Here is a 55266-nt window from a genome sequence, read left to right on the forward strand (position 1 = left end):
TCGCGGCTTTGCACCTCGGCGCCGCCACACCACGGCATGAACTCGGGGTATTTCTCCACGTCGGCCACCAGGTCGAACATCTGTGCGGCGCTGTAAGGCACCAGGACGGATCGTTGTACTTTGTGCATCGACTATCGCAAATGGCTAGAATGATAGGATTTTACCGGCACCGCGCCATCCGGGGGCGCAAGCAAGGACAGATGGGCCTTTTGGCCCCGACAAGATGAGCATTATCGATAATCGCAAGGCCTCGCACGACTACTTCATCGAAGACCGCTACGAAGCCGGCCTCGTTCTCCAGGGCTGGGAAGTCAAGGCGATCCGCGACGGGCGCGTGCAGCTCAAGGAAAGCTACGTCATCGTGCGCGATGGCGAGCTGTTCCTGCTCGGCATGCACGTCAGCCCCCTGCCCACGGCATCCACCCACATCCATCCCGACGCCATGCGCACGCGCAAGCTGCTGCTCAAGGCCGAGGAAATCAGCAAGCTGATCGGCAAGGTCGAGCAGCGCGGCTACACGTTGGTGCCGCTGAACCTGCATTACAAGAATGGCCGCATCAAGCTCGATTTCGCGCTGGGCCGCGGCAAGAAGCTCTACGACAAGCGCGACACCGCGCGCGAAAAGGACTGGCAGCGCGAGAAAGAGCGCATCATGAAGCACGACACCCGCGCCTCGCGCAAGGACGGCTGAGCGCGCCGCCGGTTCAGGCCGCCGCTGGCAACGGCGCGCGCTCGGCCAGGTTCTCGCCTGGCCCCACCACGCGATTGCGGCCGGCCTGCTTGGCGGCGTACAGCATGCGGTCGGCCCGCTCGAAAAACGCCGGCAGGTTCTCGCCCGGCAGCCAGTCGGCCACCCCGGCGCTGAAGGTATACGCGATCGTGCTGCCGCCATGCGCGCAGGGTGTGCGCCGCACCGAGTCGAGCAGCCGATGCGCCACTTCCATCACGGCATCGCTGCGCATGTCGGCGAACAGCACGCTGAATTCCTCGCCCCCCACCCGGCCCACATGGTCGCCAGTGCGCAACGTGGCCGTGGCCAGCAGGCCGAAGTGGCGCAGCACCGCATCGCCGGCGGCGTGGCCGTGCGTATCGTTGATGCGCTTGAAATGATCGATGTCCAGCAACAGCATCGACAGCGGCCGCCGCGTGCGCAGCGCCTGCGCGCAATAGCGCTCGGCCTGCAGCCACCACGCCTTGCGCGACATCAGCCCGGTCAGGAAATCGGTGCTGGCCTCGTGCTCACGATCGGCCAGCATGCGGTCGTGAATGATCATGATGGTGCCCAGCGTCAGGCACGGCATCGCCAGCACCCCCAGCGTCATGAACACGATGTTCCAGGTAGTCGGCTGCAGCAGGGAATCGGCCTGCGCCACGGAGAAGGCGAACAGCGCCGCACGCAGCGCGCAGGTCAGCCCCGAGATCATCGCCACCGACCAGGCGAAGTAATAGCTGTAGCGCGAGCGATTGGCCGGCAATCCGCGCCACACCGCCGCTGCCACCGCGAACATGAACCCCATCTGCAGCATCGACATGGCGACGATGCGCGGCGCCACTTGGCTGTCCACATAGGTGTATCCAGCCAACGCCAGCCAGGCCGCGGCGCATGCCAGCCCCATCAGGCGGCGTGGCACGCGCTGTCCCAGCAGGCGCCGGATGCCGGTGTAGTAGGCGCATAGCGCCAGGCCGATCAGCGCGTTGGGCAACATGATCGTCAGCCAGCGCGGCGCCTCGGTGGCCTGCAGCCCGAACAGGAAAAACGCCAACAGCGTGAGCAGGTTGGCGCGTATCGTCTCGCGGATCCCCGCCATGCCGCTGCGCGCCAGGGAGCCCAGCACGCATAGCGACAGCACTCCCGCCAGTACTGCAATCGACAGCAAATGCACGGGAGCGATCATGGGCGGAGCGCCTGACGGCGCGCGGTTCAGCTATTGCGGGTGGATTTGACGATGGTCATGGCCGAAGCGATCATGCCGCCCACATCCGCCAGGTTGGCCGGCAGGATCAGCGTGTTGCCTTCCTTGGCCACGTTGCCGAAGGCCTCGACGTAGCGCTCGGCCACCTTCAGGTTGACCGCTTCGTTGCCACCCGGCTGGCGCACCGCCTCGGCCACCTGGGTGATGGCCTTGGCGGTGGCCTCGGCGATCGCCAGCACCGCCGCGGCCTCGCCCTGGGCCTGGTTGATCTGCGCCTGCTTCTCGCCTTCCGAACGGGCGATGGCCGCCTCGCGTTCGCCGGTGGCGATATTGATCTGCTCCTGGCGGCGGCCTTCGGAGGCCGCGATCAGCGCGCGCTTTTCCCGCTCGGCAGTGATCTGCGCCTGCATCGAGCGCAGGATTTCATTGGGCGGCGTCAGGTCCTTGATCTCGTAGCGCAGCACCTTCACGCCCCAGTTCAGCGCCGCCTCGTCCAGCGATGAGACGATGGTGCTGTTGATGGCGTCGCGTTCCTCGAAGGTACGGTCCAGTTCCATCTTGCCGATCACCGAACGCAGCGTGGTCTGCGCCAGCTGCGTGATGGCCGAGATGTAGTTGGACGAACCGTAGGACGCGCGCATCGGGTCGGTCACCTGGAAGTACAGCACGCCGTCCACCTGCAATTGGGTGTTGTCGCGCGTGATGCAGACCTGGCTCGGCACGTCCAGCGGGATTTCCTTGAGCGAATGCTTGTACGACACGCGTTCGATGAACGGGATCACGAAACCCGCGCCCGGCGACAGTACGCGGTCGAACTTGCCCAGCCGCTCGACCACCCAGGCGTGCTGCTGGGGAACGATGGCGATCGCCTTGATAACGATCAGGATCGCCAGCGCGACGATGACGAGCAGGACGATAGTGGAAGTGTCCATCATGGTGTAGTGCCTCTTCTGGAGTGAATGCGGTGACGCGCCTGCCCGCGAAGCCAGGGCGCCTGCTGCGGCCGGCCCCGCCCAGGGCGGATCCGGGTCCTGCTTGGATCGGCCAGCGCGGTCGGTCTGGGCGACCGTCGCTGGCGGTTCCCGGGGGAAATCCCCGCTTCAGCGCGCCGCGCCAGCCGCGCCGCCCTTGGGCGTCAGGACCAGGCGCGTGCCGCGCAATTCGGTAATGATGTGCTCGCCGCCGTGGGGCGGGTGGCCGGCCGCCAGTTCCGCCTGCCAGTGCGCCCCGCGGTACCAGACCCGGGCCGTGCCGTTCTCGGCCCAGGCTTCGACATTGACGGTCTGACCGATATCCAGGTTGACATCGGCGTTGCTGGCGGCGTTGACCTCGCGCTTTTTCAGCACCCGGGTCTTGCGCAGCGCCAGCAGGCCCAGCAACAACACCACGCCGCACGCCACCAGTTGCCATTGCAGGCCGGCCAGCAGCCACGCGGCGATGCCGCCCGCGGCCAGCCCCAGAGCCACCAGCAGCAGGTAGAACGTTCCCGTCGCCAGTTCGCCGATGAGCGCCAGCGCGGCCAGCCCAAGCCAGATCCACATAGTTGAGTTTTACCTGAAAGGATGAGTCGGTCTGCGGATTGTACGTATTTCCGTGACGCAGCGGTGACGCCGAGCCGCGCCCCGCGCAATCGTGCTGGATTATGATGTGCCCTGGCGTCCCGCCGTCCTGGAACCGGACGCCCTGCATTTTCCACGCATCCCTCTCCATGACCGCTGCCATTTCCCCCGTCCGTCCCGTCCTCATCCTGCACACGGGCGACCCGGACGACACGCTCAAGCGCCAGTTCGGCGGCTATGCCGAACAACTCGCGCAGGCCTGCGGCCTGGCGCCCGAAGCCCTCGAAACCGTCGCCGTCCACAACGGCGAGCATCCGCGCGACCCGCACCACTACCGCGCCGCGCTGATCACCGGTTCGCCCGCCATGGTCAGCGACCGCGAACCCTGGAGCGAAGACGCCGCCGCCTGGCTGCGCGCGGCGGCCGCCGCCGACCTGCCCATGTTCGGCATCTGCTATGGCCACCAATTGCTGGCACATGCCCTGGGCGGCAAGGTCGGCTACAACCCGGCCGGCCGCGAGGTCGGCACCCAGACGGTCGAACTGCTGCCCGCCGCCGCCGGCGACAAGCTGCTGGCCGGCCTGCCGCCCACCTTCCCCGCCCAGATGCTGCACGCGCAGACCGTGCTGCAACTGCCGCCCGGCGCCGCCGTGCTGGCGCGTTCCGACCTGGACCCGCACCAGATGCTGCGCATCGGCCGCAATATCTTCTCGACCCAGTTCCACCCCGAATTCAGCCCCGATTTCGTGCGCGCCCACCTCGAGCGCTACGGCCGCCGCTACGCCGCCGAAAATCTCGACGTGCCCGGCCTGTCGGCCAACGTGCGGGCCACGCCGGTATCCGGCGAACTGGTGCGCCGCTTCCTGGATGCCTACGCGCCCGCCTGAGGCGGACGCGCCGGGCAACAACCGGAGTGCGGCGGCGGCCGGTTCAGGAGAACATTGCCAAAAGCGCGCCCATCGGCGCGCTCCAGGAGCCTGACATGAGCCACCCCGCCGCCTTGAGCCAACAGCACGCCGCCGCCGTCGAACGCGCCTGCCGGGCGCTGGAGGCCGAACAGCCCCCCGACCTGAACACGCTGGCCGAGCAGGCCGGCATGAGCCGCTTCCACTTTCATCGCATCTTCAAGGCGGCCACCGGCATCACGCCCAAGGCCTACGCCAACGCGCTGCGCGCCGAGCGCGCCCGCCAGCAACTGCGGCAAAGCCCCAGCGTCACCGATGCCATGTACGGCGCCGGCTTCAATTCCAGCGGCCGCTTCTACGAGGCCGCCCCCGCCATCCTGGGCATGACGCCCACCGCCTTCCGCAAGGACGGCGAAGGCGTCGAGATCCGCTTCGCGGTCGGCCAGTGCACGCTCGGCGCGCTGCTGGTCGCGGCCAGCGACACCGGCATCTGCGAAATCGCGTTGCACGAAGACCCCGAGCAACTGGTGCGCAACCTGCAGGACCGCTTCAAGGCCGCCCGGCTGATCGGCGCCGACCGTGAGTTCGAGCAATGGATGGCGGCGGTGGTCGGCTTCGTCGAGAACCCCTCGGTCGGCCTGCACCTGCCGCTGGACGTGCGCGGCACCGCTTTCCAGCGCCGCGTCTGGGAAGCGCTGCGCGAGATCCCGGTGGGCGCCACCGTCACCTACACCGACATCGCCGAGCGCATCGGCTCGCCACGGTCGGTGCGCGCGGTGGCGCGCGCCTGCGCCACCAACAACATCGCGCTGGCGATCCCCTGCCACCGCGTGGTGCGCACCGACGGCTCGCTGGCCGGCTACCGCTGGGGCATCGAACGCAAGCGCGAACTGATCGAGCGCGAAGCCAGGGCGGCCTGAATCCGGCGCCACGCGGCGCCCCCTTCCTCCGGCGGCGCCACGCCCTCCGCTCCGCCGCTATGCGAGTCGCTGCCCCCAAGGGGGCGTTCCTGCCTTGGGGCGGCTCGGCGAAAAAAAAAGCCCGCGCCATGCCTGGCGCGGGCTTCTTGCATGCGGACCGGCGATTACTTCGCCAGGCGCTGCCAGGTATCGACCACGGTGTCCGGGTTCAGCGACATCGACAGGATGCCTTCATCCTTGAGCCACTGCGCGAAGTCCGGGTGATCGCTGGGGCCCTGGCCGCAGATGCCGACGTACTTGTTGGCCGCCAGGCAGGCCTTGATCGCGCGGCGCAGCATGAACTTGACGGCCTCGTCGCGTTCGTCGAAATCGGCCGCCAGCAGTTCCATGCCGGAGTCGCGGTCCAGACCCAGGGTCAGCTGGGTCATGTCGTTCGAACCGATCGAGAAGCCGTCGAAGTACTGCAGGAACTCGTCGGCCAGGATGGCGTTGGACGGCACTTCGCACATCATGATCAGCTTCAGGCCGTTCTCGCCGCGCGCCAGGCCATGCTTGGCGAGCAGGTTGACCACCTTTTCCGCCTGGCCCAGGGTGCGCACGAACGGCACCATGATCTCGACGTTGGTCAGGCCCATGTCATCGCGCACCTTCTTGAGCGCTTCGCATTCCATGCGGAAGCACTCGGCGAAGTCGTCGGCGATGTAGCGCGAGGCGCCGCGGAAGCCCAGCATCGGGTTCTCTTCCTCGGGTTCGTAGCGCGAACCGCCCACCAGCTTGCGGTACTCATTGGACTTGAAGTCCGACATGCGCACGATCACGGGCTTGGGGTAGAACGCCGCCGCGATGGTGGCCACGCCTTCGGCCATCTTCTCGACGAAGAAGGCGCGCGGGCTGGCATGGCCGCGGGCGGCCGATTCCACCGCCTTCTTGAGCTCGCCGTCGACGTTCGGGTAGTCCAGCACCGCCTTCGGGTGGATGCCGATGTTGTTGTTGATGATGAATTCCAGGCGCGCCAGGCCGACGCCGCCGTTGGGAATCTGGGCGAAGTCGAACGCCAGTTGGGGGTTGCCCACGTTCATCATGATCTTCAGGTCGATGGCCGGCATTTCGCCGCGACGCACTTCCTCGACCTCGGTCTCGATCAGGCCGTCATAGATACGGCCTTCGTCGCCCTCGGCGCACGACACGGTCACGGCCTGGCCTTCCTTGAGCACATCGGTGGCGTTGCCGCAACCGACCACGGCCGGAATGCCCAGCTCGCGCGCGATGATGGCCGCGTGGCAGGTCCGGCCGCCACGGTTGGTCACGATCGCCGAGGCGCGCTTCATGACGGGTTCCCAGTTGGGATCGGTCATGTCGGTGACCAGCACGTCGCCGGGCTGCACCTTGTCCATGTCGGAGATGTCGCCGACTACGCGCACCGGGCCCGAGCCGATCTTCTGGCCGATGGCGCGGCCGGTGATCAGGACCTGGCCGGTGGCCTTCAGGCGGTAGCGCTGCTGCACGTCATTGGCGCCCTGCTGCGACTTCACCGTTTCCGGGCGCGCCTGCAGGATGTAGATCTTGCCGTCGACGCCGTCGCGGCCCCACTCGATGTCCATGGGACGGCCGTAGTGCTTCTCGATGATGACGGCGTAGCGGGCCAGCTCGATGACTTCGTCGTCGGTCAGCGAATAGCGGTTGCGCTCGGACACCGGCACGTCGACCGTGCGCACGGCGCGGCCTTCCGGACGCTCGGGATCGAATTCCATCTTGATCAGCTTGGAACCGATGCGACGGCCGACGATGGGGAAATGGCCCTGGGCCAGCGTGGGCTTGAAGACGTAGAACTCGTCGGGGTTGACGGCGCCCTGCACCACGGTTTCGCCCAGGCCGTACGACGAGGTGATGAACACCACATCCTCGAAGCCCGATTCGGTGTCGATGGTGAACATCACGCCGGCGCTGCCCTTGTCCGAGCGCACCATGCGCTGGATGCCGGCCGACAGGGCCACATCGGCGTGGGCATAGCCCTTGTGCACGCGGTAGGAGATGGCGCGGTCGTTGTAGAGCGAGGCGAACACGTGGCGGATCTTGTCCAGCACGTCGTCGATGCCGACCACGTTCAGGAAGGTTTCCTGCTGGCCGGCGAACGAGGCGTCGGGCAGGTCTTCGGCGGTGGCGGACGAGCGCACCGCGAACGAACCCTTGCCGTCGGCGTCGAGCTTGGCGAAGGCGTCGCGGATCTGGGTTTCGAATTCGGTCGAGAACGGCGCCTCGATGATCCATTGGCGGATCTGCGCGCCGGCGTTGGCCAGCTCGCGCACGTCTTCAGGGTTCAGGGTGGTCAGGCGTTCGGCGATGCGCTTGTCCAGGCCGGAGGCCTTGAGAAAGTCGCGGAAGGCGTCAGCGGTCGTGGCAAAGCCGCCCGGCACGCGGACACCCGCGCCAGACAGCTGGCTGATCATTTCGCCTAATGATGCGTTCTTGCCTCCTACCGAGTCCACGTCCGTCATGCGGAGCTGCTCGAACAAAACAACATACGACATTGAAGTCACCTTTTACAATGGAATGAAAGCGAGTTTGGTCAATGCAGATTCGGCGCCGGCTACCGCCCGGCATTCGCCGATCCGCCTGCGCTGACCAAACTGGCCTTGGACCGCCCTTGGGGTGACTTATAGGGGCCTGATTGTACTCGGAGGAGCACATCCGGCCATCCGCCTGGTTGGAATTTTTACATATGACATCTACCCCGATCGTACGCACGGTATACATCGTTTCCGACAGTACCGGCATCACCGCGGAAACCTTCAGCCAATCGGTGCTTTCCCAGTTCGAGCAAATCGATTTCAAGCCCGTGCGGCTGCCGTTTGTCGACACGCTGGAAAAAGCCGCCGAAGTGGCCATGCGCATCGACCGCAGCGCCCAGGAGGCCGGCGTGCCGCCGATCGTCTTCAGCACCCTGGTCAACCCCGACATCCTGGCGCGAGTTCGCCAGGCGAACGGCATTTTCCTGGATCTGTTCGGCACCTTCGTCAGCCACATCGAGCAGGCGCTGGGCCTGAAATCCAGCCACTCCATCGGCCGCTCGCACATGCAGGCCAATTCGGAAAAGTACCGCAACCGGATCGACGCCATCAACTTCAGCCTGGCGCATGACGATGGCCAGTTCGTCAACCAGCTCGACCAGGCCGACGTCATCCTGGTGGGCGTGTCGCGCTGCGGCAAGACCCCGACCAGCCTGTACCTGGCCATGCAGTACGCGATCAAGGCCGCCAACTTCCCCCTCACCCCGGATGACTTCGAGCGCGGCGTCCTGCCTTCGACCATCGCGCCGCACCGCGCCAAGCTGTTCGGCCTGTCGATCCAGCCCGAGCGCCTGGCCGAGGTCCGCAACGAACGTCGCCCCAACAGCCGCTACGCGCAACTGGAGCAATGCCGCTACGAAGTGGCCGAGGCCGAGCGCATGATGCGCCGCGAAGGCATTTCCTGGCTGTCCACCACCACCAAGTCGATCGAGGAGATCTCGACCACGGTGCTGCAGGAAGTCGGCCTGGATCGCGGCTGAAAACGCCAAGGGCGCGCTGGCGGCGCGCCCTTGGCGGGTGCAAAGCGGGCCGCCCGGCGGCGGTCAGCGGCGCAGCTTGACGCGCTCGCGCGAGCCGGCGCCCCAATACTTCAGCGGCGCCATTTCCTGCTGCGCCAGCGTTTCCGAGTCTTCCATCCGCATGACCTGGGTGCCCACGCTGGAAGAATTGCCGCCCACGCCTTCGATGCTCAGGCGCACGTAGCGCGTCTGCCCCGGCGCCAGATCGAAGGTCACGAATTCGTTTTCACGCATCGTGTCGACGCGATAGGTGCCCGCCGGACGATTGATGAAGAAAAAGCTGCCCGGCTTGGAACGCCCCACCTTGGTGCCGTTGACACGCAGGTACGGTTGGCTCGACAACACGCTGCCAGGCGCTGGCGGCTGGTAGAAATAAATCCGGCCGGTATCCGGCACCATGACGGGAATGTTCGCCGCCACGTCCCGGTAACGGGCGCCGCCGCAACCCGCCAACACCCCCACCGCGATCGCGGCGGCAGCCAGCATCCTGATTCCGCGCTTCATTCGTACAGCTCTCCTGTGATGCGGTTACGCACACTGCGCGTCAGCGCTGGGCACGAACCTGTTTATATTCATTGACGCATGCCCACCGGCAGCGCCACTGGACGAGTCAGCTCGACATAGCCGCGTTCGCCTGGCAAATAACACCCCACCCACTGGCCCGAAGAGGCCACCAGATAGGCTTCGGTTTTCCTGGGGGCCCTGACCACGAACTGCGCCCCCAGGGGCCGATAGACATCCCCTTGCGCAATGGCGCCCACGCGCCGCCATTGCGAAGCGGCCGGCAGCGTCACCTTGGCATCGGCCGGTAGCGCGCCCACCACGGCCCGGGACAGCTGGATCACGCTGCCAGGCTCTGCCGCCGCGACCGGCACCAGGCTGGCCGGCTCGGGCTTGCCGGATGCGCAGCCACCCAACACCATCAGGCTCAGGCTCGCGGCCACCATCACGCGGCCCACGCGGCGAGTCGATGATTGGCCAATGACCGGCGACGACCTCATGGAACACCTCGGGTTGGCAAAATGTGTAAGTATATATATCAATAGCACCGTTTTTCGCGGTCGCGCCAGCCCGCGCCCCAATAAGGCAGGCCGGCCATGTCCTGCCGGGCCGTCTCGGCCGATTCCTCCAGCCGCAGCGCTTGCGTGCCGCTGACAATGCCGGTGCGCACATAGCGGGCCTGCCCGGCTTCCAGCGGCACCGGCAGCGCGGCGGCCGACATCACAAGCATCCTTACAAGCTCCATGCGGACTCCTGGGTAGCCATGGCCCGACGCCGGAAACGGGTTCCGGATCATGAATATCGCGAGAGTATAAGCGGGGTCCGGCCCCGTTAGCGGAGCCGCGGCCGAAGACCAGACGATATCAGCGCGCGCCGGCCGCCAGCGCCTGACGGCGCTGCTCGAACAGGCAGATGGCGGCCGCAGCGCCCACGTTGAGCGACTCGACCGCGGCCATGTCATGGGGAATGCGCAGTTTGAGCCGCGCCGCCGCCAGCAAGCCGGCCGCTACGCCCTGCCCTTCGTGGCCGAAGACCCACGCACAGCGCTCGGGCAGGCGCCCCCCATACAGGTCCTGGGCCCCTTCCAGGGCCGTCGCCACCAGCGGCACGTGCAGGGCCGGCAGCAGCGCCTGCAAGTCCACGTGCTCGTGGATCGCCAGGGCGAAGTGCGCCCCCTGGCCGCTGCGCAGCACCTTGGACGACCAGGCGGCCGCAGTGCCGGTGGCCAGGAACACGCGTTTGACGCCGGCGGCCGCACAGGTGCGCAGCAAGGTGCCGACATTGCCCGGGTCCTGGATCCGGTCGAACAGCACACAATTCTCGTCCACCGCCTCGGGCAGGGACGGCAGCGGCGGCGTCACCACGAAGGCCACGCCCTGCCCGCTTTCCACGCTGGCCAGCGCCTGCATCAAGCGCGCATCCAGCGCCAGACAACGGTCGCGCGGCACCGCGGCCGCCAGCGCCGCGATATCGGGCTGCGACAGCCGCTCGACGTCGAAGATGGCCTGGTCCGGCGCGCCATGATGCTGCAGCCACGCCTGGCACAGGTGCACGCCGTCCAGCAGCACGGGCGCGCCGCGCTTGCCGGCGGTGCCCGCCAGCTTGACGAGCGCCTTGACCGCGGGATTGTCGCGGGAACTGATGTGTTTCATGAAACCAGGCCGAAGGCCTTGATGGGCGCGAAACTGCGGCGATGCTCGGCGCAGGGGCCGTGTTCGCGCAGCATCTGCAGGTGCAGCGCGGTGCCGTAGCCCTTGTGCTGGTCGAAGGCGTATTGCGGATAGAGCGTATGCAAACGCAGCAGATCGGCATCGCGCGCGGTCTTGGCCAGGATCGACGCGGCGGAGATGGCTGGCACCAGGGCGTCGCCCTTGATCACCGTCTGCACCGTGCAACCCAGCTTGGGCGCCTGGTTGCCGTCCACCAGCGCCAACTGGGGCGCCATCGACAGGCCTTCGACGGCGCGGCGCATCGCCAGCATGGTGGCGCGCAGGATGTTCAGGCTGTCGATCTCGGCCACGCTGGCGCTGGCCACGCACCAGGCCAAGGCATGCGCCTGGATCTCGAGCGCCAGCGCCTCGCGCGTGGCGGCCTTGAGCACCTTGGAATCGGCCAGGCCGTCGATAGGACGCGCCGGGTCCAGGATCACGGCGGCCGCATACACGGCGCCCGCCAGCGGACCGCGGCCCGCCTCGTCGACGCCCGCAGTCACCAGCGCCGGCTGCGCGGGTGCGGCGAACAGATCAGGCTGCTCCACCGGCCACCTCCAGGATCGCCTGGGCGGCAAGCGCCGGCGTATCGCGCAGCAGTTCCTGATGCAAGGCCGTGAAGCGCGCCTCGATGCGGGCCGCCAAGGCCTCGTCGGTCAGGGCCGTCCAGGTGGCTTCGGCCAGCTTTTCCGGCGTGGCATCGTCCTGCAACAGCTCCGGCACGGCAAAATCGCGCAACAGCACGTTGGGCAGGCCGACCCATGGCAGGTAGGGCCGCTCCTGTCCGGACTTCCAAGCCATGATGCGACGCATCAGCGGCGACAGCACGTAGGAAATCACCATGGGCCGCTTGTACAGCGCGGTTTCCAGGGTGGCGGTGCCACTGGCCACCAGCACTGCGGTGCTGGCTTCCATCACCGACCAGGCCACCGGAGCCTGGCGATCGCCATCGGCGCCATGCAGGTCCTGCGCGGTGACGCAGCGCAGCCCCGGCACCGGGTACTTGGCCAGGATCGCCTGGAATTCCGCGCGGCGCTGGTCGTTGACCATGGGCACCACACATTGCAACGCCGGATCGCGCTTGTGCAATAGCTGCGCGGCCTGCAGGAAGCGCGGCGCCAGCAAGCGGATTTCGGACGAACGGCTACCCGGCAGGATCGCCAGCACCCGCGCGTCCGGATCGATGCCCAGCCGCGCGCGTGCGGCGGCGCGGTCCGGTTGCATCGGCACGGCGCCGGCCAGCGGATGGCCGACGTAGGTGACCGGGATGCCTTCCTTGCGGTAGATATCTTCCTCGAACGGGAACAGCACCAGCATGTGCGAGACCGATTCGCGGATCTTGTGGATGCGGTCGTAGCGCCAGGCCCATATCGACGGGCCGACGAAATGCACGGTCGGCGTGCCGGCCTGGCGCAATTGATGCTCCAGGCGCAGGTTGAAATCGGGCGCGTCGATGCCGACGAACACCGACGGCGGTTCGGCCAGCCAGCGGCGCGACACGTCACGGTAGGTGCGCAACAGGCTGGGCAGGCGCTTGAGGGCGTCGACGTAGCCGAACACCGTCAGCGCATGCATCGGGTGCCAGGTATCGAAATCGCGCGCCTGCATCTGCGGGCCGCCGATGCCTTCGCACCGCACGCCCGGGGCGCGCTGCTGCAGACCGGCAATGATGCGTCCGGCCAGCAGATCGCCCGAGGGCTCGCCGGCCACCATGCCGATCCGCATGTTCATGGGCGGATGATGCCGCGCGAAGCGACGTCGAGGAAATCCAGCAGGGTCTGCAGGTGCTCGGCGACTTCGGGTTCGGCCTGCTGGCGGGCGCGCAGCTCCGCGCGCGCCTCATCCAGCGGCAGGCCGCGGCGATAGATGATCTTGTAGGCGTCACGCAGCGCCGACACCTGGGCCGGCGTGAAGCCGCGGCGCTTCAGGCCTTCGACGTTGATGCCCACCGGGCGGCACGGATTGCCCGCGGCCAGCACGAACGGCGGCGTATCCTGCATCAGCGAGCTGTTGCCGCCCGTCATGCTGTGCGCGCCGATACGCGAGAACTGGTGCACGCCGGTCAGGCCGCCGACGATGGCCCAGTCGCCCACGTGGACGTGGCCGCCCAATTGCACGGAATTGGCCAGGATGGTGTTGTTGCCGACATGGCAGTCGTGCGCGACGTGCACGTAGGCCATGATCCAGTTGTCATCGCCCAGCGTGGTGGCGCCGCCATCCTGCACCGTGCCGGTGTTAAGCGTGACGAATTCGCGCACCGTGTTGCGGTCGCCGACGACCAGCCGGGTCGGCTCGCCCTGGTACTTCTTGTCCTGCGGCATGCCGCCGATCGAGCAATACCGGTAGAAACGGTTGTCGCGCCCGATGGTGGTCACGCCATCGACCATGCAATACGGGCCAAGCTCGGTGCCGGCGCCGATCGTCACATCGGGGCCCACGACGCAGAACGCGCCGATGACCACGCTGGGGTCGATTTTCGCCGCCGGATCGACGACGGCGGTAGGATGGATGTTTCCTGCCATTTACTCTTCCAGGCTGCGGATCGCGCACATGAGCTTGGCCGACGCCGCTTCCTGTCCGTCGACCGTGGCACGCGCTTGGTACTTGCAGATGCTGCGGCTCAGGCGCTCGGCTTCGACCTCGATGCGCAATTGATCGCCCGGCACCACCGGCCGGCGGAAACGCGCGCCATCGATACCCACCAGGTAATACGCCGTCTTGGCGCCTTCGCACTTCAGGCCGCCGTTTTCGTCCGTGAACGAGAACAGCGCCGAGGCCTGGGCCATGGCTTCCACGATGAGCACGCCCGGCATCACCGGATGGTGGGGAAAGTGGCCGTTGAAAAACGGCTCGTTGATCGAGACATTCTTGATGGCGACGATGGACTTGCCGGGCACCATTTCGACGACGCGATCAATCAGCAGCATCGGGTAACGATGCGGCAGCCTCTCCATGATCCCCTTGATGTCGAGTTCCATTTTTCTGTGAATTCCTGCGAAATGAAGTAAATCTTGCGGCGCCGGACGCACCCGGGCGGCGTCAATGCGCCCTAGTCTTTTTCCAGCGTCCGCACGCGGCGGCGCAATTGCGCCAACTGTTGTATCACTGCGGCGTTGCGCTGCCATTCGCCGTGATCCGCATACGGGTACACCCCGGTGTAGCGGCCAGGCTTGGAAATATTGGAGGTCACCGCGGTACCGCCCGAAATGTGCACGTCGTCGACCAGCGTCAGGTGTCCGGACAGCATCGCGGCGCCACCGATGGTGCAGCGCTCGCCGATGGTGGTGGAACCCGCCACGCCCACGCAGGCCGCGATCGCGGTATGCCTGCCGATGCGCACGTTGTGTGCCACCATGATCTGGTTGTCGAGCTTGACGCCGTCGGCGACCAGCGTGTCCTCGAGCGCGCCGCGGTCGATGGTGGTGTTGGCGCCGATCTCGACGTCATCGCCCACCGACACACCGCCCAGCTGGGGAATCTTGCCCCAGGCGCCCTGCCCCAGCGACGGATCCGGCGCGAAGCCGAAACCATCCGCCCCCAGCACCGCGCCACTGTGGATGATGGCGCGGGCGCCGACCTTGACGCCTTCATACAGCGTGACATTCGCATGCAGGCGGCTGTCGGGACCGATCGAGGATGCGGCGCCGATGACACAGCCCGCCCCCAGCACCGTGCCTCGCCCGATGCGCGCCCCGGACTCGATGACGCAATTCGGACCAATACGCACGTCCGCCTCGATCTGCGCATCAGGCGCGACCACCGCCGACGGATGCGTGGCAGCAGCCTGGGCTGGACGCCGGGCGGCGTCGAACCATTGCGCCACCCGGGCATACAGCAAATAGGGATGCTTGCAGATGACCAGCGTGAAACGCGGCCGGTCGGCACCGGCGGCAGCCAGCGTCTCGGCCACATCGGCCGAGACGATCACCGCCCCCGCCTGGGTGGTCGCGAGTTGGCTCTGATACTTGGGATTGGCCAGGAAGCTGATCTCCTGGCCGCCCGCCGAGGCCAGGGTACCGATACCGCGGACCCGCAAGGGCTCCGCGCCGGCCGGCGCGCTGATGCGCCAGTCCATGCCCTGGGTATCGGCGGCGCTCAACAACGCTTCAAGCGTCGGCGCGCGGGCAAGATCCAGTAGAACCGGCATACGGCGACTGCGACTTACTTGCCCAGGCTCTGGATCACCTTGTCGGTGATGTCGATGCGCGGGTTGACCGTCACGGCGTCCTGGATGATCAGGTCGTAGTTTTCCTGTTCGGCGATGCGCTTGATGGCCTCGTTGGCCTTCGTCACGATGCTGGAAAACTCTTCGTTGCGGCGGCGGTTGAAGTCTTCCTGGAATTCACGGCGCTTGCGCTGCAGATCGGTGTCCAGGTTGGACAGTTCACGCTGGCGCTTGACGCGGTCCGATTCCGACAGCACGGGAGCGTCCTTGTCGAACTTTTCGGCTTGCGAGCGCAGGGTGGAGTTCAGGCGCTGGAGCTCGTCGTCGCGCTTCTTGAATTCGGCTTCGATCTTGCTTTGCGCGGTCTTGGCGGGGCCGGACTCACGCAGGATCCGCTCGGTATTGACGAAGCCGATCTTGGTGCCTTGCGCCTGAGCGGGTACCGCCGCGACGGAACCGAGGATGAGCGCACCCACCAGGGCAATGGAGCCGCCCAGCTTGCCACGGCGGCTGGCACGCGGCGTATTCGATGATTTAAGTGCGAAGTCAGACATCATGAAAATCTCACCTTCCAGTAAGGCAAAGCCAAAGTGTGTATTGTGCCACTAAACGACAGAGGGGCCGGGCCGGGGGGCCCTGCCCTTGTTTTCAAGCGTAACGCCGACGCTCAGAACCCGGTCCCGATCTGGAACTGGAAGCTCTGCTTGTCGTCGCCTGCCTTGGCGTTGAGCGGCCGGGCGTACGACAGCTGCAGCGGGCCCATCGGCGATTGCCACGACAGGCCGATACCGGCCGAGAAACGCCAGCCGCAAGGATCCTCGACCTCGCTGCCCGGCTTGCCGCCGGTGCAAGACAGGCCGCTGCCGGCGCCGACCTGGCCCGCGTCGCTGAAGATGAACCAGCGCAGCGTGCGATCCTTGGACGCGCCCGGGAACGGCAGATACAACTGCGCGTTCGCCACGATGCGGCGCGAACCACCCAGGTAGTCGCCCGTGACCGGGTCGCGCGGACCCAGCGACGAACCTTCGTAGCCGCGCACCGTGCCGATACCGCCGGCGTACACGTCCTTGATGATCGGGTAGTCCTTGCCGCCGTAGCTCTGGCCCCAGTCGACCATGCCGTTCAGCGCCAGGGTGTACGAGCCGCCCAGCGGGATGAAGTACTGTTGCTGGCCGGTGAGCATGTAGTACTTGAGGTCGACCGTCGAGAAGTCGCTCTTCAAGCGGGTGTACGAACCCTTGGTCGGCGCCAGGGCGCTGTCGCGGGTGTCGTTGGACCAGCCGGCGGTGAAGATGACCGAGTTGGTCGAGTCGCCGTACTGATTGACGAAGTTGCGGTAGGCCAGCGGCGAATTCGAGAACAGATCGATCTGGTTGCGTTCGAGGTTGGCGCCCAGGAAGATCCGGTCGTATTCCGAGATCGGCACGCCGAAGTTCATGCCCAGACCCATGGACTTGACGCGATAGTCGCCGTCGTTGTTGTTCCAGGGCTCGGTCACGCGGTAGTACGCGGACGTGGTGCGGCTGATGCCGTCCTTGGTCCAGTACGGGTCGGTATGCGACAACACCACCGCGCGGTTGCTCTTGCTGGTGTTCAGTTGCAGCGTCAGGTTGGTGCCGCTGCCGAACACGTTGTCTTCGCTGATGCCGGCCGACAGGATCGCCTTCTCGGACGAACCGTAGCCCACGCCCAGGTTGATCATGCCGGTGGGCTTTTCCTTGACATCGACGTTGACATCGACCTGGTCGGGCGAGCCCGGCACCGGATCGGTCTTGACATTGACGTCACTGAAGTAGCCCAGGCGGTCGACACGGTCGCGCGAGGTCTTGATGTCCTTGGCGTCGTACCAGGCGGCTTCCTGTTGGCGCATTTCGCGGCGCACGACCTCGTCGCGGGTGCGCGTGTTGCCGCCGATCTGGATGCGGCGCACGTAAACCCGGCGGCTCGGATCGACGTAGAACGTCAGGTCGGCCTCATGCTTGGCGCGGTCGAGCTGCGGGTTCGGGTTGACGTTGGCGAAGGCGTAGCCCAACTCGCCCAGGTAGTCGGTGATGGCCTTGGCCGAATTGTTGGCCTTGGCCGCCGAGAACGTCTCGTCCGGCTTGACCTGCACCAGGGCGTTGATTTCCTTGTCCAGGCCGAGCAGGTTGCCGGCCAGCTTGACGCTGCGCACCTTGTACGGCTCGCCCTCATGGACGGTAATGGTGATGCGGATGTCCTTGCGGTCCGGCGAGATCGTGACCTGCGGCGGTTCGACCGTGAATTCGAGGTAACCGCGATCGAGATAGAACGAACGCAGGCGTTCCAGGTCGCCCTCGAGCTTTTCGCGCGAATACTTGTCGGTATCGGTGTACCAGGTCAGCCAGCCCGGCGTGGTCAGCTTGAATTCGTCGAGCAGGTCGCTTTCGGAGAAGGCCTTGTTGCCGACGAAGCGGATTTCCTGGATGCGGGCCACCGAGCCTTCGAACACGTCGAAGCTCACGCCCACGCGGTTACGCGGCAGCGGCGTCACGGTGGAAGTCACCTCGACGCCATACTTGCCCTTGGACAGGTATTGCTGCTTGAGTTCGTATTCGGCGCGCTCGAGCATGGAGCGGTCGAAAATGCGGCCCTCGGCGAAACCGACCTGCCCCAGCGACTTGGTGATGGCCTTGGAATCGAATTCGCGCATGCCGTTGAAATTCACGGATGCGATCGTGGGACGTTCCTGGACCACCACCACCACGACATTGTTGTCGGTCTGGATCTGCACGTCGGTGAAGAAGCCCGTGCCGTACAGGCGGCGGATCGCCTCGGTGGCTTCTTCTTCGGTGAATTTCTCACCTACCTTGACCGGCAGATAACCAAAGACGGTGCCGGCGTCGGTACGCTGGATCCCCTCCACGCGGATATCCCGCACGACAAAAGGCTCGAAAGCATGAGCCATGCCCGGCAGCAGCAATGCGGCGATCAGGCTCGGCACTACGCCCGGCAGTACACCCTTTTTGTGATGAAACATCCGGCGAAAAGACATCCTTGAGTATCCTCGGTCGTGCAAATGGCGGGGGATTTTATGCTAATTGGCGCTTATGTGAACAGGCGCGTGAAATCATTGAACAGCGCAAGCCCCATCAGGCTTGCCAATAAACCAATGCCTGCGCGCTGTCCGATATCGATCCACCGTGCGGGAGGCGGACTGCCCCGCACAATTTCGACGAGATAGTACAGCAGATGCCCCCCGTCCAGCATAGGAATAGGCAGCAAATTTAGTACGCCCAGGCTGATACTGATCAACGCGATATAAGCGATATACGCAACAATGCCGATCCGGGCGGTCTGGCCGGCATAGTCGGCGATGGTCACGGGACCGCTGACATTGCGCCAGGACACGTCGCCCGTCACCATGCGGCCCATCATGCGCAGCGAGAACAGCGCCGTGTCCCAGGTGCGGACCGTGCCTTGCCACAGGCTGTCGAGCACGCCGTAGCGCACCGTCACCATGGGCACGTCGCCGCCCAGCTGCACGCCCAGGCGGCCGATGACCTGGCCATTGACCGTCTCGGGGCGCGGCGTGACATTGACAGTGACCTGGGCGCCCTCACGCGACAGCGTCAGCGCCAGCGTCTTGCCGGCGCTCTCCTGGATCTGTTTGACCAACGCGCCGGTGTCGGGGGTGGGCTGGCCGTCCACGGCCAGGATCAGGTCGCCCGGGCGCAAGCCGGCCGCCTTTCCCTCGCCGCCATCGTTGACGACCCGCACCGCGGGCTTGGGCTGGGCCAGGCGGATGCCGGCAGCTGCCAGCGGGTCGCCGCCGGCCGGGTCCATGGCGTTGGCCGGCAAGACCAGTTCGCGCTGTTGCGCGCCCCCGCCAGGCGTGCCGACTTCGATGCGGGCACGGCCGCCGGTGGCCATCAGGTCCATCAGGCGCCAGCGGGCGTCAGACCACGACGCCACCTCCTGGCCGTCGATGGCCAGGATGCGGTCGCCCGCGACCAGGCCCGCGCGCGCAGCGGGCGTGTCGGCAGCGGGCGGCGCGATCACGGCGACCGGTTCCTGGGTGCCGGCCAGGTTCAGGCCGGCATACAGGAAGACCGCGAGGATCAGATTGAAAATGGGACCGGCCGCGACGATGGCGATGCGCTTGCCGACGGATTTGTTGTTGAAGGCGGTGGCGGCTTCCGCCGCGCTGGCGCCGGCCGGGGCGTCGTCCTGCATCTTGACGTAGCCCCCCAGGGGCAGCGCCGACAAGGCCCACTCGGTGCCATGCCGATCAGTGCGGCGCAGCACCACCTTGCCGAAACCAACCGAAAATCGCAGCACTTTGACACCGCACAGGCGCGCCACCCAGTAGTGCCCCAACTCATGGAAAATGATCAGGGAGCCAAGCGCCACGGCAAAGGCCAGCAGGGTGAAAAGCATCGAGGTCAGGAAATCCAGGAATCAGCGGCGATGCGGGCCCAGGTGGCCCGAACTGCCGGGGGTTGCCATCCGGGCGGCGTCACGCCAGACCCAGGTTTCCGGCGTAAACGCGCGCGGCCGCATCCAGCGCCAGCACATCGTCAAGACTGTTGAGCGTAACAGATGATTGCCCCACCTGCCACTCCAGGGTCGCCTCGATCACGCGCGCGATCCAGGTGTACCCAAGGCGCCCCGCCAGGAAGGCCTCCACCGCCACCTCGTTGGCGGCATTCAGGGCGATGCAGGCGCCCTGCCCGGCCCGCAGCGCCGCGAACGCCAGCGCCAGGCAGGGAAAACGCGCCAGATCGGGCTGCTCGAAATCGAGCCGGCCCAGGCGGGCCAGGTCCAGCGCGCCCACCCCGCTGTCGAGCCGCTGGGGAAATCCCAGACCATAGGCGATCGGCGTGCGCATGTCAGGCTGGCCCAGTTGCGCCAGGATCGAGCCGTCGTCGTATTCCACCATGGAGTGGACCACGCTCTGCGGATGCACCACCACCTCGATGCGATCGGCCGGCATGGCGAACAGCCAGTGCGCCTCGATCACCTCCAGCCCCTTGTTGAGCATGGTGGCCGAATCGACTGAAATCTTGCGGCCCATGCTCCAGTTGGGATGGGCGCAGGCCTGCGCCGGCGTGACCTCGTGCAGGTCCTCCAGGTCGCGGCCGCGGAACGGGCCGCCCGAGGCGGTCAGCAGCAGCCGGCGCACCCCGGGCGCTGGCGCATCCGGCGCGCCGGCCCGGCCGCCATGCGGCAGGCACTGGAAAATCGCATTGTGCTCGCTATCGATCGGCAGCAATTCGGCGCCGTTGTCACGAATGGCCTGCATGAACAGCGAGCCGGCCGCCACCAGCGCTTCCTTGTTGGCGAGCAGCACGCGCTTGCCCTGCCGTGCCGCCGCCAGGGCGGCCGGCAGACCGGCGGCGCCAACAATGGCGGCCATGACCGCATCGCAGTGCGGATCGGCCGCCGTATCGGCCAGGGCCTGGGCGCCAACGCGGATCTCGGGCATGGCCTGTCCCGCCGGCCAGGCCGCAACGAACTGCCGGCGCGCCTCGGCGTCGGGTACCACCACCACCGCGGCACGGCTCGCCAGCGCCTGTTCGGCCAGGCGCTGCATGCGGCTGTAGGCGGACAGGGCATACACCGCCAGCCGGTCAGGATGGCGGGCGATCACATCCAGCGTGCTCTCGCCGATCGAACCCGTCGACCCCAGCACCACGACGCGTTGAAAAGCCGTCAAAACAACACTCCAGACAAAATTAGCGCGAACGGCGCGACCGGGAGAATGGCGTCGATACGGTCGTAGACGCCCCCGTGGCCAGGCAATAGCGCGCTCGAATCCTTGCGGCCGGCGCGGCGCTTGAGCAGCGATTCGAACAGGTCGCCCACGATGGACAGCACGCCCAGCAGCGCGGCGATCGGCAACGCCAGCCAGAACGACCAGCGCGCCACCAGGGCGTGGCCATAGGTGCCGTCCCAGAGGCTCGACAGGCCGATCCAGATGACCGCGCCCAGCACGCCGGCCACGGCGCCGGCCACGGTCTTGCCCGGACTGACCCGCGGCGCCAGTTTACGCTTGCCGAACGCGCGGCCGGCGAAATAGGCCGCGATATCGGCGACCCAGACCAGCGCCAGCAGCGACACCACGAACACGGCGCCTTGCGCCATATACCATTGCGCCAGCACCGCCCAGGCCACGAAAGCGGCCGGCACCGAGAACAACGACCACGCCAGGCTGGCGGGCGCCGCGTCCGAATGGCCGCGCACCACGGCCGTGGTGGCGCCCAACAACCAGACGACCGCCACCAGCGGAGTCGCGTAGCGCAGGATCCAGCCGGGATCGGTCAGACCGGCGCGGTTGCCCGCCAGCCACGCCGATGCCAGGCCCAGCATGGCCGCGAACAGCAGGACGGGAATGCCCGCGGCAAGCAGGCGCGAGGGCGGCTGCGGCAGCGTCAGGCGCAGCCACTCCCAATTGGCGCAGGCCGCGGCCAACGCCAGCAAGGCCACAAACCACCAGGGGTTGGCACTGATCATCGCGGCGGCCAGGACGGCGAGCAGGATGACGGCGGTAACGATACGCTGGCCCAACATATGACGATCTCCTCAGGGTCGACCCGGCGCCGCCGCGCGCGGCAGGGTCGCCGGACTATTTTTCGCCGCTCTCGCTGAGCTGGGCACTGGTGCGCCCGAACCGGCGCTCGCGCGTCCGGTACCACTCGAACGCCTGGCGCAATTCATCCGCGCCGAAGTCCGGCCAGTAGCGGTCGGTGAAATAGAACTCCGCGTACGCCATCTGCCAGATCAGGAAATTGGAAATGCGCTGTTCGCCGCCGGTGCGGATGAACAGGTCGGGCTCAGGCGCCCAGGACATGGAAAGATGCCGCGCCAGCCGTTCTTCGTCGACCAACTGCGGTTGCGTGGCCAGCGCGGGCTCGGCCGCCAGCATCGCGCGGGTGGCCTGCAGGATGTCCCAGCGGCCACCATAATTGGCGGCCACCGTCAGGTGCAGGCGGTCATTGTGGGCGGTGCGGGCCTGGGCCGCGAAGATCAGCTCCTGCAGGCGCGGCTCGAAGGCCGACAGGTCGCCGATGACGTGCAGGCGCACGCCCTGCTCTTCCAGCTTGCCGACCTCGCGCTCGAGCGCCTGCACGAACAGGCGCATCAGCAGCGACACTTCCTCGGCCGGCCGGCGCCAGTTTTCGGAGCTGAAGGCGAACAGCGTCAGATAGCGCACCCCGGCCCGGCCGCAGGCCTCGACCACGCGGCGCACCGCCTGCACGCCCTTGGCATGCCCCGCCGTGCGCGGCAGCAGGCGCCGCGTCGCCCATCTGCCATTGCCATCCATGATGATGGCCACGTGCTCCGGGATGTCGCGGGTAGCGGGAACCGCCTGGGTAGAACTGGTTGCCATGGGTCTGGGGAGCGCCGTCGACCGGCGTAAAACTGGGAAAACGGGAAAAACCCGCGCCGTCGATCCATCGCCGCACAGGCGTGCCGCGATGGATAGGACGGCGCGAAAGCAGGAATCCTGGTGCCGGGCAGCCCAACCAGCCCGCCCGGCATTGCAAGGATTATACGGTCATGATTTCCGCTTCTTTTTGGGCGACCATCTTGTCGATGTCGGCCACGTTGCGGTCCGTCAGCTTCTGGACGTCGTCCTGGGCGCGACGCTCGTCGTCCTCGGAGATTTCCTTGTCCTTGACCAGCTTCTTCAAGGTGTCGTTGGCTTCGCGGCGCAAGTTGCGCACGGCCACCTTGGCGTCCTCGCCTTCGCTGCGCACGACCTTGGTCAGGTCGCGACGGCGCTCTTCGGTCAGCGCCGGCATCGGCACGCGGATGGTGTCGCCCATGGACATGGGATTGAGGCCCAGGTCCGACTCGCGGATGGCCTTCTCGATCGCGGCGGCCATGCTCTTTTCGTAGGGCTGGACGCTGATGGTGCGCGCGTCGATCAGGTTCACGTTGCCGACCTGGCTGATCGGCACGGGCGAACCGTAGTACTCGACCTGCACGTGGTCCAGGATACCGGTATGGGCACGGCCCGTGCGGATCTTGGCCAGGTTGGTCTTGAGCGTGTCAAGCGACTTGGCCATCCTGGCTTCGGCGGATTTGCGGATTTCTGCGACGCTCATGGATTTTCCTTTTCTTTAAACGTGTACCAACGTGCCTTCGTCTTCGCCGCTGACGACGCGCTTGAGCGCGCCCGACTTATTGATCGAAAACACCTTGATCGGCAGCTTCTGGTCGCGGCACAGCGCGAACGCGGTGGCGTCCATGACTTCCAGGCGGCGGACGATGGCCTCGTCGAAGCTGATGCGCGCATAGCGCGTGGCGGCAGGATCCTTGTTGGGATCCGCGCTGTAGATGCCGTCGACCTTGGTGGCCTTCAGCACGATCTCCGCACCGATCTCGGCGCCACGCAGGGCAGCCGCGGTGTCGGTCGTGAAGAAGGGGTTGCCGGTGCCCGCGGCGAAGATGACGACCTTGCCTTCTTCGAGGTAGCGCAGGGCCTTGGGGCGGATGTACGGCTCGACGACCTGGTCGATGTTCAGGGCCGATTGCACGCGGGTGTCGATCCCCTTGTGCTTGAGCGCGTCCTGCAGGGCAAGCGCGTTCATGATGGTGGCCATCATGCCCATGTAGTCGGCGGTAGCGCGGTCCATGCCCTGCGCGCCCGGGGCGACGCCACGGAAAATGTTGCCACCGCCGATGACGATGGCCAATTCGACGCCGGTGGCGGCGACTTCGGCGATCTCATCGGTCATGCGGACGATGGTGGCGCGATTGATGCCGAATGCATCGTCGCCCATCAGCGCCTCGCCGGAAAGTTTGAGAAGAACCCGTTTGTATGATCTGCTGCTCATAGGTGATATCCCGAAGAACATTCCGACGAAAGTGTAAGACAAGAAATAGGCCGGACTAGAATAATCTAGCGCCGGCCTCTAAGCACTACCCTGAGATCAGGCGCGGCCGGCGGCGGCGGCGGCAACCTCAGCGGCGAAGTCGCTGGTCTTCTTCTCGATACCTTCGCCGACGACGAACAGCACGAACTTGCTGATCGAGGCGCCCTTGGCCTTGAGCATCTGTTCGACGGTGTTCTTGTCGTCCTTGACGAACGGTTGCGACAGCAGCGTCACTTCCTTCAGGAACTTCTGCACCGAGCCTTCGACCATCTTGGCGACGATTTCAGCCGGCTTGCCCGATTCGGCGGCCTTCTGCTCGGCGACCGAGCGTTCGGCGGCGATGTCGGCCGGGTTCACGCCGTCGGCGTTCAGGGCCTTCGGCTTGGTCGCGGCGATGTGCATCGCCAGGTCCTTGCCCACTTCCTCGGCGCCCGAGTACTCAACCAGCACGCCGATACGGCCGCCGTGCACGTAGCTGGCCAGCGCGTTCGGGGTCTCGATGCGCTCGAAGCGGCGGATCGCCATGTTTTCGCCGATCTTGCCGATCAGGGTGGTGCGGGTCGACTCGACCGTGCCGTCGCCGTAGGGCAGCGCCGACAGGGCGGCCACGTCGGCGGGATTCTGCGTGGCGACCAGCTCGGCCAGCTTGTTCACGAAGGCGACGAAGTCGTCGTTCTTGGCAACGAAGTCGGTTTCGCAGTTCACTTCGATGACGGCGCCTTGCTTGGCGTCGGCCGAGATGAACAGGCCGATCAGGCCCTCGGCGGTGACGCGGGCGGCGGCCTTGCTGGCCTTGTTACCCAGCTTGACGCGCAGGATTTCTTCCGCGCGGGCCAGGTCGCCTTCGGCTTCCGTCAGGGCCTTCTTGCACTCCATCATGGGCGCATCGGTCTTTTCGCGCAGTTCCTTGACCAGGGCGGCGGTAATTTCAGCCATGTTAGCTCCAAATTTTGCTAAGACATGCCCCGGCGGGCCGGGGCAGTGGTGTGATTCGATGAGACGTCCGCTAGCGGCGGATGAGGAAGGTGGGAACCCACCTTCGCACTGCCGGCGAGGCGGGGGTACGCCGCTATCCGCGACCGCCCCCGGACACTAACCGCCGGACATGACAGCAGGCTTAGGCCTGGTTGTCCTGCACTTCGACGAACTCTTCCTGGCCTTCGCCGATTTCCTCGACCAGACCGTTCAGGTTCTGTTCGCGGCCTTCCAGCACGGCGTCGGCGATGCCCTTGGCGTACAGCGCGATGGCCTTGGCCGAGTCGTCGTTGCCGGGGATGACGTAGTCGATGCCTTCGGGCGAGTGGTTGGTGTCAACCACGGCGACCACGGGGATGCCCAGGGTCTTGGCTTCGGCGATGGCGATCTTGTGGTAGCCGACGTCGATCACGAACATGGCATCGGGCAGGCCGTTCATGTCCTTGATGCCGCCGATCGACTTGTTCAGCTTTTCCAGTTCGCGCTGGAACAGCAGGCCTTCCTTCTTGATCATGCGCTCGGCGCCGCCTTCGGCGACGACAGCTTCCATGTCCTTCAGGCGCTTGACCGAGGTCTTGACCGTCTTGAAGTTGGTCAGCATGCCGCCGAGCCAGCGGGCGTCAACGAAGGGCATGCCGCAACGGGCGGCTTCGGCGGCGACCAGCTCGCGGGCTGCGCGCTTGGTGCCGACGAACAGGATGTTGCCACCGCGAGCAGCCAGCTGCTTCACGAACTTGGTGGCTTCCTGGTACTTATCAACCGTCTTTTCCAGGTTGATGATGTGAATCTTGTTGCGATGGCCGAAGATGAAGGGGGCCATCTTGGGGTTCCAGTAGCGGGTCTGGTGACCAAAGTGGACACCCGCTTCCAGCATTTCGCGCATCAAAGACATAACTTTCTCCAAGGGTTGATTTCTTGCGCCGCACCTGCATCAGCCTATGGCTGACACCCTGGGTGGTGTTGCGCGCGATTTCCCGCGACCACGCGGGATGATAGATAACGATTTTAACCGGGCCGGCCGATCACTGCCGCAATACTCCGACGCTGCCGGGCATGTGCCCCGCGCGCCTGCTGCTACGCTGCCGCGATAAACCCAGACGGCCGCCACGACAAGGCGCCTTGCCCCGCACGCACGCATCGCGCCGTCCGACCCGCCAGGAAATTCCTGGCAGTTTCTTCCAGCGCACCCGGACCTGTTTTGTTGGCAGCGACATCCCGTTCACTCACGCCCTGGTTTTCAACCCCCCTGGCTTTTCAACCAGACGGTTTTTGACCATGCCGCGCATCAGTCGCCGGGGGCGGTTCTTCAGGAAAATCCCCAGAAACTGGAAACCTTCCAAGAACTTAAGCCGGCAGCCACTCTGAACCTGCATCACTGCTCGAAAACATGACCGGGCTTGCGAGCACGCAGCGCCCCGACCTGTGTCGATGCAACCTCCCACCGCCCCGGCCCGCTGCCCTCTTTCGCCCGTTGCGCCGCCATGCCTCCCGGAAGCTGGCGACTGGCCCGAACCCCCACCACAACCTTCGCTTGCGATGAAACTCCGAAGCCCGCCACCGATCTCACAAGAAGCGGTGTGGCCCAACGTACTAAATCAGACAACCAACCGGGTGTGGCCTGGATGATTCCATCCCCACCCGCCGGGATCGGCGCTTGCCGCTACCCAGATTGCTCCCCAAAATTTTAGGGAAGCCTATAATTCTACTATTCTTTCAAGCAGACATTCAAGCGAGATCCGTCAGTCATTCCATGGGCACTATTACCAATCCGGCCGACCTGGCCAAGATGCGCGCGGCCTGCCAGGACGCCGCCAAAGTCCTCGATTTCATCACCCCCTACGTCAAGCCTGGCGTCACCACCGGGGAATTGGACCGTCTCTGCCTGGAATACCTGACCGACGAACTCAAGGTGAAATCCGCCACGGTCGGTTACGCCCCGCCCGGCTACCCGCCGTTCCCGGGTGCCATCTGCACCTCGGTCAATCACCAAGTGTGCCACGGCATCCCCGGCGACAAGGCCCTGAAAAACGGGGACTCGCTCAATATCGACGTCACCATCATCAAGGATGGCTGGTTCGGCGACACCAGCCGCATGTACGCCGTGGGCGAGCAATCGATCCTGTCGCGCCGCCTGACCGAGATCACTTTCGAGTGCATGTGGAAAGGCATCCAGCAGGTCAAAAACGGGGCCACATTGGGCGACGTCGGCAACGCCATCCAGAAGCACGCCGAGGCCAACGGCTTCTCGGTGGTGCGCGAATTCTGCGGCCACGGCATCGGCCAGCGTTTCCATGAAGACCCGCAGGTGCTGCACTATGGCAAGCCGGGCACGGGCGTGAAATTGGTGACGGGCATGCTGTTCACCATCGAGCCGATGATCAACGCCGGCCGCCGCGAGATCCGCCAGTTGTCCGACGGCTGGACGGTCGTGACCCGCGACCACAGCCTGTCGGCGCAATGGGAGCATGCTATCTGCGTCACCGACACCGGCTACGAGGTTCTGACCCTGTCGCCCGGCATGCCCCAGCCGCCCGCCTTCATCACCGAACCGATCGTCATTCCCGCCGTCTGACCCCGGCCCGCCCGCCACCATGACCGCCGACATCCTCAGCACCCTGCGCGAACGCATTCAGGAATCCCGGCGCGCCGCGGTGGTCCAGTTCCGCGAGCACGAACGCCCCGACACCCTGCTGGGCGAACTGCGCCGCATCGTCGATGCGGCCCTGCGCGACCTGGTCAAGCATTACCCGCTGCCGGCCGGCGCCACGCTGGCGGCGGTGGGCGGCTACGGCCGCGGCGAACTGTACCCGCACTCGGACGTCGATCTGCTGATCCTGCTGCCGCACGTGCCCACCGGCGAAGATGAATCCGCCATCGAGCGCCTGGTGGCCGCGCTCTGGGACCTGGGCCTGGAGCCGGGCCACAGCGTGCGCACCATCGAAGACTGCGAGCGCGAAGCCGACGCCGACATCACGGTCGAGACGGCGCTGCTCGAATCCCGCTGGCTGGCGGGCAGCCGCGCGCTGATGAAGAAATTCGAGGCCGCCACCCAGTCGCGCCTGGACGCGCGCGCCTTCTTCCGCGCCAAGCGCGTCGAGATGCAGCAGCGCCACGCCCGCTACCAGGACACGCCTTACGCGCTGGAACCCAATTGCAAGGAATCGCCCGGCGGCCTGCGCGATCTGCAAGTGATCCTATGGATGGCGCGCGCGGCCGGCTTCGGCGAGACCTGGCGCGCCGTGGCGCAGGCCGGCCTGCTGACGCCCTCCGAGGCGCGCGACCTGCGCAAGGCCGAGCAGGCCTTCAAGCGTCTGCGCATCGAACTGCACCTGCTGGCCCGGCGCCGCGAAGACCGCGTGCTGTTCGACCTGCAACCGGCCCTGGCCGAGGTCTACGGCATCCACGCCACCGCCACGCGCCGCGGCAGCGAGCTGCTGATGCAGCGTTATTACTGGGCCGCGCGCCTGGTGACGCAGCTCAATGGCATCCTGGTGCAGAACATCGAGGAGCGGCTGTTCCCGCGCCCCGACAGCGACGCGCGCGACATCGACGACGACTTCCGCAATCTGCGCGATCGCCTCGACATCATCCGCGACGATGGCTTCGAGCGTAACCCCACGCTGCTGCTGCGCGCCTTCCTGGTGATGCAGCAGCATCCCGAATTGACCGGCATGTCGGCGCGCACGCTGCGCGCCATCTGGCACTCGCGCCACCGCATCGACGCGCAGTTCCGCCGTAATCCGGTCAACCGCAAGCTGTTCCTGCAGATCCTGCAGCAGCCGCGCGGCATCGTGCACGAGCTGCGCCGCATGACCATGCTGAACATCCTGCCGCGTTACCTGCCGGTGTTCCGCCGCATCGTCGGCCAGATGCAGCACGACCTGTTCCACGCCTATACGGTGGACCAGCACACGCTGGCGGTGGTGCGCAACCTGCGCCGCTTCACCATGCCCGAGCACGCCCAGGAATATCCGCTGGCCAGCCAGCTGATCGCCGGCCTGGACCGCCATTGGCTGCTGTACGTGGCGGCCCTGTTCCACGATATCGCCAAGGGCCGCGGCGGCGACCACTCCGAGCTGGGCGCGCGCGAGGTGCGCAAGTTCGCCCACGACCACGGCATGGAGCCCGAAGACGCCAGGCTGGTGGAATTCCTGGTGCGCCAGCACCTGCTGATGTCGGCCGTGGCGCAGAAGCGCGACCTGTCCGACCCGGCCGTGATCCAGGAATTCGCCGCCACGGTCAAGGATGAACGCCACCTGACCGCGCTCTACCTGCTGACGGTGGCCGATATCCGCGGCACCAGCCCCAAGGTGTGGAACGCCTGGAAGGGCAAGCTGCTCGAAGACCTGTACAAGCTGACGCTGGCCGCGCTGGGCGGCGCCCATGCCGACGCCCATACGGTGCTGACCGAACGCAAGGAAGAGGCCGCGCGCCTGACGCGCCTGACCGGCCTGCGCGACGACGCCCGCGAAGCCTTCTGGAACCAGCTCGACGTGGCCTATTTCCTGCGCCACGACGCCTCCGACATCGCCTGGCACACGCGCCACCTGTACCACCAGGTGGCGCCGGACCATGCGGTGGTGCGGGCCCGCCCCACCGAGCACGGCGAAGGCCTGCAGATCATGGTCTACACCCGCGACGCGCCCGACCTGTTCGTGGCGATCTGCGGGTATTTCGATGCCAAGTCGCTGTCGGTGCAGGATGCCCGCATCCACACCACCCGCCACGGCTGGGCCCTGGACAGCTTCATCGTGCTGCTGCCCGAGGGCGCCAGCGACCTGCGCGCGCAGGCCACGCTGGTCGAACACGAACTGGCCGAGCGCCTGAAGGACGCCAAGGCCGAGGCCCAACCCGGCCGCGGCAGCCATTACGGTCGTGCGCGCCAGTCGCGCATGTCGCGCGTGTTCCCGATCATGCCGCAGGCCGAGCTGCAGCCCGACGAACGCAGCACCTCCTGGCGCCTGTCGGTCACCGCCACCGACCGACCCGGCCTGCTGCACGCCCTGGCGCGGGTCTTCGCCAGCCACGAGGTGAACCTGCTGATGGCCAAGATCATGACGCTGGGCGACCGGGTGGAAGACGTGTTCATCGTCGACGGCGCGGCGCTGGCGCGCCCGCGCAGCCAGATGCAGTTCGAACGCGACATCCTGGACGCGCTGGCCGGCGACGAGGCCCGGCAGCAGGCCGCCTGAGGCCATCGGCGAGTCATCGCCAGACCGCCGCCGACCGCATACAATCCGGTTTTCGGCTTGGCGATACCTGGGATGGAGCTAAACGAATACCTGCGGGTGCTGGGGGCCAGCTTCTTCTTTGCGCTGGCCACGTTGCTGCCGTTCCTGAATCCGCCGGCCATCGCCCCCATCTTCCTGTCGCTCACCGAAGGCGCCTCGTCGGCGACCCGCACGGTGCTGGCCAAGCGCGTCGCCATCAACGTCGGCCTGATGCTGATCGTGGCCATGGTGGCCGGCAACGTGCTGCTGAGCTTCTTCGGCATCTCGCTGTCGATCGTGCGGGTGGGCGGCGGCATGCTGGTGATCGCCAGCGCCTGGCGGCTGGTGAATTCCCCCGACGCCGACACCGAGCGGGTCGCGCGCATGGCCGAATCATTCACCCCCGAGATGGCCAAGTCCCGGGCCTTCTATCCCCTGACCTTCCCCATCAGTTGCGGCCCCGGCTCGATCGCCGCGGCCATCACGGTGGGCGTGTCGCTGCGCGACCAGAACCACTTGCTGAGCCTGCTGCGGCTGGGCGGCTCGATCCCCGGCATCGTGGTCGTTTCGCTGACGCTGTACGTCTGCCTGCGCTTTGCCGCACAGATGCTGCACCGGCTGGGCGATAATGGCACCGCTGTATTCATGCGCATGTCGGCCTTCATCATGCTGTGCCTGGGCGTGCAGATCTTCTGGGAAGGCTCGCGCGAACTGCTGCTCGGCGTCTTGCAGCAGGTCATGCAACCAATTCCGATTCCCAAAGCCTAACGGCCTGGCGGCCGCACACCGGCCATCCCCGCGCACCCGCCCGTGCGAACCCTTATCTTGCAACAACCATGACTTCTCGTTCAGAACGCCTGCTCCGCCTGATCGCCCTCTTCTGCTTCGGCGCCGTCGGCATCGCCCTGGTTTCCCAGTATGTCTTCGACATGCCGCCGTGCGCCTGGTGCGTGCTGCAGCGCCTGATCTACCTGGTGATCGGCGTCATCGCCCTGGTCGGCGGCTTCGGCGGCGGCCGCGCGCTGACGCGCCTCTGCGCCGCCCTGGCGGCCCTGCTGTCGGTCAGCGGCATCGCCGCGGCCTGGTACCAGTACACCGTGGCCGCCAAGATGCTGTCCTGCGACCAGACCTTCGCCGACCGCTTCATGACCGGCATCGGCCTGGATGGCGGCGTGCCGTGGCTGTTCGGCATCTATGCCACCTGCATGGACGCGGTGGTGCCGGTGCTGGGCATCGAGTACGCGCTGTGGAGCCTGGCGCTGTTCGTGATCCTGCTGGCCATGGCCCTGCCCGCTGTCTTTGGCCGCGGCCGCGCCGCCTGAGCCGCGCCGCCGGCTTGGCAGCCCGGACGCCCGCGCGTCCGCCAGCGCCCGGCCCCGCCGCTTTCCTGACGCCATGAAATACCTCACCGGCTATCCCGAACCGCTGCTGGCGCAGGCCCGCGCCCTGCTCGACCAGGGCAAGCTCGGGCCCGCGCTGCGCGCCCGCTACCCCGGTGGCGCGCATGGCGTGCGCACCGACAAGGCGCTGTACGACTATGTGGTGGACCTGAAGAACACCTATATCCGCAACGGCGCGCCGCTCAGCAAAATCGCCTTCGACAGCAAGATCCATGTGATCCAGCATGCACTGGGCCAGCACACCTTCATCTCGCGGGTCCAGGGCGGCAAGCTCAAGGCCAAGCACGAAATCCGCGTGGCCACGCTGTTCAAGGCGGTACCGCAGGAATTCCTGAAGATGATCACGGTGCACGAACTGGCGCACCTGAAGGAAAAGGAACACAACAAGGCCTTCTACAACCTGTGCCGGTTGATGGAGCCGCAATACCACCAGTACGAGTTCGACCTTCGCTTGTACCTGACCCACCTTGAAGCCTGCGGCGACAGTCTGTGGTGAGTGCTTTGCGTTGTGTGTAAAGCACGCGGGCACTCAGTTCTTCATTGAACGCCGTGCAAGTGGAAAGATCTGCCGCGTGATTCATTCCGTCGCCTGCGCGAAACGAATCACGCTGCCATGCAGAAGCAGTGGAGACAGCAGCCTTTCCAATCTGCTTTTTCAACGGCATCAAGTTACTTGCAACGACCCCTTGGCCCCCATCAGCAGGTCAATCACGTCTGGTGCGGTGATGACGCTGAAGCGTGGATCCATTTGTTCGGAACTCATTCCGTTGTGGATCATGCACGCGCCGCAGATCGCAATTCGTCCACCCTTTTCCATGAATTTCTCCAGCAAACTGGCAACCGGCTCGAACGGCTTTCCGATATCCATACCCGCCGCTGCGCCCGGTTTGCCCAGTTCGACGGCCTCCACCATCAAAATGATGGTCGCCGTATGCCCCTTGAGCAGCGCGTTGAGCGCCATGGTGAACGTCACGGTTACCTTGTTGGGGTTGCTCTTTCCGTCAAAAACGGTCGCAACGAAATCCGAAGTTTGCATGATCAAGTCCTTGTTTATATCGAATGGATGCGGGAAAGTCCGGGCCGCAGCGCCCGCACAGTGAGGCAATAAAACCCGATCTCGGCGTGTGGCGCCTCGTGTCCGCTATTGGGCAACAGCGGAAGGCGCGGAACTGCCGGTCGGCGCCAAGCACTCGCTGAAAGCCGCCACGGCGTTCGGGGCGCACCTCGCGGAGAGGCCACCGCCCATGCGGATAGCCACGCCCCGGGCCACGCCGAAGCCCTGAAAACCTGAACCTGAGCAACGGATTGCATAAGCAATGTCCTGCCTTGGAGTTTTGGAAGAGATGCTTTGACTATTTATTAGATTATGCTAAATTAGAAAAAAATGAAATATAAATCACCATGACGCTCAACCCAAAAGACCAATCGTTTTTGCAGGAGGGTGCGGCCAAGGCTGCGGCCATGCTGCGGGCCGTCGGCAACGAACACCGCCTGCTCGTTCTCTGCCTCTTGATCGAACATGGAGAAATGACCGTCGGCGCGCTGCACGAGTACGTGGCGCTGAGCCAATCGGCCTTGTCCCAGCACCTGGCCAAGATGCGCGAGGAAGGTCTGGTGGCCTACCGACGCGAGTCACAGACCCTGCACTATCGAATTGAAAACCCGGATGTGACCAAGCTCATCGCGACGCTCAAGACCATCTTCTGCCCATGACCCGCCACCGGAGACCGCCATGTCCCTGAAATCCATCTCGCCCCAAGCCGCCAGCGAACTCATGAACCAGGGTGCTGTCTTGGTGGACATCCGTGCCGCGGACGAACACGCCCGCGAACGCATCGCAGCGGCGCGCCATGTGTCCATGGACCGCCTGCAAAGCGGCGGCATGCCACTCGACGACGCGTCGACCGTCATCTTCCATTGCCGCTCAGGCAACCGGACGCGGGTGAACGCGTCGGCGCTGAGGGCCTGCGTGGCCTGCGACGCCTACGTGCTTGAAGGCGGGCTGGATGCCTGGAAGAAGGCGGGGCTGCCCGTTGTGGCCGATGCCTCGCAGCCGCTGGAGCTGCAGCGGCAGGTGCAGATCGCCGCAGGCTCGCTGATCGTGCTCGGGGCAGTGCTGGGTGCCACGGTCTCGCCCTGGTTCCATGCGCTCTCAGGCTTCGCGGGGGCCGGGCTTGTTTTTGCGGGTGTCTCGGGGTTCTGCGGGCTCGCCCGCGTGCTCATGCGCATGCCTTGGAACCGCAACGCGCTGGCCGGGTGAGCGTCTTGCCGTTAGCCGTATTCACCCCTGTCTGGCTTCGGTTTTTGTTTGAATGACTCAGGAGAAACCATGAAATTCAATGTCGGCGGCTTGGACCGCATCCTTCGCATCGTCATCGGCCTCGTCCTCATCGCACTGGCGGCCACCGGCACCGTCGGCTGGTGGGGCTGGCTGGGCGTCATCCCACTCCTGACAGGGGTGGTGCGCTTTTGCCCGCTGTATTCGCTGATCGGCATCAACACCTGCCCTCTCAAGGCTAAGGGGTAAGTGCCGGGGGGCTTCACACGTGAACTGCCCCCCGAAAGTTGGACGAAATCCAACCTTTTGGGGGGCAGTTCAGACGGAGCGGCCGTTTGTAGCGCCGGCCTCAGGCGTCGTTGGCGGCGTAGCCCATGTTGAACTGCAGGCCGCTGGCGCCTTCGCCATCGCCGGATTCGCCGCGCGACTGGCCCAGGCGCGCCAGGTATTCCGCGGTGATGTCGCCGGTGATGTATTCGCCGTCGAAGCAGGACGCTTCGAAGCGCGTCAGCTTGGGATTGAGGTCGCGCAGCGACTGCTGCATGTCCTGCAGGTCCTGGTAGACCAGGCTGTCGGCGCCGATCGCGCGGGCGATTTCCTCGTCGCTGCGGCCGGTGGCGATCAGTTCACTCTGCGTGGGCATGTCGATGCCGTAGACGTTGGGGAAGCGTACCGGAGGCGCGGCCGAGGCGAAGTACACCTTGTTGGCGCCGGCGGCGCGCGCCATGTCGACGATCTCGCGGCTGGTGGTGCCGCGCACGATGGAGTCGTCCACCAGCAGCACGTTCTTGCCCTTGAACTCCATGCCGATGGCGTTGAGCTTCTGGCGTACCGATTTACGGCGCACGGCCTGGCCCGGCATGATGAAGGTGCGGCCGACGTAGCGGTTCTTGATCAGGCCTTCGCGGTAGTCCAGGTTCAGGCGCGCGGCCAGTTGCATGGCGGCCGGGCGCGAGGAATCGGGGATCGGCATGACCACGTCGATGTCGCCCAGGCGCATGTTGCGCGCGACCTTGTCGGCCAGGTATTCACCCATGCGCAGGCGGGCGTCGTACACCGACACGCCGTCGATCAGCGAATCGGGACGGGCGAAGTAGACATATTCGAAGATGCAAGGCACCAGTTGCGGATTGTCGGCGCACTGGCGGCTGACGAAACGGCCGTCCAGGTCGACGAACACCGCCTCGCCCGGCTCGACGTCGCGCACGAAGGCAAAGCCGCTGCCTTCCAGCGCCACGGATTCCGAGGCCACCATCCACTCGACGCCTTCGTCGGTTTCCTGGCGGCCGATGCACAGCGGACGGATGCCGTTGGGATCGCGGAACGCAAGCAGGCCGTAACCGGAAATCTGCGCCACCACGGCGTAGGCGCCGCGCACGCGCTTGTGCACGGCGGCCACGGCGCGGAACATGGCGTCGTCGTCGAGCGAGACGCCGCTGGCGGCCGACTGCAGTTCGTGGGCCAGCACGTTCAGCAGCACTTCCGAGTCGGAATTGGTGTTGATGTGGCGGCGGTCGACGCGGTAGAGCGATTCACGCAGCTCGCGCCAATTGGTCAGGTTACCGTTGTGGGCGAACATGATGCCGAACGGGGCATTGACGTAGAACGGCTGGGCCTCTTCCTCGCTGGCGCTGGAGCCGGCGGTGGGATAGCGCACCTGGCCCACGCCCGAGGTGCCCGGCAGGGCACGCATGTTGCGCGTGCGGAATACATCGCGCACCAGGCCGTGCGCCTTGTACATATTGAACTGGTTGCCTTGCGACGTCGCGATGCCCGCGGCGTCCTGCCCGCGATGCTGCAACAGCAGCAAGCTGTCATAGAGCAGCTGGTTGACCGGCCCGCGCCCGATGACCCCTACGATTCCACACATGGTGAGATTTCCTGGTTGATGTGAAGCTAATCAATACGGCAGCCATGTCGCCAGGGACGGCGGCAGCCACGTCTTGATATGTTTGATGGCCTCGATGGCCGAATGCGAAAACATGGCGTCCTGCCACCACGGCTCCTGCGGCAGCGGCGTGTAGCCGGCGGCGGCGACCAGCGCCAGCACGATCACCAGACCCCGGGCCAGCCCGAACATGCCCCCCAGGCCGTGATCGGCCGGGCTCAGTCCGGTACTGCGGATCAAGGCGGCAAGCGTCATGTTGACCAACCCCACGCCGAGCAGCACGATAATGAAGACCGCCGCGTAGGAGACACCCATGCGCAGCAGCGTTGTTTCGATATAGGGCTCCAGCCAGGCATAGACCGTAGGCCCCCACCAGATCGCGGCCACGAAGGCCAGCAGATACGCGACCAGCGACAGCACTTCCTTGAGCAGGCCGCGCACCAGGCCCAGCACACCCGATACCACCAGGATGGCCAGCACGACGAAGTCGAAGCCGGTCACTATTGGGCGGCGATGAAACCGTTGTCATAGCCCAGGGTGCGCAACCGCGCCTGGGCCGCCTGCGCCGCCTCGCGCGAGGGGAACGGCCCCACCCGCAGACGGTACTGCTGTTTGCCTCCGATGGAAGCCTGCTCGACGAATGCGTTGGTGACACCGGCCTGGTGCAGCTTGTCGCGGCGCGACTGGGCATCCTCGGACGTGGTGTAGGCGGCGATCTGCAGCACGAAGTTGCCTTTGGTGGCCTGCGGCTTGGGAGCCGGCGCGGCGCGGCCTTCGAGCAGCGCCAGGGCGCGGGCGCCATCGTCCGAGCGTTGCTCGGGCTTGGGAGCGGCCGGCTTGGGTTCGGGCTTGGGCTCCGGCTTGGGTTCGGGCTTGGGTTGCGCGCGCGGCGGCGTGGTGGCGGCGACCTGCGGCGGCGTCGTGGCCGGCGGCGTGGTCGCGACCGGCGGCGTGGCCGTGGCGGGCGGCGCGGTCGTCTGCGGCGGCGTGGCCGGCGCGTTGGCGGCGGCCGAGGGCTCGGTGGGCGCGCTGCCGGACGCCGGCGCGGCGACCTGCGGTTCGCTCACTTGCGGCTGGAACGGCGTGTTGCGCTCCGGCACCCTGATGGGAATGTTGTCGGCGACCGGCGCCGGCTGGGAATCCAGCACCATGGGCAGGATGATGACGGCGGCCAGCACCAGCGCGATCGCGCCGGCCAGCCGGCGCCGGGCGCGCCCGCGCAACTCCGCCGCCTGCACCTCGCTGGGCACCGCCGCTCGCTTGGAGGGCTGCGCCTGGTCGGCAGGATCTTTGCGTTTGAAAAAACCCATGGGAGAGAATTCCTTGCGGCAGGTATGGCGGCGGACCGCCATGGCGCTACACCCGGTTTGGCCTGTGCCGCTTTTGCCTATGCCTTGCGACCCAGAGACTGCAAAACCGAGGCCACGGTGAGAAATGATCCGAACACCACGATTCTATCATTCTCCCCTGCCCGTTCGCGCGCCGCGGCAAAGGCCTGGGCGGGATCCGCGCAGGCCGAAACGCCCGGCGCTTCGGCTCCGGCCGGCGCTGCCGGCAGCGTGGCGGCGACCCGCTCGGCCAGGCGCTCGCCGCTGCCGCCGCGCGGCCCCGGCAGTCCGGCACAGAACCAGTGATCGATGCGGCTGCCAAGCTTGGCCAGCACGCCGGCCAGGTCCTTGTCGTTGAGCATGCCGAACACCGCGTAGGTATAAGGATGGAAGCCCATGTTGTCCAGGTTCTGCGCCAACACCGCGGCGGCGTGCGGGTTATGGGCAACATCCAGGATCACCGTCGGCTGGCCCGGCAGGATCTGGAACCGGCCCGGCAGCGAGGCCTGCAACAGGCCCTGGCGCACCGCCTGCTGCGGCACCGGCAGGCGGTCGCGCACCGATTCGAGCGCGGCCAGCGCGGCCGAGGCGTTCAACAGCTGATTGGCGCCACGCAGCGCCGGATAGGCCAGCGCGCTGCGGCGCTGCTCGCGCCCGCCGTAGGCCCATTGCTGGCGATCGCCCGAATAGTTGTAGTCGCGCCCGAACAGCCACAGGTCGGCGCCGATCTGCCCGACGTAATCGAGCAGCGATTGCGGCGGCACCGGGTCGGCGCACACGGCCGGGCGGCCGGCGCGGTAGATATGGGCCTTCTCGAAGCCGATCTTCTCGCGCGTGTCGCCGAGATAGTCGATGTGGTCCAGGTCGACGCTGGTGACGACGGCACAGTCGGCATCGACGATATTGACCGCGTCCAGGCGGCCGCCCAGGCCCACTTCGAGCACCACCGCGTCCAGCCGCGATTGCGAGAACAGGCGCAGGATCGCCAGTGTGGTGAATTCGAAGTATGTCAGGGTGATGTCGCCGCGCGCGGCCTCGACCGCCGCGAACTGCTCGATCAGCGCTTCGTCCGAGGCGATTTGGCCGTTGACGCGGGCGCGCTCGTTGAAATCGATGAGGTGCGGCGAGGTATAGAGACCGACCTTGTAGCCCGCGGCCAGCAGGATGGCCTCGAGCATGGCGCAGGTCGAGCCCTTGCCGTTGGTGCCGCCCACCACGAACTTCACGCCAGGCAGCGCCAGGTTCATGCGCGCCGCCACGTCCCGCACGCGTTCCAGGCCCATGTCGATCGCGGTGGCGTGGATGGATTCCAGGTACTGCAGCCAATCGGACAGGGAGGCACCGGCGGCGGGCTTGAGGGCAGAGGGCATGACGGCAATAAGAAGGTGAACAACCCGGGATTTTAGCAGCGCACGCCCGGTGTTTTCCCTAATCCCCAGGGCGTGGCAAGGGATCTTCGGGAAAAAAGGCTTGCCGATGTTTTTTTCATACGTAAAAATAAATTCACATATGAGAACTAACAAGGAGACAACATGACGCAGCGCCCCCCGCCCGCCTGGCTGGTCCGCGAAGCCGACGTGCCCGGCTACCACCCGGCCAACCACACCGGCACCCTGAATCGCCGCCTGATCGGCCCGGACACCGTAGGGGCGCGCGGCGTGGAAGTGCTGCTGGGGGTGATCGACAAGGGCAAGGGAGCATTGCCGCACGCCCACCCCGGCATCGAGCAGGTCTGTTACCTGCTGTCCGGCACGGCCCGCGCCCAGGTCCAGGACGAATGGGCCGATATGGGGCCGGGCGATTGCTGCTACTTCCCGCCCGACGTCCCGCACGTGTTCACCGTCACCAGCGACGAGCCGGCCCGGTTGCTGGTGATCTACACCCCGCCCTACGAAGAATCGCCCGACCGCGTCATCCGCGGTTTCCCGGCGCCCGACGCCGGCGCCTGAGGCGCCGGCTTTCCCCGGCATTGCCGGACAGCGGCCGCAGAGCCGCGTCCGGATTCCCACCATCTGGAGACAAACCATGCAACTACTGCGCCTGTTGCGCGCCGCCCTGATCGGCGGCGCGGCCCTGCTGACCCTGCCCCTGGCCCACGCCGCCGACTATCCGGACAAACCCATCACGCTGATCGTGCCCTTTCCCGCCGGATCGGGCACCGACGCGGTTGGCCGCATTTTCGGCGCCGAGCTGTCGACCATCCTGGGACAGCAGATCGTGGTCGAGAACAAGCCCGGCGCCAACGCCACCATCGCCGCCAACTACGTGGCGCGCGCCAAGCCGGATGGCTATACGCTGTTCGTGACCACCAACACCTCGCATTCGGCCGCTCCGTGGCTGATGAAGAATGTCCCCTATGACCCGGTCAAGGACTTCACGCCGATCGCACGCGGCGGCAATCTGCCATTCATCCTGGTGGTCAATCCCAAGCGTCCGTGGAAGACCGTGGCCGACCTGATCGCCGACGCCCGCCAGCATCCGGGCCGCATCACCTACGCCAGCGGCAACAGCACCGGCATCGTGGCCGGCGCCACGCTGGCCAATCGCGCCAAGATCGACATCCTGCACGTGCCCTACAAGGGCACGCCGCAGGGCCTGACCGACGTGGTCGGCGGGCAGGTCGATTTCATGTTCACAGACCTGGCTTCAGGCCTGCCTTTCGTGCAGTCGGGCCAGTTGCGGGCGCTGGCGGTCTCCACCGCGGCGCGCAGCACCATCGTGCCGGACCTGCCGTCCATGGCGGAATCGGGCGTGCCGGACTTCGACCTGAATTCCTGGAATGGCTACTTCGGCCCGGCCGGCATGCCGCCCGAGGTGGTCGCCAAGCTCAACGATGCCATCAAGCAGGTGGTCGCCAAGCCCGACGTGCGCAAGCGCCTGGCCGGCCTGGGCTTTGACGCCTTCTCCAGCTCGCCCGAGGCATTCGCCCAATTCGTCAGCGAACAGCGCGATCTGTGGGGCAAGCTGATCCGCGATGCGGGGATCGAGCAGCAATGACGATGCCCGCCACCGCGCCGGCCGCCGGCCCCCTGGCCGGCGTGCGGATCCTCGATCTCAGTTCCGTCGTCATGGGCCCGTATGCCACCCAGGTGCTGGCCGACCTGGGAGCCGACGTCATCAAGGTGGAATCGCCCGCTGGCGACAACATGCGCGCCGTCGGGCCGATGCGTCACCCGGGCATGGGGCACCTGTACCTGCACCTGAATCGCAACAAGCGCTCGGTGGTGCTGGACCTGAAGACCCTCGAAGGCCGCGAGGCCTGCCTGCGGCTGGCCGAGAGCTGCGATGCCATGCTGTACAACATCCGCCCCCAGGCCATGGCCCGGCTGGGCCTGTCGTACGAGGCGGTGGCGGCGCGCAATCCGCGCATCGTCTACCTGGGCGCCTACGGCTTCGGCGAGGCCGGCCCCTACGCCGGCCGCCCTGCCTACGATGACCTGATCCAGGGCCAGACCGGCATCGCGGCGCTGGCGGCGCGCCAGAGCGGCGACGTGCCGCGCTATGCGCCGCTGACGCTGGCCGACCGGGCCGTCGGCCTGCACGTCGGCATCGCCCTGGTATCGGCGGTCCTGCACGCCCGCGCCAGCGGCCAGGGCCAGCAGGTAGAGATCCCCATGTTCGAAGGCATGGCCCACCTGGTGCTGGGCGACCACCTGGGCGGAGCCACCTTCGAGCCGCCGCTCGGCCCCACCGGCTATGCGCGGCTGCTGGCGCCGCACCGGCGCCCCTACGCCACGGCCGACGGCTACCTCTGCCTGCTGATCTACAACGACAAGCACTGGCGCAACTTCTTCGCCCTGATCGGCCAGCCCGAACTCGGGCAGGACCCGCGCTTTCACAGCCACGGCGCGCGCGCGGCGCATATCGACGAGGTCTATGCCTTCGTCGCCGACGTGATCCGCACACGTTCCAGCCAGGACTGGCTGCAGGCGCTGACGGCTGCCGACATCCCGGCCTCGCAACTCTATACGGTGGACGATCTGCTGGAGGACGAGCATTTGGCGGCCACCGGCTTCGTGCAGCACCACGACCATCCCACCGAGGGCCGCCTGCGCACCCCCGCCCCACTCGGCCGCTACCAGGGTACGCCGACCGCGATCCGCCGCCCGGCGCCAACGCTGGGCCAGCACAGCCGCGAAGTACTGGCGGAGGCCGGTTACGACGACGCCGCCATCGACGCCCTCTTCTCCCATCGCATCACCCAGGAAGGAACGCACTGATGGACTTTGAATTCACCCCCGACCAGTTGGCCTTGCGCGATGCCGTATCGCGCATCTGCGAACGCTACCCCGACGACTACTGGCTGGAACGCGACCGCGAAGGCGGTTTCCCCGAGCCGCTGCACGCCGACCTGGCGCGCGACGGCTGGCTCGGCATCGCCATGCCGCAGGAACACGGCGGCGCCGGCCTGGGCATGACCGAGGCCGCCCTGATGATGCAGACCATCGCCGCCTCGGGCGCCGGTTTCACGGGGGCCTCGGCCGTACACATGAACATCTTCGGCCTGAACCCGGTGGTGGTGTTCGGCAATGACGCGCAGCGTGCCCGCTGGCTGCCTCCCCTGATCTCGGGGCGCGAGAAAGCCTGCTTTGCCGTCACCGAGCCCGATGCCGGCCTGGACACCACCAAACTCGGCACCCGCGCCGAGCGCCAGGGCGACGACTACGTGGTGCACGGCCGCAAGATCTGGATCTCGACCGCCCAGGTAGCCGACAAGATGCTGTTGCTGGCCCGCACCACGCCGCTGGCGGACGTGGCCAAGCCGACCCAGGGGCTATCGCTCTTCTATACGGACCTGGATCGCACCAAGGTCGAGGTGCGCGAGATCGAGAAAATGGGCCGCAAGGCGGTGGACTCGAACATGCTGTTCATCGACGGCCTGCGGATTCCGGTGGCCGACCGCATCGGCGAGGAAGGCCGCGGCTTCGAATACATCCTGCATGGCCTGAACCCGGAACGCATCCTGATCGCCGCCGAGGCCGTCGGCATCGGCCGCGCCGCGCTGGAACGGGCGGTACGCTATGCCGGCGAGCGCAAGGTGTTCGGCCGGCCCATCGGCCAGAACCAGGGCATCCAGCACCCGCTGGCGCAGGCGTGGATGCAGCTGGAAGCGGCCGACCTGATGGTGTTCAAGGCCGCCAGCCTGTACGACGCCGGCCAGCCCTGCGGCCCGGCCGCCAACGCCGCCAAGTACCTGGCGGCCGAAGCCGGCTACAACGCCTGCCAGACCGCGGTGATGACGTTGGGCGGGATGGGCTACGCCAAGGAATACCACGTGGAACGGCTGCTGCGCGAGAGCTTCATTCCGCGCATCGCGCCGGTCAGCCCGCAACTGATCATGTGCTTCATCGCCGAGAAGGTGCTGGGACTGCCCAAGTCCTATTGAAACCCCGCCCGCCCGCTGCGGGCCGGCCTCAGGACTGCTGCTCCAGTCCGGTGCAGGCCGCGCGCAGGATGCGGGCGTATTCCTCCTGGCACGGCTCGATGCGATAAATCGGACCACCGACCGAAATGGCATAGTGTTCGCCCGACAACGTCACCGGCCAGGCAATGGCGCCCACGTCCGGAATCGATTCGCCACTATTCATGTACCAGCCGCGCTGGCGCGAACGGTCGATGTCCTGCAACAGCGCTTCGCGCGTAACCAGTGTGCGATCGTTGTAACGCGTCAACGGCATGGCCGCCAACAGGGCGTCGCGGGCCGGCTCGTCCATCAGCGACATGAGCGCTTTTCCCAGCGAATTGGCGTGTACGTCCTTGAACTCGCCGGCAACCGGCGCATATCGGATCGTGTGTGGCGAGTCCAGCACATCCAGGTACACCACCCGGCCATCCGCGGTCAGCTTGGCGAAGACGACAGTCTCCCGCGTTGCGTCCCGCAATTCCACCAGGCTGGGATAAACCCGGTCCAGCACCGGGTCGGCGCGGGCGATGCGCTGCGCCATCGCCAGCAGGCGGCCGGTCGGGTAATACCCCTGGCGGCGGCCGGTTTCATAGAGATAGCCCAGGCCGGTCAGGGTGCGGATCAGGGCCAGGCAGCTCGACACCGGCACATCCAGCAGCCGGGCCAGTTCCGACAAGGGCAAGGCGCGCTTCTCCCGGGCATAGGTTTCGATGATTTCGATGACTCGCAGCGCCGTCTTGACACTCATTGCCCGTTCCCAACTTGTTAGCACATGAAACAACTGTCCGCGCCGGAGCCTAAAGTTCCCTGCGAGGCTGCCGTAATCGTAGCTGAGAATTCCCTGAAAACAGCGCGTTCCTCCGAGACGCCCACATCGCCGTTGGAGTGATCATGGCCGTAACCCCCTTAGCCCCCGCGGCGTTCGCACCCGCAGCTGCGCCAACACCGGTCGCGGCCGCGCCTGCCGCCGCCGACCCGTCGGTCACCGTCGTGCCACCGGCTGCCAGCAGTAACAGCGGCGGGGCCGATTCCGCCACGTCGGAACAATCGACATCGCAGAAGCTGCCCCTGGACAAGGCGCTCGACGAAATCAACGAGCAAATGAAAGCCTGGTCCACCCAGCTGCAGTTCGAAATCGATCCCGACGTGCACCAGGTGGTGGTGTCCGTGGTCGACGCGGAATCGGGGGACGTCCTGCGCACCATCCCAAGTGAAGCCGTACTGAAGATCGCCAAAATGATCGTCAACATGCAAGGAAACGGCATCAAAACCACGGCTTGATATGGCACTCGATTTTTTTTGCTATGCCCGTTCCGGTGCTGTTCGATGACAGAAACATCGAATTAGGCCCGCCTTATGCCCTTGCCCGGCCAATCGCCGGCACCCCATTTTTGACAGAATCGCATCGCTAGGAAGGAATTTCACATGGCCTCTATCACTAACCTCGGTTCGGTTTCCGGCTTGCCCTTGGAAAAGATCCTGTCGGACCTGCAGGCCGCCGAGGACAAGAAGCTCTCGATCTACACCACCCGCGCCCAAAGCTACCAGACCCGCATCGACGCCTATGCGCAGTTGCAAAGCGCGCTGGAAGCCCTGCAGAAGTCGGCCGGCGTGCTGGGCAAGACCGAGACGATGGCCGCCATCAAGGGCAGCGTCACCGGCGGCACCGCCTTGACGGCCACCGTGGCCGCCGAGGGCGCCATCGCGGGCCAATACACCATCGAAGTGAACAGCCTGGCACGGGCCCAGAGCCTGCAATCCGGCGCGGTGGCCGACCGTACCGCCAAGCATGGCGACACCGGCTCGTTCGAGATCGAGCTGGCCGACGGCACCAAGCGCACCATCGACCTCAAGGGCGACACGTCGCTCAACGGCATCGTCAAGGCCATCAATGCCGACGACAAATCGGGGTTGCGCGCCACCGTCATCAACGACGGCAACGGCAACAACTACCTGATGCTGACGGCCAAGGACACCGGCGTCCAGGCCGCGGTCAAGAACATCACGGTGACTGGCGACCAATCGCTCCAGGACATCCTCTCGTTCAGTACCGCCCCCGACGGCAGCACCAGCGGCATGACCGACACCAAGGCCGCCGATGCCGAGATCCTCATCAATGGCATCACCGTCAAGAGCGGCTCGAACAACGTCTCCACGGCCATCGACGGCGTCACGCTGAACCTGACCGACAAGACCGAAACCGGCAAGCCGATCACGCTCAAGCTGGAAGCCGACACCTCGGTGGCCAGCAAGGCAGTCCAGGACTTCATCAAGACCTACAACGCGCTGCAGACGACCATCAAGAACCTGACCGCGTTCGACGCCAAGGCGGCCACCAACCAGCCGCTGACCGGCGACGGCACCACGCGCTCGATCCAATCGTCAGTGACCAGCGCCCTGCAGGCGGTGCTGGGCGAAGGCACGGTGCGCTCGCTGGCCGACCTGGGCATCACCACCGACCCGATGACGCGCCAGCTCAAGCTCGACCAGACCAAGCTCGACAAGGCGCTGTCCGAAAGCCCGGCCGACGTCACCAAGCTGCTGACCGGCGACAACGGCCTGGCCAAGAATTTCGATACCGCCTTCAAGGACGTGCTGGGCAGCAACGGTTCGCTGAAAACGCGCACCGACGGCCTGGCCAAGACCATGAGCGACCTGGACGCCCAGCAAAAGCGCGCCAAGGCCGCCAGCGATGCCGAAATCGACCAGATGCGCACCCGCTTCGTGGCGCTGGACAAGTTCTACATGCAGATGCAGACCACCGCCAACTACCTGACCCAACAATTTGCGGCGATGAACAAATCGAGCAAATAACCTGTAGAAGATGCTTTAATGACTTACGCCGCCCGCCGCCCCACAGGGTCCCAATCCGTTCGCTCCTACGCCGATATCGGCCTGGAAACCCAGGTGCTGGGAGCGAGCCCCGAGCGGCTGATCACCCTGCTGTACCTGGGTGCCCGGGCGGCGATCGGGCAGGCGCGCATCCACCTGCAGGAAGGCCGGGTCGCCGAACGCGGCGCGGCTATCTCGAAAGCGATCAAAATCGTCGATGAAGGCCTGAAGACCGGGCTGAACATGGAGGCCGGCGGCGACATCGCCGCCAACCTCTCCCGGCTCTACGATTACATCGTCCGCACCCTGCTGACGGCGAATCTGAAAGCGGATGCCGAGCAACTGGACATCGCCGACCGCCTGCTGGCGGACCTGGCCGAGGCTTGGCAAACCTCCATCGACCGACCGGCTGGTGTAACGCAGCCCTGATGGTCCAGAAACACACATCCAGCCAGCCATCGAACGCCCGAGATTTCCATGACGTCCCTTACCCAGTACTCCTCCCCTATTCTGGAACACTACCAGGAGATCGCCCTCATCACGGGCGAGATGTTGACGGCCGCCCAGGCCGGCGACTGGGACACGGCCATGGCCCACGGGCAGCAATACTGTGAACTGGTCGAACGCCTGCGCATCGCCGAACCGACCGCGCCACTGGACGAAGCCGGCCGCGCCATGAAGTACGACCTGCTGGTGCGCATCCTGGAAAACGACGCCATGACGCGTGACCTGGCGCTGCCGCAACTGGCCCGGCTGGGCGAACTGCTGGGCCGCATGAAACGCCAGCAGACCCTGCTCTCGGCCTACGGTTACCAGGCGCCTGAAGCATGAGCGTGGGTCCCGCGGCACTCGGCAACGTCCTAGTGCAGCGGTTGGACGCCGTGCTCGGCACGACGATGTCCGCCGCCAGTGCCAATCAGGTCTCGGGCGCGCGGCCGGACGCGGTCAGCCAGCCCGGCAGCCTGGACAAGCCCGGCTCGGCCGACGGCTCGAACCGCGACCCTCGCCAGGGTATCCAGACCGGCGGTGGCCGCGGCGATCGTCCCGCCACGGTCGTCGATGCCAAGACCGCCGCGGCGCTGGCGTTGGCCGCGCGCGGCCTGGTTACCAGTAGCGACACCACCGCGTCGGCCCCGACCACGCTGGGCACCACCGCCCGCGCCATCCTGGCCTTGCTCGCCCAATACCCTGAAGGCGCCCCGGCAGTGCAAGGCCGCGCGCCGCTCTGGCGCGCGGACGGCTCCCCATCCGCCAACGGCGCACCCGCGCAGGCGAGCGCCGGCCAGGCCACGGCGCAGGCGGCGGCCCAGCCTTCCCCCACCCCACCCGCGCCAGCCGGCAGTGGCGCCCAGGCCCCCACCACGCCAGCCGCCAGCAGCGCGGCGGCGCTGGCCGCGGCCAGCGCCGCCGCGAGTGACCCCGCCAGCGAGGGCGCGGCGTCGTCCAAGCCAGGTCGCCCCGCCAGCCCGGGCGATGCCCCGGCCGGCGCCAAGGGCACCGCCGCCGCGACCCACGCCACGCTGGCCGGGCCCGCACCGTCGGTCCGGGCGCTGGCGCAAGCCCTGCGCAGCGCGCTGCAGACCAGCGGCCTGTTCTACGAATCGCACCTGGCCGACATGGTCTTCGGCCGCAGCAACCCGGCCCAGTTGCAACAGGAACCCCAGGCTCGCCTTGCGCATGGCAATACCGCCAGCGAGGCCGACGCCTCGCGTCCGCGCGCGCAAGCGCAGAGCGACGCCGGCTCGGCCGACGCGCCCGCCACATCCGGCGCCAAGGCGCCCGCGGCCGGCACGCCGGTCAACGGCATCCACCAGGACCTGACCGTCCTGGTGCGCCAGCAGCTCGAGGTGCTCGCGAACCAGGCGCTTACCTGGCAAGGCGAGGCCTGGCCCGGCACGCCGATGGAATGGGAAGTGGAACGCGACCCCTACGGCGGCGACCCCGATTCGGCGGTCTCCACCTGGGCCACCCGCCTGAAACTCGACCTGCCGCGCCTGGGTCTGGTGGACGCGCGCCTGAACCTGGCCGGCGATCAACTGGTGCTGCAGGTGGTCGCGCCGCACAGCGCGGCCGAGATCAACGATTCTTCGGACCAACTGCGTTCGCGCCTGCTCGCCGCCGGCCTCACGCTCAGCCACCTGGTGGTGAACGTGGTCGATCCGCGGCCCGTCATTCCCACGGACTTCTGATGCGCAACGCCCCGCCCCCCGACCAGGGTCCGAACGCCAACCGCAACGCCGCGGTCGCCATTTCCTATGACAACAAGGATGCCGCCCCCCGGGTGGTGGCCAAAGGCTACGGGCAACTGGCCGACACCATCGTGCGCGCGGCCGAGGAAAACGGCCTGTACGTCCATGAATCGCGCGAACTCGTCGGCCTGCTGATGCAGGTGGACCTGGATTCGCATATTCCTCCCCAACTCTACGTGGCGGTGGCAGAATTGCTGGCCTGGCTCTATCGCCTCGAATCGCGCGAGCTCCCAGACGCCGCGCCGCCCGCCTGACCCTTCTCTCTAAGGACGACCATCGTGTTGGATGCCAGCGATCCGGAATTCCTGCTTACGCGGCCGGAAGACATGCGCGCCGCGCTCTTCGAACTGACGCACCCCGACAGCCATATCCTGGTCCGCGATGCCGCGGACCGCGAAATGGCGGTGCTGGTGCTCGGCGCGGACAAGCAGACCCGGCAGTTTTTCTGGCGCCCGCGCGACTATGCCGGGGCCGATTTCGAACAGACGGACAGCATGGGCCTGCTCAGCGGCACCACCTTCCATTTCCACGCCACGGCCTACGGGGGCGTGCAGATCCGTTTTCGCGTCGCGCGCCCCGAAGTGATCTATTTCGATGATGGCAGCGCGGCCTTGATGTCGCCCTTCCCCGACCGGCTGGCCCGTATCCAGCGCCGCAAAATGTTCCGCGCCTCGCTGGTCACCCATGCCAACCGTTGCCAGGCGTCCTGGCGCCCTACCCCCGCCGACCAGCCGATCAGCTTCTCGGTGCGCGACATTTCGGTCGATGGCGTCGGACTGCGGGTGGAACTGGCGGTGCCGGCGCTGCCGCAACGCGGCAGCGTGCTGGAAGACGTACACCTCGACTTCGGTGAACTCGGCAAGCTCAATGCGCACCTGGAGGTGCGCAACGTCTATCCGATCTCGGGCCAGCCCATGACCCAGGCCACCAGCCCCGATGAGCCGGCCCCGACCCACGTATCGCTGACCGGCGAACCGCCGATGAGCCACCTGGGCGCGGTGTTCCTGAATCTGGACGCGCGCCAGGAAACCTGGCTGCAGCAAGTTGTCTGGAAACTGGAAAAAACGGCGAGATAGGGGCGCTCCGGCGCCGGCCAAGATGGCTGGGCGGCGGGAACGGGCCGGATGGGGAGTTATCCGGTCTGAAAAGGGGCTGGCATGCGCCAGCCCCTGTTTTCATGCTGGCGGCCGTTACACCGCCATCGAGGAAATTTCCTTGTAGGCCGCAACCAGCTTGTTGCGAACCTGGACAGCCGTCTGGAAGCCGATGCTGGCCTTTTGCAGGTCGACCATGACATCGTTGAGCGACACGTCGGGCGCGCCCAGCTCGAAAGCCTTGGCCTGCGCGGTGGCGGCGTTCTGGGCCGCGGTGACGCGGCGGATGGAGCGTTGCAGCTCGGCGGCGAAGCCATCCGGTTGGGCCACGGCCTCGCCGGCGGCCAGGTTGCCGGTTTCGGCCTTGGTAACCGCCACGCGCATCTGCTGGAGCATGCTCTCGATGCCGGACAAGCCTGATACAGCCATTACGTTATTCCTTGCTGAGGGGACGAGGGACTACGCCCAGGATGCAGGCAGCGTAACCCGGCATTCCCCGCCTCATAGCGGGTAAAAGCCGCCAAAACACCCGATATTTCCGCGAATGCGCCAACCCCGCCGGTGCTGGCCGCTGCCGCCTCCGCCCGCGGGGCGCGCCCGCTTGTCGACATAGGGATTAAGTAACGCCAAAAAACCGCTGTTTTCGGCAATTGGGTTTGCTAACGCAGCAGCAATAATCCAGGCTCTCCCCAGACCAGAAGCACGTTGCATGTGTAATCTGCCCTACCCGAACATGAAGTCATTTTCCCTGCTCCGCGAAGCCAGCGGGAGCCGCCAATGAATCAGCAGGCTACCCTGAGCGCGTCGCTTCTGGCGAAGTTTCCCGTGTTGGAAAAGATACGCGCCCTGCCCAAGCCGATCCTGCTTGGCGCGGCGGCAGCGCTGGTCGCGCTGATCGTCGCCGTGGCGATGTGGAGCAGCGAGCCCCAGTACAAGGTGCTGTTCTCGAACCTGGACGACCGCGACGGCGGCGCCATCGTGACCGCGCTGGGCGCCATGAACGTGCCTTACAAGTACAACGACACCGGCACCGCCCTGCTGGTGCCGGCCGACCGCGTCTATGACGCCCGCCTGCAACTGGCCTCGCAGGGCCTGCCGCGCGGCGGCTCGGTCGGTTTCGAGCTGATGGACAACGCCCGCTTTGGCGCCAGCCAGTTCGCCGAGCAGATCAACTACCAGCGTGGCCTGGAGGGCGAACTGTCGCGCTCGATCGAATCCATGCACACGGTCCAGCACGCCCGCGTGCACCTGGCCATGCCGCGCCAGTCGCTGTTCGTGCGCGAGCGCCAGGCGCCGACCGCCTCGGTGCTGCTGAATGTCTATCCCGGCCGCAGCTTGAGCGATGCCCAGGTCTCGGCCATTTCCTGGCTGGTGGCCTCGAGCGTGCCGGAACTGACCGCCGAGAACGTCTCCATCGTCGACCAGAACGGCCGCCTGCTGTCCGCGCCCACCGGCGAAGGCCGGGGCATGGACGCCGACCAGATGCGCATGGTCCGAGAAACCGAACAACGCACCGTCGAGCGCATCCTCACCATCCTCAATCCGCTGGTCGGTCCGGGCAACGTACACGCTCAGGCCAGCGCCGAGATGGATTTCTCGCGCCGCGAGGAAACCTCCGAGGTCTATCGCCCCAACCAGGAACCGGGCCAGGCCGCGATCCGCAGCCAGCAGACCAGCGAATCCAACCAGCGCGGCATCAACCCCGCCCAGGGCGTGCCCGGCGCGCTGTCCAACCAGCCGCCCGCCAACGCCCAGGCCCCCATCGCCAACGCGCCGCAGACGCAGCCGGCCCGTCCCGGCCAGCCGCAACAACCCGGCCAGCAACAACAGCAGCAGCAACAGCAGCAAACCCCGGCCCAGGGAGCCGGCGGCACCGTCAGCGATCGCCGCGACGCCACCACCAACTACGAAGTCGACCGCACCATCAGCCACATCAAGCAGCCAGTCGGCATGCTCAAGCGCCTGTCGGTCGCCGTGGTCGTGAACTACGTGCGCGACAAGGATGGCGAACCGCAGGCCCTGCCGCCCGAGGAACTGAACAAGCTCACCAACCTGGTGCGCGAAGCCATGGGCTATTCCGAAAGCCGCGGCGACTCGCTGAACCTGGTCAACAGCCAATTCAACGACGGCCCGCCGCCCGTGCCGATGTGGCGCGATCCGGAAATGATCTCGCTGTTCAAGACCATCCTGGCGTGGCTGGTGGGTGGCGTGCTGGCCCTGTGGCTGTATCGCAAGATCCGCCGCTCGGTGGGCGACTACCTGTACCCGCCGGTCGATCCGGAAGTGGCCGAGGCCGAACGTATCGAGGCCCAGCGCGAGGCCCAGGACCTGGCCCGCGCCAAGGAAACCGACCGTTACCAGGACAACCTGGAACGCGCCCGCACGATGGCGAGCAAGGATCCGCGCGCCGTCGCGATGGTCCTGCGCACCTGGATGACCAAAGATGAAAAATGATTCCAAACCCATGGACGGCATGACGCGCAGCGCCGTCCTGATGATGTCGCTGGGTGAAGACGCCGCGGCCGAGGTCTTCAAGTACCTCACCGCGCGCGAAGTCCAGCAGGTCGGCGCCGCCATGGCCAGCCTCAAGCAGGTCACCCGCAACGACGTGGCCGTGGTGCTGGAGGAGTTCCGCCAGGAAGCCGACCAGTTCATGGCCGTCACGCTGGGCTCGGACGACTACATCCGCACCGTGCTGACCAAGGCGCTGGGCAGCGACCGCGCCGCCGGCCTGATCGAGGACATCCTCGAAGCCGGCGAAGGCGGCAGCGGCATCGATGCCCTGAACTGGCTCGACCCGCACACCGTGGCCGAACTGATCGGCGACGAACACCCGCAGATCATCGCCACCATCCTGGTGCACCTCGAACGCGACCGCGCCGCCGGCGTGCTGGCGCTGCTGACCGACCGCCTGCGCAACGACGTCATGCTGCGTATCGCCACCTTCGGCGGCGTGCAGCCGGCCGCGCTGTCTGAACTGACCGAAGTGCTCAATTCCGTGCTGGCGGGCCAGGGCGCCAAGCGCAGCAAGATGGGCGGCGTGCGCACCGCGGCCGAGATTCTCAACATGATGAATTCGGCCGAAGAGGAAACCGTGGTCGCCAGCCTGCGCGAACGCGACAGCGACCTGGCGCAGAAGATCATCGACGAGATGTTCGTGTTCGACAACCTGCTCGACGTCGAAGACCGCGCGATCCAGCTCATCCTCAAGGAAATCGACAACGACACGCTCATGGTCGCGCTCAAGGGCGCCCAGGAAGAGCTGCGCGCCAAGTTCCTGCGCAACATGTCCAGCCGCGCCGCAGAAATGCTGCGCGAGGACCTGGAAGCGCAAGGTCCGATCCGCATGTCGAAGGTCGAGGGCGAGCAGAAGAAGATCCTGCAGATCGCCCGCCGCCTGGCCGAGAGCGGCCAGATCGTCCTGGGCAATTCCGGAGACGACGCGTATGTCTGAAGCGGATACCGGCCAGTCGACGCGCATCTCGCGCAGTGCCGCCTGGCGGCGCTGGCAGATGCTGTCGTTCGACGAGCCGCCGCCTGTCGAAGTCGAACCCGAGCCGGAACCCGATCCGGGCCCCGACCCGGAAGTGGTGATGGCCCAGCTGCGTGCCCAGGCCCTCGCCGAGGGCCGCGAGGAAGGTTACGCGCAGGGCCACGCCGCCGGCCTGGAAGCCGGCCGCGCCGAGGGCCATGAAGCGGGCCTGGCCGCCGGCCGCGAAGCCGGTTACGCCGAAGGCCTGGCCCAGGCACGCGAGCAAGGCGCGCAGGAAGCGCAACACCTGCATGCGCTGCTGCAGGCCTGCGCCGAATCGGTCGGCTCGCTGGAAGAAAAAATGGGCCAGAGCCTGCTGACGCTGGCCCTGGACATCGCCCAGCAGGTGGTGCGCACCACCCTGGCCGAGCAGCCCGACACCGTCGCCAGCGCCGTGCGCGAAGTGCTGCACATCAACCCCACCGCCGGCGGCCAGATGCGCCTGTGGGCCAATCCGGCTGATATCGAACTGATCCGCCTGCACTTGGCCGACGAGCTCAAGGAAGGCCACTGGCGCGTGCTGGCCGACGAATCCATCGCCCGCGGCGGCTGCCGCGCCGAGACGCCGTTCGGCGACATCGACGCTACCTTGCAGACCCGCTGGCGCCGCGTCGCCGCCTCGCTCGGCCGCAACGTCCACTGGGAGGAACCGGTGTGAGCGCCAATCCGGCCCCCGCGCAGCCCGGCCAACCGGCCGTGCCCGTGATCGACCGCTGGCAGACCCAGCTGCAGATCGGTTCGATCCGCGCCGCCTCGACCGACCCCTGGCTGGTCAGCGGCAAGATCACGCGCGCCACCGGGCTGGTACTGCACGCCACCGGCCTGCGCCTGCCGGTGGGCGCCGCTGCCCGCATCGAGATCGCGCGCGGCCACGACCACTGGGCCGACGCCGAGGTGGTCGGTTTCGACGGCCACACCCTGTACCTGATGCCGCAGGCCGACATTTCCGGCCTGCCGCCCGGCGCCCGCGTGGTGCCCGGCGAGCCGCCGGTGCAACGCCAGATCCCGCTGCCGCGCAAGGCCGAACTGAATGGCAACGCCAAGCCGCAACTGGGCCGCCACCTGCCGGTCGGCAACGCCCTGCTCGGCCGCGTGCTCGATGGCGCCGGCCGGCCGCTGGATGGTCTCGGTCCGTTGACCGGCGCCGAACTGGCGCCGCTGTCGGCCCAGCCCATCAATCCGCTGTCGCGCGCCCCGATCGATACCGTGCTCGATACCGGCGTGCGCGCCATCAACGGCCTGCTCACCGTCGGCCGCGGCCAGCGCATGGGCCTGTTCGCCGGGTCCGGCGTCGGCAAGAGCGTGCTGCTCGGCATGATGGCCCGCTACACCAAGGCCGACGTCATCGTGGTCGGCCTGATCGGCGAGCGCGGCCGCGAAGTCAAGGAATTCATCGAGCACAACCTGGGCCCGGAAGGCCTGGCGCGCTCGGTGGTGGTGGCCGCGCCGGCCGACGTCTCGGCATTGCTGCGCCTGCAGGGCGCGGCCTACGCCACGCGCCTGGCGGAACACTTCCGCGACCAGGGTCTGGACGTGCTGCTGATCATGGACTCGCTCACCCGCTATGCCATGGCGCAACGCGAGATCGCGCTGGCCATCGGCGAGCCGCCCGCCACCAAGGGCTATCCGCCGTCGGTGTTCGCCAAGCTGCCGACCCTGGTCGAACGCGCCGGCATGGGCGCGCCCGGACCCAGCGGCAAGGCCGGTTCGATTACCGCGTTCTACACCGTGCTGGCAGAAGGCGACGACCAGCAGGACCCCATCGCCGACTCGGCCCGCGCCATTCTCGACGGCCACGTGGTGCTGTCGCGCCACCTGGCCGAGTCCGGCCACTACCCCGCCATCGACATCGAAGCCTCGATCTCGCGCGCCATGACCTCCCTGATCACGCCGCAGCAGTTCGCGGTGGTGCGCCGCTTCAAGCAGACGCTGTCGCGCTACCAGCGCAACCGCGACCTGATCGCCGTGGGCGCCTATGCCGCCGGCAACGACCCGCAGCTGGACGATGCCATCGCCCGCTACCCGCGCCTGGAAGCGTTCCTGCAACAGGACATCGGCGAGAACATCGGCTACGACGACGCGGTGGAACAGCTGCGCGCAAGCTTCGAATTGAAGGACACTTATGCCTAGCCAATTGCCCCTGGACATGCTGATCAACCTGGCCAAGGAGAGCACGGACGAAGCCGCCCGCCTGCTCGGCCGGCTCAGCACCGAGCGCACCAATGCCGAACGCCAGCTCGGCATGCTGCAGGACTACCGCCAGGACTACCTGGAGCGCCTGCAGCACGCCATGACCACCGGCATGTCGGCCAGCGATTGCCACAACTACCAGCGCTTCATCGGCACCCTGGACGACGCCATCGGCCAGCAGCAGAATGTACTGCGCCAGGCCGACGAGAACCTGGCCAAGGGCCGGCTCTACTGGCAGCAGGAAAAACGCAAGCTCAATTCGTACGATGCCCTGGCGCAACGCGAATTGCGCGCGCAGGCCGTGGTGGAATCCCGCCGCGAGCAACGCGCCAACGACGAATACTCCGCCCGCCTGGTCCAGCGCCAGGCCGGGATGCATTAATTGCCCACAGGAAGCCCGAGATGACCGCTCCCCTGCCCATGCCCGCTATCGCGCCCGCCGTGCCGACCTCGATCGCCGATGCCCTCGGCGCCAAGTCCGCGCCTCCCGCGACCAAGAAGGGTCCGTCGTTCTCCGACGTGCTGGCCCAGCAGCGTCCCAACCCGTCCGCCCAGGCGCGCCCGGCCGACAACAATGGCCCCACCAAGGCACCCCCCTCCGGCAAGACCACCAGCGATGCCGCCGCAAACGCCGAAGACGCTGCCGCCTCGGCTATCGATGACGCGGTCAAGACCGCCAGCGAGGCCGAAGCCGGCGCGCTCGCCGTGGCCGCCACCCAGCAGCCGGTCACGCCGGTCGTGTTGCCGGAGCAGACACTGGAGATCGCCGCCCAGGCTGCCGAGCA

At 66.5% G+C, this 55266-nt stretch carries 60 protein-coding genes (2 of these 60 running past the window's edge); 29 read left to right on the plus strand and 31 right to left on the minus strand.

Going from position 1 to position 55266, the window contains the following annotated elements; translation table 11 throughout:
- Nucleotides 1-128: the 5' end (the start) of a type II toxin-antitoxin system RatA family toxin gene (locus tag K2W61_RS24220; RefSeq protein WP_175135108.1), read on the minus strand. 307 nt of this gene lie to the left of the window's left edge; the window shows 128 of its 435 coding nt (coding positions 1-128); the start codon lies at nt 126-128; its stop codon lies beyond the left edge, outside the window.
- A 95-nt stretch (nt 129-223) separates the two neighbouring features.
- Between K2W61_RS24220 and smpB the strand changes: the two genes are divergently transcribed.
- A complete protein-coding gene (gene smpB / locus K2W61_RS24225; protein ID WP_175135107.1) occupies nt 224-691 on the plus strand; it encodes an SsrA-binding protein SmpB in 468 nt (155 codons plus the stop codon).
- Nucleotides 692-704: 13 nt separating this feature from the next.
- Here the strand turns inward: smpB and K2W61_RS24230 are convergent, their stop codons facing one another.
- The 3 genes from K2W61_RS24230 to K2W61_RS24240 all read right to left on the minus strand — a co-directional run bounded on the left by K2W61_RS24230 (nt 705) and on the right by K2W61_RS24240 (nt 3454).
- A complete protein-coding gene (locus K2W61_RS24230) occupies nt 705-1895 on the minus strand; it encodes a GGDEF domain-containing protein (protein ID WP_175135106.1) in 1191 nt (396 codons plus the stop codon).
- 26 nt (nt 1896-1921) lie between these two features.
- Entirely contained in the window at nt 1922-2848 is a 927-nt protein-coding gene (locus K2W61_RS24235; protein WP_175135105.1) for an SPFH domain-containing protein, read from the minus strand.
- A 165-nt stretch (nt 2849-3013) separates the two neighbouring features.
- Nucleotides 3014-3454 (minus strand): NfeD family protein, encoded by a 441-nt coding sequence (locus K2W61_RS24240; RefSeq protein WP_236756735.1) that lies wholly within the window; start codon nt 3452-3454, stop codon nt 3014-3016.
- Nucleotides 3455-3621: 167 nt separating this feature from the next.
- On the opposite strand from K2W61_RS24240, the gene K2W61_RS24245 reads away from it, so the two are divergent.
- Nucleotides 3622-4359 (plus strand): glutamine amidotransferase, encoded by a 738-nt coding sequence (locus K2W61_RS24245; protein ID WP_236756736.1) that lies wholly within the window; start codon nt 3622-3624, stop codon nt 4357-4359.
- A gap of 95 nt (nt 4360-4454) precedes the next feature.
- Nucleotides 4455-5297 carry a bifunctional transcriptional activator/DNA repair enzyme AdaA gene (locus K2W61_RS24250; RefSeq protein ID WP_175140071.1) on the plus strand — a complete coding sequence of 281 codons (843 nt, stop codon included), beginning with the start codon at nt 4455-4457 and terminating at the stop codon, nt 5295-5297.
- A 164-nt stretch (nt 5298-5461) separates the two neighbouring features.
- Here K2W61_RS24250 and ppsA read toward each other — a convergent pair whose 3' ends face one another.
- Entirely contained in the window at nt 5462-7825 is a 2364-nt protein-coding gene (ppsA, locus tag K2W61_RS24255; RefSeq protein ID WP_175135102.1) for a phosphoenolpyruvate synthase, read from the minus strand.
- A gap of 191 nt (nt 7826-8016) precedes the next feature.
- Between ppsA and ppsR the strand changes: the two genes are divergently transcribed.
- A complete protein-coding gene (gene ppsR, locus K2W61_RS24260; protein WP_175135101.1) occupies nt 8017-8844 on the plus strand; it encodes a posphoenolpyruvate synthetase regulatory kinase/phosphorylase PpsR in 828 nt (275 codons plus the stop codon).
- Nucleotides 8845-8907: 63 nt separating this feature from the next.
- Here the strand turns inward: ppsR and K2W61_RS24265 are convergent, their stop codons facing one another.
- From K2W61_RS24265 to rpsB, 19 genes are all read right to left on the minus strand, one after another.
- Nucleotides 8908-9387: a DUF2846 domain-containing protein gene (locus K2W61_RS24265; protein ID WP_175135100.1), complete on the minus strand. Its 480-nt coding sequence runs from the start codon at nt 9385-9387 to the stop codon at nt 8908-8910.
- Between the two features lie 68 nt (nt 9388-9455).
- Nucleotides 9456-9884: a hypothetical protein gene (locus K2W61_RS24270; RefSeq protein ID WP_236756737.1), complete on the minus strand. Its 429-nt coding sequence runs from the start codon at nt 9882-9884 to the stop codon at nt 9456-9458.
- 38 nt (nt 9885-9922) lie between these two features.
- A complete protein-coding gene (locus K2W61_RS24275; RefSeq protein WP_175135099.1) occupies nt 9923-10129 on the minus strand; it encodes a hypothetical protein in 207 nt (68 codons plus the stop codon).
- Between the two features lie 118 nt (nt 10130-10247).
- Nucleotides 10248-11036 carry a TrmH family RNA methyltransferase gene (locus K2W61_RS24280; RefSeq protein ID WP_236756738.1) on the minus strand — a complete coding sequence of 263 codons (789 nt, stop codon included), beginning with the start codon at nt 11034-11036 and terminating at the stop codon, nt 10248-10250.
- Nucleotides 11033-11641 (minus strand): ribonuclease HII, encoded by a 609-nt coding sequence (gene rnhB / locus K2W61_RS24285; RefSeq protein ID WP_175135097.1) that lies wholly within the window; start codon nt 11639-11641, stop codon nt 11033-11035. The genes K2W61_RS24280 and rnhB overlap by 4 nt, the downstream gene beginning before the upstream one ends.
- Nucleotides 11628-12824 carry a lipid-A-disaccharide synthase gene (lpxB, locus tag K2W61_RS24290; protein ID WP_175135096.1) on the minus strand — a complete coding sequence of 399 codons (1197 nt, stop codon included), beginning with the start codon at nt 12822-12824 and terminating at the stop codon, nt 11628-11630. The genes rnhB and lpxB overlap by 14 nt, the downstream gene beginning before the upstream one ends.
- Nucleotides 12821-13615 (minus strand): acyl-ACP--UDP-N-acetylglucosamine O-acyltransferase, encoded by a 795-nt coding sequence (gene lpxA / locus K2W61_RS24295; RefSeq protein ID WP_236756739.1) that lies wholly within the window; start codon nt 13613-13615, stop codon nt 12821-12823. Before lpxA ends, lpxB begins: the two co-directional genes overlap by 4 nt.
- A complete protein-coding gene (gene fabZ / locus K2W61_RS24300; RefSeq protein WP_175135094.1) occupies nt 13616-14071 on the minus strand; it encodes a 3-hydroxyacyl-ACP dehydratase FabZ in 456 nt (151 codons plus the stop codon). It abuts the gene before it with no gap.
- Nucleotides 14072-14142: 71 nt separating this feature from the next.
- Entirely contained in the window at nt 14143-15240 is a 1098-nt protein-coding gene (gene lpxD, locus K2W61_RS24305; protein WP_175135093.1) for a UDP-3-O-(3-hydroxymyristoyl)glucosamine N-acyltransferase, read from the minus strand.
- A gap of 14 nt (nt 15241-15254) precedes the next feature.
- A complete protein-coding gene (locus tag K2W61_RS24310) occupies nt 15255-15815 on the minus strand; it encodes an OmpH/Skp family outer membrane protein (protein ID WP_175135092.1) in 561 nt (186 codons plus the stop codon).
- A 110-nt stretch (nt 15816-15925) separates the two neighbouring features.
- A complete protein-coding gene (bamA, locus tag K2W61_RS24315) occupies nt 15926-18271 on the minus strand; it encodes an outer membrane protein assembly factor BamA (RefSeq protein WP_236756740.1) in 2346 nt (781 codons plus the stop codon).
- Nucleotides 18272-18324: 53 nt separating this feature from the next.
- Complete coding sequence (gene rseP / locus K2W61_RS24320; protein ID WP_175135090.1) at nt 18325-19656, minus strand: RIP metalloprotease RseP; 1332 nt, start codon at nt 19654-19656, stop codon at nt 18325-18327.
- 79 nt (nt 19657-19735) lie between these two features.
- Entirely contained in the window at nt 19736-20935 is a 1200-nt protein-coding gene (locus K2W61_RS24325; protein WP_175140074.1) for a 1-deoxy-D-xylulose-5-phosphate reductoisomerase, read from the minus strand.
- Complete coding sequence (locus K2W61_RS24330) at nt 20932-21789, minus strand: phosphatidate cytidylyltransferase (RefSeq protein WP_175135088.1); 858 nt, start codon at nt 21787-21789, stop codon at nt 20932-20934. The genes K2W61_RS24325 and K2W61_RS24330 overlap by 4 nt, the downstream gene beginning before the upstream one ends.
- Nucleotides 21790-21844: 55 nt before the next feature.
- Nucleotides 21845-22609: a polyprenyl diphosphate synthase gene (gene uppS / locus K2W61_RS24335; RefSeq protein WP_175135087.1), complete on the minus strand. Its 765-nt coding sequence runs from the start codon at nt 22607-22609 to the stop codon at nt 21845-21847.
- A gap of 160 nt (nt 22610-22769) precedes the next feature.
- The gene (gene frr, locus K2W61_RS24340; RefSeq protein WP_049074267.1) at nt 22770-23330 is read right to left on the minus strand and encodes a ribosome recycling factor; all 561 of its coding nucleotides are present in this window, start codon (nt 23328-23330) and stop codon (nt 22770-22772) included.
- A 15-nt stretch (nt 23331-23345) separates the two neighbouring features.
- The gene (gene pyrH / locus K2W61_RS24345; protein WP_175135086.1) at nt 23346-24062 is read right to left on the minus strand and encodes a UMP kinase; all 717 of its coding nucleotides are present in this window, start codon (nt 24060-24062) and stop codon (nt 23346-23348) included.
- Nucleotides 24063-24158: 96 nt separating this feature from the next.
- A complete protein-coding gene (gene tsf / locus K2W61_RS24350; protein WP_175135085.1) occupies nt 24159-25037 on the minus strand; it encodes a translation elongation factor Ts in 879 nt (292 codons plus the stop codon).
- A gap of 181 nt (nt 25038-25218) precedes the next feature.
- Nucleotides 25219-25968: a 30S ribosomal protein S2 gene (gene rpsB, locus K2W61_RS24355; RefSeq protein ID WP_006385201.1), complete on the minus strand. Its 750-nt coding sequence runs from the start codon at nt 25966-25968 to the stop codon at nt 25219-25221.
- A gap of 858 nt (nt 25969-26826) precedes the next feature.
- On the opposite strand from rpsB, the gene map reads away from it, so the two are divergent.
- From map to K2W61_RS24380, 5 genes are all read left to right on the plus strand, one after another.
- Nucleotides 26827-27648, plus strand: coding sequence for a type I methionyl aminopeptidase (gene map / locus K2W61_RS24360; RefSeq protein WP_175135084.1), 822 nt, complete (start codon nt 26827-26829; stop codon nt 27646-27648).
- Nucleotides 27649-27667: 19 nt separating this feature from the next.
- Entirely contained in the window at nt 27668-30268 is a 2601-nt protein-coding gene (locus K2W61_RS24365) for a [protein-PII] uridylyltransferase (RefSeq protein WP_236756741.1), read from the plus strand.
- Between the two features lie 72 nt (nt 30269-30340).
- Entirely contained in the window at nt 30341-31054 is a 714-nt protein-coding gene (locus tag K2W61_RS24370; RefSeq protein WP_175135082.1) for a MarC family protein, read from the plus strand.
- Nucleotides 31055-31122: 68 nt separating this feature from the next.
- Nucleotides 31123-31608: a disulfide bond formation protein B gene (locus K2W61_RS24375; RefSeq protein ID WP_175135081.1), complete on the plus strand. Its 486-nt coding sequence runs from the start codon at nt 31123-31125 to the stop codon at nt 31606-31608.
- Between the two features lie 73 nt (nt 31609-31681).
- Entirely contained in the window at nt 31682-32182 is a 501-nt protein-coding gene (locus tag K2W61_RS24380) for a YgjP-like metallopeptidase domain-containing protein (protein ID WP_175135080.1), read from the plus strand.
- Nucleotides 32183-32350: 168 nt separating this feature from the next.
- On the opposite strand, the gene K2W61_RS24385 is transcribed toward K2W61_RS24380, so the two are convergent.
- Nucleotides 32351-32722, minus strand: a complete 372-nt coding sequence (locus K2W61_RS24385; RefSeq protein WP_175135079.1) for a DsrE family protein — start codon at nt 32720-32722, stop codon at nt 32351-32353.
- A gap of 365 nt (nt 32723-33087) precedes the next feature.
- On the opposite strand from K2W61_RS24385, the gene K2W61_RS24390 reads away from it, so the two are divergent.
- The 3 genes from K2W61_RS24390 (at nt 33088) to K2W61_RS24400 (ending at nt 34213) form a co-directional block, all read left to right on the plus strand.
- Nucleotides 33088-33399, plus strand: a complete 312-nt coding sequence (locus K2W61_RS24390; protein ID WP_175135078.1) for an ArsR/SmtB family transcription factor — start codon at nt 33088-33090, stop codon at nt 33397-33399.
- A 19-nt stretch (nt 33400-33418) separates the two neighbouring features.
- A complete protein-coding gene (locus K2W61_RS24395) occupies nt 33419-33946 on the plus strand; it encodes a rhodanese-like domain-containing protein (RefSeq protein ID WP_175135077.1) in 528 nt (175 codons plus the stop codon).
- Between the two features lie 69 nt (nt 33947-34015).
- Complete coding sequence (locus tag K2W61_RS24400) at nt 34016-34213, plus strand: YgaP family membrane protein (protein WP_175135076.1); 198 nt, start codon at nt 34016-34018, stop codon at nt 34211-34213.
- A gap of 100 nt (nt 34214-34313) precedes the next feature.
- Here the strand turns inward: K2W61_RS24400 and purF are convergent, their stop codons facing one another.
- The 4 genes from purF to folC form a co-directional block, all read right to left on the minus strand.
- Nucleotides 34314-35834 carry an amidophosphoribosyltransferase gene (gene purF, locus K2W61_RS24405; protein WP_175135075.1) on the minus strand — a complete coding sequence of 507 codons (1521 nt, stop codon included), beginning with the start codon at nt 35832-35834 and terminating at the stop codon, nt 34314-34316.
- A gap of 30 nt (nt 35835-35864) precedes the next feature.
- Nucleotides 35865-36353, minus strand: a complete 489-nt coding sequence (locus K2W61_RS24410) for a CvpA family protein (protein WP_175135074.1) — start codon at nt 36351-36353, stop codon at nt 35865-35867.
- Nucleotides 36353-37162 carry an SPOR domain-containing protein gene (locus K2W61_RS24415; RefSeq protein ID WP_175140081.1) on the minus strand — a complete coding sequence of 270 codons (810 nt, stop codon included), beginning with the start codon at nt 37160-37162 and terminating at the stop codon, nt 36353-36355. The genes K2W61_RS24410 and K2W61_RS24415 overlap by 1 nt, the downstream gene beginning before the upstream one ends.
- A 77-nt stretch (nt 37163-37239) precedes the next feature.
- Complete coding sequence (folC, locus tag K2W61_RS24420) at nt 37240-38550, minus strand: bifunctional tetrahydrofolate synthase/dihydrofolate synthase (protein ID WP_175135888.1); 1311 nt, start codon at nt 38548-38550, stop codon at nt 37240-37242.
- Between the two features lie 162 nt (nt 38551-38712).
- Between folC and K2W61_RS24425 the strand changes: the two genes are divergently transcribed.
- From K2W61_RS24425 to K2W61_RS24440, 4 genes are all read left to right on the plus strand, one after another.
- Nucleotides 38713-39129: a cupin domain-containing protein gene (locus tag K2W61_RS24425; protein WP_175135889.1), complete on the plus strand. Its 417-nt coding sequence runs from the start codon at nt 38713-38715 to the stop codon at nt 39127-39129.
- Nucleotides 39130-39205: 76 nt separating this feature from the next.
- Nucleotides 39206-40177, plus strand: coding sequence for a Bug family tripartite tricarboxylate transporter substrate binding protein (locus tag K2W61_RS24430; protein ID WP_175135890.1), 972 nt, complete (start codon nt 39206-39208; stop codon nt 40175-40177).
- Complete coding sequence (locus K2W61_RS24435) at nt 40174-41400, plus strand: CaiB/BaiF CoA transferase family protein (protein WP_236756742.1); 1227 nt, start codon at nt 40174-40176, stop codon at nt 41398-41400. Before K2W61_RS24430 ends, K2W61_RS24435 begins: the two co-directional genes overlap by 4 nt.
- Nucleotides 41400-42566: an acyl-CoA dehydrogenase family protein gene (locus K2W61_RS24440; RefSeq protein WP_175135891.1), complete on the plus strand. Its 1167-nt coding sequence runs from the start codon at nt 41400-41402 to the stop codon at nt 42564-42566. The genes K2W61_RS24435 and K2W61_RS24440 overlap by 1 nt, the downstream gene beginning before the upstream one ends.
- Nucleotides 42567-42594: 28 nt before the next feature.
- Here the strand turns inward: K2W61_RS24440 and K2W61_RS24445 are convergent, their stop codons facing one another.
- Entirely contained in the window at nt 42595-43332 is a 738-nt protein-coding gene (locus tag K2W61_RS24445; protein ID WP_175135892.1) for an IclR family transcriptional regulator, read from the minus strand.
- A gap of 143 nt (nt 43333-43475) precedes the next feature.
- On the opposite strand from K2W61_RS24445, the gene K2W61_RS24450 reads away from it, so the two are divergent.
- From K2W61_RS24450 to K2W61_RS24480, 7 genes are all read left to right on the plus strand, one after another.
- Nucleotides 43476-43865, plus strand: a complete 390-nt coding sequence (locus K2W61_RS24450; RefSeq protein WP_175135893.1) for a flagellar protein FlaG — start codon at nt 43476-43478, stop codon at nt 43863-43865.
- Nucleotides 43866-44009: 144 nt separating this feature from the next.
- On the plus strand, nt 44010-45398 hold the full coding sequence (fliD, locus tag K2W61_RS24455) for a flagellar filament capping protein FliD (protein WP_175135894.1): 1389 nt from the start codon (nt 44010-44012) through the stop codon (nt 45396-45398).
- Between the two features lie 18 nt (nt 45399-45416).
- The gene (fliS, locus tag K2W61_RS24460; protein WP_175135895.1) at nt 45417-45845 is read left to right on the plus strand and encodes a flagellar export chaperone FliS; all 429 of its coding nucleotides are present in this window, start codon (nt 45417-45419) and stop codon (nt 45843-45845) included.
- A 48-nt stretch (nt 45846-45893) separates the two neighbouring features.
- The gene (locus K2W61_RS24465; RefSeq protein ID WP_006385218.1) at nt 45894-46247 is read left to right on the plus strand and encodes a flagellar protein FliT; all 354 of its coding nucleotides are present in this window, start codon (nt 45894-45896) and stop codon (nt 46245-46247) included.
- Entirely contained in the window at nt 46244-47605 is a 1362-nt protein-coding gene (gene fliK, locus K2W61_RS24470; protein WP_175140084.1) for a flagellar hook-length control protein FliK, read from the plus strand. The genes K2W61_RS24465 and fliK overlap by 4 nt, the downstream gene beginning before the upstream one ends.
- The gene (locus tag K2W61_RS24475) at nt 47605-47919 is read left to right on the plus strand and encodes an EscU/YscU/HrcU family type III secretion system export apparatus switch protein (protein ID WP_175135911.1); all 315 of its coding nucleotides are present in this window, start codon (nt 47605-47607) and stop codon (nt 47917-47919) included. Before fliK ends, K2W61_RS24475 begins: the two co-directional genes overlap by 1 nt.
- A 24-nt stretch (nt 47920-47943) precedes the next feature.
- Nucleotides 47944-48741, plus strand: a complete 798-nt coding sequence (locus K2W61_RS24480) for a flagellar brake protein (protein WP_175140085.1) — start codon at nt 47944-47946, stop codon at nt 48739-48741.
- Nucleotides 48742-48855: 114 nt separating this feature from the next.
- Here the strand turns inward: K2W61_RS24480 and fliE are convergent, their stop codons facing one another.
- A complete protein-coding gene (gene fliE, locus K2W61_RS24485) occupies nt 48856-49188 on the minus strand; it encodes a flagellar hook-basal body complex protein FliE (protein ID WP_175135913.1) in 333 nt (110 codons plus the stop codon).
- Nucleotides 49189-49536: 348 nt separating this feature from the next.
- Between fliE and fliF the strand changes: the two genes are divergently transcribed.
- The 6 genes in view from fliF to K2W61_RS27775 are tightly spaced (at most 20 nt apart) and all read left to right on the plus strand, a layout consistent with a single transcriptional unit that may run on beyond the window.
- Complete coding sequence (gene fliF / locus K2W61_RS24490; protein WP_175140086.1) at nt 49537-51213, plus strand: flagellar basal-body MS-ring/collar protein FliF; 1677 nt, start codon at nt 49537-49539, stop codon at nt 51211-51213.
- Entirely contained in the window at nt 51203-52213 is a 1011-nt protein-coding gene (gene fliG, locus K2W61_RS24495; RefSeq protein WP_175135915.1) for a flagellar motor switch protein FliG, read from the plus strand. Before fliF ends, fliG begins: the two co-directional genes overlap by 11 nt.
- Entirely contained in the window at nt 52206-52949 is a 744-nt protein-coding gene (gene fliH, locus K2W61_RS24500; RefSeq protein WP_175135916.1) for a flagellar assembly protein FliH, read from the plus strand. Before fliG ends, fliH begins: the two co-directional genes overlap by 8 nt.
- Nucleotides 52946-54421: a flagellar protein export ATPase FliI gene (gene fliI / locus K2W61_RS24505; protein ID WP_175135917.1), complete on the plus strand. Its 1476-nt coding sequence runs from the start codon at nt 52946-52948 to the stop codon at nt 54419-54421. The genes fliH and fliI overlap by 4 nt, the downstream gene beginning before the upstream one ends.
- Nucleotides 54414-54863 carry a flagellar export protein FliJ gene (gene fliJ / locus K2W61_RS24510; RefSeq protein ID WP_175135918.1) on the plus strand — a complete coding sequence of 150 codons (450 nt, stop codon included), beginning with the start codon at nt 54414-54416 and terminating at the stop codon, nt 54861-54863. Before fliI ends, fliJ begins: the two co-directional genes overlap by 8 nt.
- Nucleotides 54864-54883: 20 nt before the next feature.
- Nucleotides 54884-55266: the beginning of a flagellar hook-length control protein FliK gene (locus K2W61_RS27775; RefSeq protein ID WP_175140088.1), read on the plus strand. The gene runs 988 nt beyond the window's last position; 383 of the gene's 1371 nt are visible here — the first part of the coding sequence; the start codon lies at nt 54884-54886; its stop codon lies beyond the right edge, outside the window.

The organism is Achromobacter pulmonis (assembly GCF_021733725.1).
Taxonomy (GTDB): domain Bacteria; phylum Pseudomonadota; class Gammaproteobacteria; order Burkholderiales; family Burkholderiaceae_B; genus Achromobacter; species Achromobacter pulmonis.

Excerpts from the sequence above, each read along its gene's own strand:
- smpB (WP_175135107.1), top strand. The coding sequence starts at position 224 with ATGAGCATTATCGATAATCGCAAGGCCTCGCACGACTACTTCATCGAA.
- K2W61_RS24230 (WP_175135106.1), bottom strand. The coding sequence starts at position 1,895 with ATGATCGCTCCCGTGCATTTGCTGTCGATTGCAGTACTGGCGGGAGTG.
- K2W61_RS24235 (WP_175135105.1), bottom strand. The coding sequence starts at position 2,848 with ATGATGGACACTTCCACTATCGTCCTGCTCGTCATCGTCGCGCTGGCG.
- K2W61_RS24240 (WP_236756735.1), bottom strand. The coding sequence starts at position 3,454 with ATGTGGATCTGGCTTGGGCTGGCCGCGCTGGCGCTCATCGGCGAACTG.
- K2W61_RS24245 (WP_236756736.1), top strand. The coding sequence starts at position 3,622 with ATGACCGCTGCCATTTCCCCCGTCCGTCCCGTCCTCATCCTGCACACG.
- K2W61_RS24250 (WP_175140071.1), top strand. The coding sequence starts at position 4,455 with ATGAGCCACCCCGCCGCCTTGAGCCAACAGCACGCCGCCGCCGTCGAA.
- ppsA (WP_175135102.1), bottom strand. The coding sequence starts at position 7,825 with ATGTCGTATGTTGTTTTGTTCGAGCAGCTCCGCATGACGGACGTGGAC.
- ppsR (WP_175135101.1), top strand. The coding sequence starts at position 8,017 with ATGACATCTACCCCGATCGTACGCACGGTATACATCGTTTCCGACAGT.
- K2W61_RS24265 (WP_175135100.1), bottom strand. The coding sequence starts at position 9,387 with ATGAAGCGCGGAATCAGGATGCTGGCTGCCGCCGCGATCGCGGTGGGG.
- K2W61_RS24270 (WP_236756737.1), bottom strand. The coding sequence starts at position 9,884 with ATGAGGTCGTCGCCGGTCATTGGCCAATCATCGACTCGCCGCGTGGGC.
- K2W61_RS24275 (WP_175135099.1), bottom strand. The coding sequence starts at position 10,129 with ATGGAGCTTGTAAGGATGCTTGTGATGTCGGCCGCCGCGCTGCCGGTG.
- K2W61_RS24280 (WP_236756738.1), bottom strand. The coding sequence starts at position 11,036 with ATGAAACACATCAGTTCCCGCGACAATCCCGCGGTCAAGGCGCTCGTC.
- lpxB (WP_175135096.1), bottom strand. The coding sequence starts at position 12,824 with ATGAACATGCGGATCGGCATGGTGGCCGGCGAGCCCTCGGGCGATCTG.
- lpxA (WP_236756739.1), bottom strand. The coding sequence starts at position 13,615 with ATGGCAGGAAACATCCATCCTACCGCCGTCGTCGATCCGGCGGCGAAA.
- fabZ (WP_175135094.1), bottom strand. The coding sequence starts at position 14,071 with ATGGAACTCGACATCAAGGGGATCATGGAGAGGCTGCCGCATCGTTAC.
- lpxD (WP_175135093.1), bottom strand. The coding sequence starts at position 15,240 with ATGCCGGTTCTACTGGATCTTGCCCGCGCGCCGACGCTTGAAGCGTTG.
- K2W61_RS24310 (WP_175135092.1), bottom strand. The coding sequence starts at position 15,815 with ATGATGTCTGACTTCGCACTTAAATCATCGAATACGCCGCGTGCCAGC.
- bamA (WP_236756740.1), bottom strand. The coding sequence starts at position 18,271 with ATGTCTTTTCGCCGGATGTTTCATCACAAAAAGGGTGTACTGCCGGGC.
- rseP (WP_175135090.1), bottom strand. The coding sequence starts at position 19,656 with ATGCTTTTCACCCTGCTGGCCTTTGCCGTGGCGCTTGGCTCCCTGATC.
- K2W61_RS24330 (WP_175135088.1), bottom strand. The coding sequence starts at position 21,789 with ATGTTGGGCCAGCGTATCGTTACCGCCGTCATCCTGCTCGCCGTCCTG.
- uppS (WP_175135087.1), bottom strand. The coding sequence starts at position 22,609 with ATGGCAACCAGTTCTACCCAGGCGGTTCCCGCTACCCGCGACATCCCG.
- frr (WP_049074267.1), bottom strand. The coding sequence starts at position 23,330 with ATGAGCGTCGCAGAAATCCGCAAATCCGCCGAAGCCAGGATGGCCAAG.
- pyrH (WP_175135086.1), bottom strand. The coding sequence starts at position 24,062 with ATGAGCAGCAGATCATACAAACGGGTTCTTCTCAAACTTTCCGGCGAG.
- tsf (WP_175135085.1), bottom strand. The coding sequence starts at position 25,037 with ATGGCTGAAATTACCGCCGCCCTGGTCAAGGAACTGCGCGAAAAGACC.
- rpsB (WP_006385201.1), bottom strand. The coding sequence starts at position 25,968 with ATGTCTTTGATGCGCGAAATGCTGGAAGCGGGTGTCCACTTTGGTCAC.
- map (WP_175135084.1), top strand. The coding sequence starts at position 26,827 with ATGGGCACTATTACCAATCCGGCCGACCTGGCCAAGATGCGCGCGGCC.
- K2W61_RS24365 (WP_236756741.1), top strand. The coding sequence starts at position 27,668 with ATGACCGCCGACATCCTCAGCACCCTGCGCGAACGCATTCAGGAATCC.
- K2W61_RS24370 (WP_175135082.1), top strand. The coding sequence starts at position 30,341 with ATGGAGCTAAACGAATACCTGCGGGTGCTGGGGGCCAGCTTCTTCTTT.
- K2W61_RS24375 (WP_175135081.1), top strand. The coding sequence starts at position 31,123 with ATGACTTCTCGTTCAGAACGCCTGCTCCGCCTGATCGCCCTCTTCTGC.
- K2W61_RS24380 (WP_175135080.1), top strand. The coding sequence starts at position 31,682 with ATGAAATACCTCACCGGCTATCCCGAACCGCTGCTGGCGCAGGCCCGC.
- K2W61_RS24385 (WP_175135079.1), bottom strand. The coding sequence starts at position 32,722 with ATGCAAACTTCGGATTTCGTTGCGACCGTTTTTGACGGAAAGAGCAAC.
- K2W61_RS24390 (WP_175135078.1), top strand. The coding sequence starts at position 33,088 with ATGACGCTCAACCCAAAAGACCAATCGTTTTTGCAGGAGGGTGCGGCC.
- K2W61_RS24395 (WP_175135077.1), top strand. The coding sequence starts at position 33,419 with ATGTCCCTGAAATCCATCTCGCCCCAAGCCGCCAGCGAACTCATGAAC.
- K2W61_RS24400 (WP_175135076.1), top strand. The coding sequence starts at position 34,016 with ATGAAATTCAATGTCGGCGGCTTGGACCGCATCCTTCGCATCGTCATC.
- purF (WP_175135075.1), bottom strand. The coding sequence starts at position 35,834 with ATGTGTGGAATCGTAGGGGTCATCGGGCGCGGGCCGGTCAACCAGCTG.
- K2W61_RS24415 (WP_175140081.1), bottom strand. The coding sequence starts at position 37,162 with ATGGGTTTTTTCAAACGCAAAGATCCTGCCGACCAGGCGCAGCCCTCC.
- folC (WP_175135888.1), bottom strand. The coding sequence starts at position 38,550 with ATGCCCTCTGCCCTCAAGCCCGCCGCCGGTGCCTCCCTGTCCGATTGG.
- K2W61_RS24425 (WP_175135889.1), top strand. The coding sequence starts at position 38,713 with ATGACGCAGCGCCCCCCGCCCGCCTGGCTGGTCCGCGAAGCCGACGTG.
- K2W61_RS24430 (WP_175135890.1), top strand. The coding sequence starts at position 39,206 with ATGCAACTACTGCGCCTGTTGCGCGCCGCCCTGATCGGCGGCGCGGCC.
- K2W61_RS24435 (WP_236756742.1), top strand. The coding sequence starts at position 40,174 with ATGACGATGCCCGCCACCGCGCCGGCCGCCGGCCCCCTGGCCGGCGTG.
- K2W61_RS24440 (WP_175135891.1), top strand. The coding sequence starts at position 41,400 with ATGGACTTTGAATTCACCCCCGACCAGTTGGCCTTGCGCGATGCCGTA.
- K2W61_RS24445 (WP_175135892.1), bottom strand. The coding sequence starts at position 43,332 with ATGAGTGTCAAGACGGCGCTGCGAGTCATCGAAATCATCGAAACCTAT.
- K2W61_RS24450 (WP_175135893.1), top strand. The coding sequence starts at position 43,476 with ATGGCCGTAACCCCCTTAGCCCCCGCGGCGTTCGCACCCGCAGCTGCG.
- fliD (WP_175135894.1), top strand. The coding sequence starts at position 44,010 with ATGGCCTCTATCACTAACCTCGGTTCGGTTTCCGGCTTGCCCTTGGAA.
- fliS (WP_175135895.1), top strand. The coding sequence starts at position 45,417 with ATGACTTACGCCGCCCGCCGCCCCACAGGGTCCCAATCCGTTCGCTCC.
- K2W61_RS24465 (WP_006385218.1), top strand. The coding sequence starts at position 45,894 with ATGACGTCCCTTACCCAGTACTCCTCCCCTATTCTGGAACACTACCAG.
- fliK (WP_175140084.1), top strand. The coding sequence starts at position 46,244 with ATGAGCGTGGGTCCCGCGGCACTCGGCAACGTCCTAGTGCAGCGGTTG.
- K2W61_RS24475 (WP_175135911.1), top strand. The coding sequence starts at position 47,605 with ATGCGCAACGCCCCGCCCCCCGACCAGGGTCCGAACGCCAACCGCAAC.
- fliE (WP_175135913.1), bottom strand. The coding sequence starts at position 49,188 with ATGGCTGTATCAGGCTTGTCCGGCATCGAGAGCATGCTCCAGCAGATG.
- fliF (WP_175140086.1), top strand. The coding sequence starts at position 49,537 with ATGAATCAGCAGGCTACCCTGAGCGCGTCGCTTCTGGCGAAGTTTCCC.
- fliG (WP_175135915.1), top strand. The coding sequence starts at position 51,203 with ATGAAAAATGATTCCAAACCCATGGACGGCATGACGCGCAGCGCCGTC.
- fliH (WP_175135916.1), top strand. The coding sequence starts at position 52,206 with ATGTCTGAAGCGGATACCGGCCAGTCGACGCGCATCTCGCGCAGTGCC.
- fliJ (WP_175135918.1), top strand. The coding sequence starts at position 54,414 with ATGCCTAGCCAATTGCCCCTGGACATGCTGATCAACCTGGCCAAGGAG.